Genomic DNA, 57671 nt, shown 5'->3' on the forward strand with positions numbered 1-57671 from the left:
TTGCCGCCGGCAGGCTGCGTAAACCCCTCGCCGATCACCTGGCCATCGCGCACCAGCACACAGCCCACGTGGGGATTGGGCATGGCGGAGTAACGGCCCTCACGAGCCAGTTGCAGGGCCCGCGCCATCATGCGGGTATCAAACGCCGTGTCAGCCATGCAGGTGCCTTGCCGCGCCGCTCAGGCGCTGCCGCGCTCGGGCCGCGGCTCGGATTCCAGCAACTCGATAGCGTCCTTGAATTCGGCGATATCCTGGAATTTGCGGTAAACGGAAGCGAACCGCACGTACGCCACCTGGTCCAGCTGCTTGAGGTGCTCCATCACCAGCTCACCGACCACACGCGACCCCACTTCCCGTTCACCCGTCGCCCGCAGCGCATGCTTGATGTGGTTGATGGCGGCTTCCACGTCCTCCACCGGCACCGGGCGCTTTTCCAGTGAGCGCTGGAAGCCCGCACGCAGCTTGGCCTCATCAAAGGGTTCGCGGTTGCCGTTGTGCTTGATGATGCGCGGCATCACCAGTTCTGCCACTTCGTAGGTGGTAAAACGCTCATGACAACTCAGGCACTCGCGACGGCGGCGAATCTGGTCGCCTTCGGCAACCAATCGCGAGTCGATTACCTTGGTATCATCGGCAGCGCAAAACGGGCAGTGCATGAACGTTCACCTATAGGACAAGTGCCTGAAGCCTAACACATTTTGGCTCTGCCTAGCGCAGCAAGAGGGCGGAAAGCCGGGGCACGAGCACGTGCAGCCACGTTCATCTCCACTAGCGTACTGTGCATCCATACGGGCATCCTGCTGCGCCAAGCGCGCGCAACTTTGCTATCTTCAGCCCACTGTCAGAGGAGAAACCCATGCACGCTCGCTTTCCAGTCCGGCTCATTCAACGCACCCTGGCGCTCACCCTGGCGCTGAGCGTCATCTGGCCCACGGCCTCATTTGCCCAGAAAACCGCGCGCCCGGTGCTGCTCGGCAAGCACTGGGTGGCCGTGACGGGCAAGCCACAGGGCGCCACCGCCGGCGCCATGATGTTCCAGCAGGGCGGCAACGCCATTGATGCCGCGGCGGCAATGCTCGCCGTTACCGCCACCATGTGGGACGTGCTGGGCTGGGGCGGGGAAACCCAGGCGCTCATCTACAACCCGAACACCGGCAAAGTGATCGGCTTGAACGCGCTGGGGGTTGCCCCTACCGGTGCGACGCCCGGGTTTTTCCGCCAACAGGGCATGCTCTACCCGCCGGAATACGGCCCACTGGCAGCGGTTACGCCCGGCACCCCGGGCGGCCTGATGATGATGGTGGCGGAATTCGGCCGCCTGAGTCTGGCTGACGTGCTGGCGCCCGCCATGGAAATGGCTCGCGGCTACCCCATCGAAGCCACTCAGGCACGTTTCATCGAAAGCCGCCGGGATATCCTGGAGCAGTGGCCGGATTCCCGGCGCGTGTTCCTGCCCCACTTCAACAGCGAGGCCCCGGAGCAGCGCGCAGCGCCCGCACCCGGCGAGGTGTTCCAGCAGGCCGATCTGCTCGCCACGCTGCAAAAGCTGGTGGAGGCGGAAGCCCGTGCACTGGCGGCGGGGGCCGACCGCAAGGCCGCCATCATGACCGCCTATGAGCGCTTCTACCGCGGCGACATTGCCGCCGAAATCGTGCGCAGCAACCGCGCCGCGGGCGGCCTCATCACCGCCGAAGACCTCGCCGACTGGGAGGTCATCCTCGAAGAGCCGGTGAGCGTGAACTACCGCGGCATCGACGTCTACAAGCTCACCACCTGGACCCAGGGGCCCGCCCTGCTGCAGGCACTGAACCTGCTGGAAGGTTTCGACCTGCAAGCCATGGGCTACAACAGCACACGCTACATCCACACGCTGTACCAGGCCATGAACCTGGCCTTCGCCGACCGCGACTTCTACTACGGCGACCCCTACATGCCACCGGAAGAACCCATCGCCGGCCTGCTTTCCAAACGCTATGCCGACGAACGCCGCAAGCTCATGCCCAGCGACCACAACCTCACCGATCTCAAGCCGGGCGACCCCTACCGCCATCAGCGCGGCAAGAACCCGTTCGAGACTCTGCGCCAACAGTGGACCCCGATACCCCCTGCCGCCGATGCCGAGGGGGCTGACAGCTTCCAGCAAGCCGGCGTGATGACGGCAGACGAGGCCTTCCTGGCAGGCACCACCTCGATTCAGGCGGCGGATGCCGAAGGCTGGGTGATCTCCGTCACCCCGTCCGGTGGCTGGATACCCGCATTTATCGCCGGCAACACCGGCGTTGGCTTGAGCCAGCGCATGCAAAGCTTTGTGCTGGACGAGGCCCTGAACCCCTACAACGTGGTGCAGCCCGGCCAGCGCCCCAGAGTCACGCTGACGCCATCGATGGCGCTCAAGGATGGCAAGCCACTGATGGCTTTCTCGGTACAGGGGGGCGACACCCAGGACCAGAATCTGCTGCAGTTCTTTCTCAACATGGTGGAGTTCGACATGAACGTGCAGCAGGCGGCGGAGGCGCACAACATCCTCAGCTACCAGATGCAGAGCTCGTTTGGCGCGCACCAGTCAGAACCCGGGCGTTTGCAGGTCACACCGCTGGTATCGCCGTTTACCCGTGCCGAGCTTGAGCGCATGGGGTACTCGGTAGAGGTGGTGGAGCGCACCTACAACCCGACCACGGCGATCTGGTTCGATCATGAGCATGGGGTGATGCAGGGTGGTGCGTCGGACTACGGGGATGACTACGGGATTGCCTGGTAGCAGCCTACCGGGCTGCCGGGGCTGCCGGGGCTGCCGGGGCTGCCGGGTTTGGAGCTTCGTAGCGGCGGGACAACGTGGGTTATCGCGGCGAGAACGGCCACTCGTTTTCCATCATCTCCGGGCGGCTGCGCAACTCGACCATTTTTGCTGCGCAAAAATTGGGACTCGAACAGTGCTCGCCGTAAAGCCCCCTACGATGATGGAAAACGAAAGCTGTGGCCTGATTGTTCTCGCCGCGATAACCCACGCCGTCCCTCATACAGAGCGTATTTCCCAGAGGTGGGCGGCTCGCACAGTGCAGATTGCCCAGAGGTGGCCGGGTTGACGCGCCCCATGGATTGAGATGGATTAAGATGAGCCGTGGAGCTTGTTCTAAATGTTGCAGCGTCGATCCCACGCTTTCTGGACTTCCCTCCCGCTATCTCACTGATCCTTTCGCAGGCTCAGCCTTCAGGCCCGATGCGGTGCACGGGTGGGCGAACATTCAGGCCACAGCTTTGGCTCGCGATCACCGTAGGGGGTAGTCCGCGAGCACTGTTCGAGTCCCAATTTTTGCGCAGCAAAAATGGTCGAGTTGCGCAGCGNCGTAAAGCCCCCTACGATGATGGAAAACGAAAGCTGTGGCCTGATTGTTCTCGCCGCGATAACCCACGCCGTCCCTCATACAGAGCGTATTTCCCAGAGGTGGGCGGCTCGCACAGTGCAGATTGCCCAGAGGTGGCCGGGTTGACGCGCCCCATGGATTGAGATGGATTAAGATGAGCCGTGGAGCTTGTTCTAAATGTTGCAGCGTCGATCCCACGCTTTCTGGACTTCCCTCCCGCTATCTCACTGATCCTTTCGCAGGCTCAGCCTTCAGGCCCGATGCGGTGCACGGGTGGGCGAACATTCAGGCCACAGCTTTGGCTCGCGATCACCGTAGGGGGTAGTCCGCGAGCACTGTTCGAGTCCCAATTTTTGCGCAGCAAAAATGGTCGAGTTGCGCAGCGGCCCGGAGGTGATCGCGAGACAGTGGCCGTTCGCCCACCCGTGCGCCGCTTCGGGCCGCGCTACGAAGTCCCAACTCACCGATAAACAGGAAACCGCGCACAGATGTCCAGCACCTTGGCCTTCACATCAGCAATCGCCGCATGCGCGGACCCCTGCTCCAGCGCCTCCAGCACATCACACATCCACCCCGCCAACTCGATAGTCTCCGCTTCCTTGAACCCGCGGGTAGTGATGGCCGGCGTGCCCACGCGCAGGCCGGAGGTGATGAACGGTGAGCGCGGATCGTTGGGTACCGCGTTCTTGTTCACCGTGATGTTCGCATTGCCCAGGGCCTCGTCGGCATCCTTACCCGTGTAGGGCTTGCCGATCAGGTCCACCAGCATCAGGTGGTTGTCGGTGCCACCGGAGACGATGTTGATGCCCCGATCAATGAAGGTCTTGGCCATTGCCCGGGCGTTGGCCACTACCTGCTGCTGGTAGGCAATGAACTCGGGGCTCTGGGCTTCCTTGAAGCTCACCGCTTTTGCCGCGATCACGTGCATCAGCGGGCCACCCTGGCCACCCGGGAACACGGCAGACTGGAACTTCTTCTCCAGTGCTTCGTTGGCGCGCGCCAGAATGATGCCGCCGCGCGGCCCGCGCAGGGTTTTATGGGTGGTGGAGGTCACCACATCTGCATGCGGTACCGGGTTGGGGTAAACGCCCGCGGCGACAAGACCGGCCACGTGCGCCATGTCTACGAGCAGGTAGGCGCCCACTTTGTCGGCGATTGTGCGAAAGCGCGCCCAGTCCATCACCCGTGAATAGGCAGAGAAGCCGGCCACGATCATCTTCGGCTTGTGTTCCAGGGCCAGCGCTTCGACCTGGTCGTAATCCACTTCACCGGTGTCGGCTTTCAGGCCGTACTGCACCGCATTGTACATTTTACCGGAAAAGTTGGGCTTGGCACCGTGGGTGAGGTGCCCCCCGTCCGCCAGGCTCATGCCCAGCACCGTGTCGCCGGCCTGACAGAGCGCCTGGTATACCGCCGAATTGGCCTGGGAACCGGAGTGGGGCTGAACGTTGGCGTAATCCGCACCGAACAGTGTCTTCGCGCGCTCGATCGCCAGCTGCTCGGCCTTATCCACGTACTCACAACCGCCGTAATAGCGCTTGCCCGGGTAACCCTCGGCGTACTTGTTGGTCAGTACGGTGCCCTGGGCTTCCATAACCCGTGGGCTGGTGTAGTTTTCGGAGGCAATCAGCTCGATATGCTCCTCCTGACGACGCTCCTCCTCCTTGATAGCGGCAAAAATCTCGTCGTCGAACCCCTCAATGGTCATGCGCTGGTCAAACATCGGTGTCCCCTGGCAGGCGGGGCCGCGGCGGCCCGTGAAATGAGCGGCGCATTTTACCCAAATTCGGCGCTGCATATAAGTGGAGAGTCACCGCCGGACGATTCCTGTATTATTTCTGTCACTGTTATGACATAGAGTGAGCGGTCAACCCGCAACAGCGACACAGGAACCCTCGGTAAACGATGAATATCAGTATTTTTGGCAGTGGCTATGTGGGCCTGGTGCAGGCCGCGATTTTTGCCGATGTGGGCCACAAGGTCGTCTGCATGGATATCGACGCGGGCCGCGTCGACAGGCTGCGCGAAGGCGATGTGCCTTTTTACGAGCCGGGCCTGTCGCAGCTTATTCGCAACGGCATCAGCAACGGGCTGCTGTCGTTCACCACGGACGCCAAAGAGGCGGTACAGGCCAGTAACTTCCTCTTCATCTGCGTCGGCACACCAGCGGGCACGGATGGCTCCGCCGACCTCACCTACGTGATGCAGGTGGCAGACTCCATCGCCCGCTACATGACCAGCCGCAAGGTGATCATCACCAAATCCACGGTGCCGGTCGGCACCACCGATACCGTGCACCGGCACATCCTGCAAACCCTGCACAACCAGGGGCGGTCGATCGCAGTCGAAGCGGCGTCCAACCCTGAATTTCTCAAGGAAGGTTCCGCGGTGGCCGACTGCCAGAGCCCCGACCGCATCATCATCGGCACCGAATCGCCACGCGTGCTGGAAGAACTGCGGCGCATGTACCAGGCGTTCAACCGCAATCACGAAAAAGTGATGCATATGGACCCACGCAGTGCGGAAATGACCAAGCTCGCCGCCAACGCCATGCTCGCCACCAAAATCAGCTTCATGAATGAAATGGCCACCATCGCCGAAGCCGTGGGCGCCGACATCGAACTGGTGCGTCGCGGCATGGGGTCAGATCCGCGCATTGGCTATCAGTTTATCTACCCCGGCTGCGGCTACGGCGGCTCCTGCTTCCCCAAGGACGTGCGCGCGCTCAAGCATCTGGCAGAGCAGCACGGCCATCGCGCGGGCATTCTCACCGCCGTGCACGACACCAACCAGCGGCAGAAAAACAAGCTGGCGGAACGGGTCATGGAGCGCCTGGGTGCCGACCTGAGCGGCAAGACCATTGCCGTGTGGGGGCTGTCCTTCAAACCCAACACCGATGACATGCGCGAGGCCCCCAGCCGCTACCTGATGGAGGGTATCTGGTCCTGCGGCGGCAAAGTGCGCGCCTTCGACCCGCAGGCCATGCAGGCCTGCCGCGAGATCTACGGCGAACGTGAAGAGCTGACGCTTTGCGCGCACAAGGAGGATGCCCTGCAGGGGGCTGACGCGCTGGTGATCTGCACCGAGTGGAAAGCGTTCTGGTCACCCGACTTCGAACTGATCAAGCGTGAACTCAGTACACCCTTGATTTTTGACGGTCGCAACCTGTACAACCCGGCGCAGATGGAAGAGCTGGACATCGAATACTACGGCATCGGCCGCGGCCGTTCCCTGGCAAAACCGGCATGACTGCAAAGGTGGCGCTGGGCTGGCGGGAATGGCTGAGCTTGCCCGAGCTCGGCATCACGCAGATCAAAGCCAAAGTGGATACCGGCGCACGCACCAGTGCCCTGCACGCCTTCTACGTTGAACCGTTTGAACGCGACGGAGAGCCCTGGGTGCGCTTTGGCATACACCCTCAGCAAGGCAACACCGCACTGGTGGTCGACTGCGAGGCGCGCGTGGTGGACCAGCGCCAGGTCACCGACTCGGGCGGACACCGGGAAGTGCGCTATGTTATCCAGACAGCCATAGCACTGGGCGGCGAACACATCGACGCCGAAATCACCCTCACCGACCGTGAAAACATGCGCTTCCGCATGCTGCTCGGGCGCACCGCCATGCGCGGTCGCTGCCTGGTGGACCCCGGTCAGTCCTACCTGCTTGGCAGGCGGGCACGCTCACAGGAATAACGGCAGATGCCGGCAAACGGCAAGGCACTGAAAATAGGCGGCCAGGTTATCCAGCCGGGCGAACGCAAGGTCATCGACATACCCGTTGCGCCCACCTACACCCACGACAACCTGTCCATCAGCGTACAAGTGGTGCGCGGCAAACGCCCGGGGCCAGTGCTTTTCGTCTGTGCCGCCGTGCACGGCGACGAGATCAACGGCGTGGAGATCATCCGTCGCATCCTCAAGGACCCGCACCTCGACCGGCTGCGCGGCACGCTGGTCGCCATACCCATCGTCAATGTTTACGGTTTCATCAACCACACCCGGTACCTGCCTGACGGGCGCGACCTCAATCGGTCCTTCCCCGGCTCCGCTCGCGGCTCCCTGACCGGGCGCATTGCACACACCTTCCTGCAGGACATTGTCGCCCACTGCACCCACGGCATCGACCTGCACACCGGTGCCCGCCACCGCAGCAACTTCCCCCAGATACGCGCGAACCTGGAAGACCCTACGGTGCTGGGCATGACCGAAGCCTTTGGCGCTCCCATTGCCATCGACGCCAAGATCCGCGACGGCTCCCTGCGCCAGGCGGCCGGTGACCTTGGCGTACCGGTGCTGCTCTACGAGTCCTGCGAGGCGCTGCGCTTTGACGAGATCTATATTCGCGCCGGGGTGAAAGGCGTGCTCAACGTCATGCGCCATATCGGCATGTTGCGCCGCTCGCGCGCCCGCTCACGCCCGCCGACGATCAGCCGCAATACCCGCTGGGTGCGTGCGCCGGAGAGCGGCATCCTGCGGGTGCTGGTACCGCTGGGGGCAGAGGTGCAGCAGGGCCAGACGATCGGCTTTATCGCGGACCCGATGGGCACCAGTGAGACGGATGTGGTGGCGGATACCCACGGCATTGTGATCGGGCGCACCAATCTGCCACTGGCGTATGAAGGCGATGCGCTGTTTCATATAGCGGAGATCGGGGCCAAGGCGAATTGGGAGGTGGACGAGTTTCACGAGGCGCATGAGCCGGATGCCTCGGAGTTGGATCCGGAGAATTTGAGTTCAGCGCCGATTGCGATTTAGCTTCCCGAATGACCAGTGCCGCCACCGTGAGGCACGCCGTCACCAGATGGCTCACCTGCCGGTGGCTCTCGTGCGATGATCCGCGTAACTGACTCACCCTGAATTCCCGCATAAAACACCAGAATGACAGCCGGCACCGCGCCGTCATTGGAGCCGTAATGACGGATGTTCACCAGTTCTATCAGTGTATCTCCTGCTTTTAAATGCCTGCTCGAGCCGTCTTCAGCATGCACCACCAACTCACCGCTCAAGAGCACGCCCGCATTGGCATAGGGGTGCACATGCAAGGGCAGGCTTGTGCCCGGTGGGATTTCGAACCTTAGAATCGTTATTTCGGGCTGGCCGTCGGCATAGTGTGGCAGAAGATCGCCGTTCCACATGAGCGGGCTCTTGACCAAGGTCTCAACCTTCGCATGCCCAGCTAACGGGTCAGCTCTTACTCCGGCAGGAAATACCATGAGAAAAACGGCAAGCACATGCAGCATCACCAACCGACGCATGGTCATCCCCCCTTAAACGCAATATTAGAATATTGCTCTTTGCCATAACGCTGCGCCCGCACCGCCTGCTTCGCCAGATAATCCTGCGCATCATCAACGCAGAGAGGTTTGCTGTACAAGTAACCCTGAAGAATATCGCAGCCGATGTCTTTGAGCACCGCGGCTTGTTGTTCCGTCTCGACACACTCCGCCACAACCAGCATGTCCAGGCTCTTTCCGAGAGTCGTTATCGACCTGACGATGCCGCTGTTTGCTTTGGTTGAGATACCGCGGACAAAACACCCATCTATTTTCAGGACCGTTACGGGAAGGTTCTGTAAGTAACTCATGCAAGAGTAGCCGGTTCCAAAATCGTCTATTGCAATAGTGACGCCCTTATCTCGCAAGGATGCCAGGGATTTCACGGCACTGGACGTGGAAGCAATAAAAGTATCCTCAGTGATTTCGATCTCAAGCCACCTTGCATTCAGCCTGGATTTTTCCAGAATCGACATGATGTCCGCCACTGCCCGACTATCATTAAAGAAGGTCGCCGGCAGATTGACAGCCACCTTTACCGGTAGCAGACCCGCCGCTTGCCAGGCAGAATTCTGCATGCAGGCCTCTTCCAGCACCCACCGGCTGAACCGGTCCATAAAGCCAGCTTCAGCGAGCACCGGCAAAAAATCAGTCGGGGGGACATACCGACCGTTCACCAGCCAGCGCACCAAGACTTCAAACCCGACTATCTCGCCACTGGCCAGGTTGATTTGTGGCTGATAAACCAGGGAGAACTCTTGCTCTTCCAGCGCCTTGTGAACCTGCACCTCAAGACTCAGTCGCTGTTTCGACAGTGTCTCCATGTCTCTGTGGAAATAGTGAATCTGCCCCGGAGCCTGAGCTTTGGCATGATACATACTCATGTCGGCATGCCTTAACAACGTGGCCGCATCACCGCCATGGTGCGGAAACTGGGCGACACCAATACTGGCGGAAACGTGCAAAACATGCCCTTCCAGGTGCAATGGCTTTGCCAGTTCCGCCAGGATTTTTCCCGCAATGTACTCAACGCTTTCGTCCCGTTCGATATCTTCCAACAAGATAATGAACTCGTCTCCGCCAAAGCGGCATACAGAGTCTGACTGTCGCAAGAGTCCTGACAAGATGCGCGCCACGGCAACCAGCACTGCGTCACCCAGCCCATGACCGAGACTGTCGTTAATCACTTTGAACCGGTCGAGATCCAGAAACAGCAGGGCAAGGGAGTTTTTTCGTCTCGAGGCAATCTCTATCGAATGTGACAGACGATCCCCCAGCATGTGCCTGTTCGGCAGCCCCGTTAATTCATCGTAATTTGCACGAGCGTACAATTCGGACTCATGCCGTTCTATGGTGTCCAGCATGGCGTTCACACCCGACACTACATCGCCTATCTCGTCTTGTCGCAACACATCAAGCCGCTGGTGGTAGACTTTGTGCTCCGCCACATGGCGGACAAATTCGACCAGCCTGCTTACGGGTACGGCGAGCAGTTTCTGTAGCCGCCAGTTCAGCATGTAAGCCAAGACGACGCTTCCGAAAAAAATCAGGGAGCCTATCGCCAAATAACGCTGTCTTTGCGCGAGTGAGGCATTGCCGCTTTCTGAAACGACAATGACACCCAGGTTCTCGTTATCAAGTGTAATGGTGTGCGATACATAAACATTGCCGTTGGCAAAAAACAGGCCTTCCTCGAAGTCGGTCAGCCAAAAATCAACCTCTTCACCGGGGCGAATATATTCAGCAAACAACGCTCCATTGGCATCATAGATTTGCGCATACCGCGTAGTAGCGTATTGCTCGAGGAAGGCCAGCGCCTGGACAGCAGAGTACTTGTCAGCAAACAACAACGCGGATGCGCTGGTCGCTCCCAGCAGTGTGGCCTTCCCCTGTGTGACCTCAACCATGTTGTCTTCATGGTTTTGAACAAACGTTGTAAAAAACAGCCCAGACATCACGATGAGGGACAGAAGGTTGATTCCCACCGTGCCCAGAAATTGCCTTTGAAAGAACGACAATGACGCGAGCATTCGTTCAGTCATCAGGCGCCGCTCCTCGCCAACTTTCGCAGTTCTGAACTGACGAGGACGTTGAGTTGCACAAGATTATCTTGCTGGAAGAAAAAACGGACGCGGTTTTCTTCAACGAAAAATACAATCGCAGCGCCCGGGACGTCTATCGACCCGGAGTCCGCTACGATCAGGGCGCCATTATGCTCGGATGGCGGAGGATCAAATGCATGATGAGAAAATATGATATCGCACGCCGACGACTCATCCAGTGAATAAACCTCTACCGCAGCCTGTGATCTACCAACGCGCCTGCCCGTGACAAGATCCGTCAGAAAATCGAGAAATGGCGGGAAATCGTTGATGCAGATCGCGACCCGCGCAGCCTGTCCCGAGCCATCCTTGTCCGGCCATTCAATGTATTTGGTGAAGTTGAAGAGATACGCGGCCTTGATCTTCTGTTCCTTGACCAGCCTTTCGCCCGACAAAGCCGGCATGGCCGACACAAGCAAAACCAACGCTCCCACCATCCCGCTCACTCTGGCGAGAAAGCCTGGTTTGCACCGCCGGTCAAGCAACGCTGACACCCTACCACGCTCGCAAGAACTGAATTGAACTGCGCCATCGCTCTTTTGGCTGCGGCCCATTGAGCTCTTGATGGACAGGCACACCCGTCTCCATGTTCAACTGCAAACGATCAGTAACTCTCCAGGCAAGACCAAACTGCGCACGCAGTTTCTGGCCGCCATACAGTCCGGGGTTTGTAATGCTGGCGGGGTACGGAAACGGCGCTTCCACCATAAGTGAACTGTCGCGCCCCAGGATGGAGCCACTGTAACCAAGGTGAAGTCCTGCGGTGGCCTGGATATTCGGCGAAATATCGACTTCGTAGCGTACGCTGGCCGCATAATTGTTTCCAAGACGATAATTCCGCTCATTCCTGCCCGTCCGTAGGTTAGCGGAAAGGCCGAATACAAGGTTCCCGCTGGCGCCTGGGCGGTAACTCAGTTCCAAGGGGAAGTCGTAGGTTCCGGAGCCCAGCTGCATCGTGTACGGCAGCTGCTGATTCCCAGGAGCCCGCGGCGTGTCACCTTCTTCATCTATAGAGCCTGTCGGGAGGCTAATACCTCCCGAGAATACCCAACTATCGCCTCTCGGGGTGTCCAGTGCATAGCTGGCAGTCAGCGCGACATCACCAAGGCCCGAGGTCTCCAATATGAAGAACCCATAATCGCGAACGATGCTGATGTGGTCGGTTTCCTGAGCGACGTAGGGCAAATAGACATGGCCGCGCCAGTACGAATTGAATTTGTATTCCAGCCCCAGGATATGCGCGGACTGGCGAATCACCGTAGGCACCACCGGAAAGTTTTTATCCGTACGCTGCTCGCCGGGCCCGTTCCATAGCACGTCCTGAAAACTCAGGGCCCGGTCTCCATCCAGGTAACCTTCGAACTCTGATAGTCGGTACTCGTAAATCAGTGCCCAAGGTGATGCTAAAACGCTTCCATCACTGCCTTTCCCTTCGTGTATGGTTTGTCTTTGAAGCTGATGTAGTGTCAGTTCCGCGAATTCGGACGGCGTGCTTTGAGCAACTGCCTGCGATACCCCAAAGGCGAAAAGACACAGGACTGCACCCGCAAATCGTATTGCGCCCACGCTGTTCCACCCTGAAAGCATCTGGTACATGAAAAACGTCTCAAGACCCCCTTTTGTGTGACCTGCATCACACTTTTACCGGCTTAGATTGACACGAAGTGGCGGGATAAACTGAAACAAACTGCAACGCGCCGGCGACGACAGGGTCCTGCAACAAAAAACAGAGATGCACAGGAGCACCGCCTTTCCGCACGCCGTGCGCATGCGATAGCAGCTTGCGCGACGACTGAATCCCCCGGCGATTCCTGCTAGAATCCGCCCACATTTTCGACCAACAAAGGCAACGCAACCAGATGGCTCAGTACGTCTACACCATGAACCGCGTCGGCAAGGTAGTGCCGCCGAAAAAGAAGATCCTCGAAGACATTTCGCTGTCCTTCTTTCCGGGCGCCAAGATCGGCGTACTCGGATTGAACGGCTCGGGCAAGTCAACGCTGCTGCGCATCATGGCGGGAATAGACACGGACATTTTGGGCGAGGCGCGCCCGCAGCCGGGTATCAAGATCGGCTACCTGCCGCAGGAGCCGCAGCTCAACCCGGAAAAAGACGTGCGCGGCAATGTCGAGGAAGGCCTGCAGGAGGCGGTAGACGCGCTGGCGGGGCTGGACAAGGTGTATGCCGCCTACGCGGAACCGGACGCGGATTTTGATGCGCTGGCGAAGGAGCAGGCGCGGCTGGAGGACATTATCCAGGCCACCGATGCCCACAATCTGGACCACAAGCTGGAAGTGGCAGCGGATGCGCTGCGCCTGCCGCCGTGGGATGCGGATGTAACCACGCTGTCTGGTGGTGAGCGGCGCCGGGTGGCGCTGTGCCGTCTGCTGTTGTCGGCACCTGACATGCTGCTGCTGGATGAGCCGACCAACCACCTGGATGCCGAGAGCGTCGCCTGGCTGGAGAAGTTCCTGCACGATTTCCCGGGCACGGTGGTGGCCATTACCCACGACCGCTATTTCCTGGACAACGCCGCCGGCTGGATTCTGGAGCTGGACCGGGGCCGCGGCATCCCCTACGAGGGCAACTACTCGGATTGGCTGGAAGCCAAGGAGTCGCGTCTGGAGCAGGAGAAGCGGCAGGAAGCCTCGCATCAGAAGGCGATCAAGGCGGAACTGGAGTGGGTGCGCAGTAACCCCAAGGGCCGTCAGGCGAAAAGCAAAGCGCGCCTGCAACGCTATGAGGAGCTGCAATCTCAGGAGTTCCAGGCGCGCAACGAGACCAATGAAATCTACATTCCGCCGGGGCCGCGCCTGGGCGACAACGTGGTGGAAGTCACGAACCTGAAGAAAACCTACGGTGAGCGACTGTTGTTCGACAATATCAGCTTCACGGTACCCAAGGGCAGTATCGTCGGCATCATCGGCGCCAACGGCATGGGCAAGTCGACCCTGTTCCGGATTCTGATGGGCGAGGAGCAGCCGGACGGCGGTGAGGTCAAGGTGGGGGAGACTGTCCAGCTGGGCTATGTCGACCAGTCGCGCGATGACCTGGACGGCAGCAAGACGGTGTGGGAGCAGGTATCGGGCGGTCAGGATGTGATCCGCATCGGCAACTACGAGGTGAATTCGCGCTCTTACCTGGGGCGTTTCAACTTCAAGGGCTCGGACCAGCAGAAGTTCGTCAAGGATCTTTCCGGCGGCGAGCGCAATCGCCTGCACCTGGCCAACCTGCTCAAGCAGGGCGCCAACGTGCTGTTGCTCGACGAACCGACCAACGACCTTGATGTAGAAACCCTGCGCGCGCTGGAGGAAGCGCTGCTCACGTTCCCGGGGAGCGCGCTGGTGATCTCGCACGACCGCTGGTTCCTGGACCGGATTGCCACGCATATCCTGGCCTACGAAGACGATGGCAATGTGGTGTTCCACGAAGGCAACTTCACGGAATACGAGGAGGATCGCAAGGCCCGTCTGGGCGCGGCGGCCGCGCAACCGCACCGGGTCAAGTATCGCAAGTTGAAGTAGGCCCGGTGTAGGCTATGATTTCACCAACAGCAAACGCAAGAGATCTGGCATGACTGACACTCCTATTGAACGCCGAGCCTTCACCCGCGTCGCCATCGACCTGCCCGTGGAGGTGCAGCAGGGCGGCAGCACCTGGCATCAGCGCTTGATCGACATTTCCCTGGGTGGCGCGGCCACAGATCAGCCGGATGTGTGGGACGCGCAGTACAACGAACCTTTCACACTGCTGATCAACACCGGTGCTGCCGAGCCGCTGGAGCTGTTTGCCTATCTTCAGCATGTAGAGAACGGGCGCCTTGGGTTCAAGGTCGACCACGTGGACCGGGAGAATATCGACCCTCTGCGGCGCCTGCTGGCCGCCCATCTCAACAACCCCGATGTGCTGGACGGCGAGCTGCGCAGGCTCGACGAGGAGAGCGACGTCGAGGACGACTAACGGCGTCCGCGTGCTCGCAGCGCGTCTATTCCACCGCCGCCAGGGCCTCCTCAAGGCGGGACACCGCAATAACCTGCATGCCGCGAATGTCCCCGCGCGGCGCATTCGCTTTCGGCACGATGGCCCGGCGGAAACCGTGCTTGGCAGCCTCTGACAAGCGCTCCTGGCCGCTGGGCACGGGGCGGATCTCGCCGGAAAGGCCCACCTCGCCAAAGATCACCATATCCCGTGGCAGCTGTCGGTCGCGGAAGCTCGACACAATCGCCAGTAACAGGGCGAGGTCGGCGCTGGTCTCCAGCACTTTCACGCCGCCAACCACGTTGGCAAAGACGTCCTGGTCCCCCACCTGCAGGCCGCCGTGGCGGTGCAGCACTGCCAGCAGCATGGCGAGGCGGTTCTGCTCCAGCCCCACGGCCACGCGGCGCGGGTTGCCCAGTGCGCTGGCGTCTACCAGTGCCTGGATTTCCACCAGCAACGGCCGGGTACCTTCCCAAACCACCATCACCGCACTACCGGAGGCAGGCTCGCTACTGCGGTCGAGAAAAATGGCCGAAGGATTGCGCACTTCCCGCAAGCCCTGCTCGGTCATGGCGAATACGCCCAGCTCGTTGACGGCACCGAAGCGGTTCTTTTGCCCGCGGAGGGTACGGAAGCGCGAGTCGTGCCCACCCTCCAGCAGGATGGAGCAGTCGATCATGTGCTCCAGCACTTTGGGGCCGGCCAGGGAACCGTCCTTGGTGACGTGCCCCACCAGAAACAGCACCGTACCGGTGCGTTTGGCAAACCGGGTGAGAAATGCCGCGCACTCACGCACCTGGGACACACTGCCCGGCGCAGAACTCAGGTCGTCGGAGTGCACAACCTGAATCGAGTCCACCACCAACACCCGCGGGCGATGGTTCTCTGCGGCAGCGATAATGGCCTCGACATGGGTTTCGGTCATCAGCCGCAGGCGGTCTGTTGCCAGCCCCAGACGACGCGCGCGCATGGCCACCTGCTGCAGGGATTCTTCGCCGGTAATGTAAAGGGCATCCATGTTGGCCGCCAGATGGCACATGGTCTGGAGTAGCAGGGTGCTCTTGCCGGCGCCCGGATTGCCGCCGACCAGAATCGCAGACCCCGGCACCAGTCCGCCCCCCAGCACCCGGTCGAACTCTTCCGCACCGCTGCTGAAGCGCGGCAGCTCCTCAAGGTCAATTTCGCCCAGCAGGCGTGCTTCGCTCACGGTGCCGGCAAAACCACCCCGAGCCTTGCCACTGCGGGCGGCACCGGCCCCTGCCGGGCCACCGAGACGCACCTCCGACAGTGAGTTCCAGGCGCCGCAGTCGTTGCACTGACCCTGCCATTTCGCATAGTCCGAGCCACACTCGTTACACACGAACGCCGTTTTGCTCTTCGCCATGCCCTGCCCTGCTCCTGTTCGCGCGGAAAAAATCAGTCACCCCGCTATCAGCCGCAGGGTCAGGTCGGTATCCTAGTGCACTCGATGGTCACTTGCCCAACACTACCGGAATTTCCATGCCGCATTCCTCCCTGATCCCCGAACCGCCCCTGGTGTTCTCGCCCGGGCTGGCGGCAACGATCGGGCTGGAGGAGGCGATTCTGCTGCAACAGCTGGCAACACTGTTCACCCACCGCGCCGCACAGCTGCACCGGGGCTATCGCTGGCTGCGGGTCGAGCGTGATTTCCTGCTACAACAGCTGCCGTTCTGGGGCCCCGCCGACCTCTACCGCATCTGCCAGAGCCTTGCGGACAAAGGCGTGATTCTGGTGGAGTCACCCCCGCTGCACAGCCACCCCGAACTCCTCTTCGCCATGAATGAGCTGGCCGGCACTCCGGTGGCCGGCACTCCGGGGGGCGGCCAACCGCCGGCCGGCACACCGGTGGCCGGCACGCCCCCAGCCACACCCGGCCAGCCAGGCCAGCCAGGCCGCTCAGCCCAACACGTCGGCCCCGACCCGTCACTAACTCGACGCAGCGCGTCGCAGCTACCGGGCAGCTGGGGCCCCAGTGAAGACTTGCTGCAGTTACTGGGCCTGAACCACAACATACCGCGCCAGTTCGCGCTAGACCAACTGGAAGATTTCATCTTTTACTGGCGCGAGCGCGGCGAACCCAGCCACGCCTGGGAGAACAAGTTCCGCCAGCACGTGATCAGCTGCTGGCGACGGGAGCAACAGAGCCGCGCAGAGGCTTTTCGGGCCGAGCAGAACCCACCCCTGGACAACCACTGGCGGCCCAGCCGGGACGCCCTGGAGATCATGCTGCGCAGCGGCATCGACCCCGAATTCATCGACGAGGCGACACCGGAGTTCATACTCTACTGGCGCGAGCGGGGCGACGCGCCCCGGGAACTGAACTCGAAATTCATCCAGCACATCCGCATCCAGTGGGCCAAGTACACCTCCAGTATGCGCCACAGTACCGAGCCACGGCGCATTGCCGAGGACTGGCAGCCGGACGACGATGTTTTTGATATTCTGCGCCTGTCGCATATTGATGAGAACTTTGCCCGCGAACTGCTGCCGGAGTTCATCATCTACTGGCGTGACAGCAACCAGGCACACACATCCTGGAACAGCAAATTCCTGCAGCACGTGAAGTTCCATTGGGCCAAACAGCACCGCATTGAACAGGCAGGGCACAACCATGACGGACAGCAAGGATCTCCTCGAACGAGTCGCACGCGGGATTCAAGCCTCGCAGACGACCTCAACGACACCTCCTGGGCCGACTGACGCCCGCCGCCGACCCGCCAGCGATGGCCACATCGAGGCGATCAACCAGGTTTTCGCCCTGTTCCGGCTGAACTACCACAACCAGTACTACGCCGCGTACCCCGACGCCGAGCAGCTCAAGCAGATCAAGAAGCTGTGGCTGGAATCGCTGGCGGACTACCCGGTTGAGCAGATTCTGCGCGGTGCACGCCACGCCATCGAAAACAGTGAGTACTTGCCAACCCTGCACCGCATGCTGGAGTGCTGCCAGGAGAGCATTGCCAGCCTCGGGCTGCCCGATGCCTACAGCGCCTACCGCGAAGCCTGCGATGCGCAAAGCCCGCGTTCGGCACAGCCCTGGAGCCATCCGGCGGTGTACCTGGCGGGCCGTGACAGCGACTGGTTTTTCCTCGCCAACAACCCGGAACGCAGCACCTGGCCGGTGTTTCGCAAGCACTACCAGGCCTGGTGCACCCGTGCGCTGCGCGGCGAAGCGCTGACGGTGCCGCAGGAGCCGGCCCTGGAACAACACGCCGCCGAGCCGCTGTCGACCGAACAGCAACTCGCAGCGCTGGCCAGGCTGCGCCGCGAGACACAACTCTGAGCGGTGAGCACAATGGCTGGTGTTTATTGCCGATTCTGCGGCCACCTGTTAATTTCTCCTCTTCCACGACACGCGCTCAACGCACCTCCCACAATAACAATGGATACCCGGTTATGATTCGATACAGCAACACCTTGATGGCGGCCGCTATGGCTGCACTCCTCGCCGGCTGCAGTGATGGCAGTGATCAGGTAGCGGAGGTCCTGCCACCACCGAACCCGTGCGACGGTACCGAAGTTGAATCCTCCCGCCTGTTCTTGCAGCAGCTCACCAGCAGCAGCGTGATCATCAAGTGGCGCGGCGACGCCACCGCGGCCTGCATCGGCAGTAGCGCCGAGTTGCTGGCGACGCGGTTCACGGCCGAGGAGACCGAAGGTGATCACAAGGAAGTGCGTATCGATGGGCTGGAAGCCGGTTCCACCTACTACTACTCCGTGGGCGGTGCCCCCTCGGCGCCGGCTGGCCAGCAATTCACCACGGCGCCTGCGCGCGGCACTGCTGCGGCCGGTGGTAAAACCCGCCTCTGGGTGATTGGTGATTCCGGCACCGGCGGCGACGACGAGCGCGAAGGGCACGAAGGAGAGGCCGCCGAGGTACTGGCCGGTCTGGAAGCGTTTGTAGAAGCTGACGGCAAGGCAGTCGACCTGTTCCTGATGCTCGGTGACAACGCCTACAACGTCGGCAGCGACTTCAACTACCAGCAGGCCGTGTTCGAAACCTACCCCGACCTGCTCAAGTCCGTTTCGCTATGGCCCACGATCGGTAACCACGAAATGGGACTGGGTTTCCTTTCACCTACGCTCGGCCTGCCGGGCCTGGGGACCAGCGCAGACCCCGACTCGTATCAGGCGACCGCCGACGATGAGCCCGGACGCATGCCCTACCTCGACATCTTCTCCCTGCCAGCCGAGGGCGAAGCGGGTGGCGTGGCCAGCGGCACGGAACAGTACTACTCGTTCGACCACGGCAATGTGCACGTGGTGAGCCTGGATTCACAACTTTCGGCGCGCGACCCGGAACAGATGGCAACGATGCGCGAGTGGTTGATTGACGACTTGAGCAGCAACGACCTCGACTGGACCGTCGTGATCTTCCACCATCCCCCCTATTCCAAGGGCGCCAACCATGACTCGGATGATGTGGAGAAGGTCAACGGTTTCGATCGCCCACAGCGCGACATGCGTGAGCAGTTCGTGCCCATCTTTGATGCCCACGGGGTGGACCTGGTCTACAACGGCCACTCCCACTCCTACGAGCGCAGCTATTACATCACCAGCCACACCGGCACCTCCGATACGTTCTCGACAGCAGAGCATGCCGAATTGCTCAATGGTGACCCGGCGCAGCCCGCTTCCGGGCGCGGCGACATGCCCTACGCCCAGCTCAGCCCGACCAGCGGAGGCGTGGATGACCGGGTGATCTACAGCGTGGTGGGTAATTCGGGTAAAGCCGACGAGGACGCCGGCAGCCTCACCGCTGCAGACGAATGGCTGCGCCATCCGGCACACATCGACCAGCCGGCTGACACCGAGGAGCCACCGCGTCGCGGTCTGCCCGTGCTCGGTTCCGCCGTGATTGATGCCTCCGACACAGAACTGACACACTCTTTCATTACCGTAGACGGCGAGGTGCTTGACCAGTTCACCATCACCCGCTGACCCCGCAGGGGCTGCGGCAACACGCCGTGGCCCCTTTCAATCGAGTACTCATGTCATGTCACCGCGACTGCTGTTAACCCTGTTCCTGTGCCTGTCACCACTGGGCGCCACACCGTCTTTCACTCACCCCGGCCATGAAGAACAGCTCAAGGCCATCGATCAGGCGCTGGCCAAGGCGCCGGACAATCAGGCGCTGTACTTGCAGCGAGGCTCCGTCTACGGCGAGATCGGTCACTTCACCGAGGCGGAAAACGATTTCGCCCGGGCCCGCGAGGTCGGGCCGACTGAGCGCGTGGATCTTGCCGAGAGCATCATGCTCTACGGCAAGGGTGACCTGGCCGCAGCCATGACGCTGGCCAATCGCCACGTGCAGACGTTCCCCAGCGACCCGGAAGGTTTCCGCCACAGGGCGTTTATCGCCCGCGATGCCGGCGACCACGCGCGCGCGTTGGCAGACCTGCAAAGCTACTTCAGGCTACAGGCACGTCCCAGCCCGGGCTTGTTTGTGTCCGCCGCCAATATGCTGGTAGAGGACGGGCGCTCCGAAGATGCCCTCGCGGTGCTCGACCAGGGCCTTGAACAACTCGGCATGGTGCCGCAGCTACAGCGCCAGGCCATCAGCCTGGAGGTCGCCGCAGGCCGACTGTCGGCGGCCATTGCCCGGCAGGAAGCCATGCGCGCCACCCTGCGTGACAGCGCGCGCTGGAAACTCGACACCGTGGACCTGCTGCAGCAGGCCGGGCGCAAGGCAGATGCCAACCAGCTCCTCCAGCAGGCGCAAGCCCAGCTGGCGGCACAGCGCGACACCCCGGCACGACGCGCGCTGGACGATCGCGCCGTGCGGCTGGCAGAGGCGCTCTCGGGCTGATATAACGGTGTCCCTAACACGCCACGATGCGGAGCCTCCCATGACAGCCCAGCAAACCACCGCTGAAAGGGCCTCGGCCCTCGCCGACACGCACGTTGTTGAAAACGTCTCCCGTGAACTGGAAAACTACAATCTCTACACACAGGACCGGGCGCTGCAGGACGCGGTAGCCCGCGAAGGCGCCGACTGGGCCAACGAGAGCCTGGTCGCCTTTGGCCATGCGGTGGGTCGGGCGGACTACCTGCAACTGGGCTTTGCCGCCAATAAGTACACGCCGGAATTCGATACCCACGACCGCTTCGGCAATCGCGTCGACCTGGTCAGCTATCACCCCGCCTACCACACCCTCATGGACAGCGCGGTCCGGCACGGCCTGCATTCGTCGCCCTGGACTGACCCGCGGTCGGGTGCACATGTGGCCCGCGCCGCCCACAGCTACCTGCAGGGCCAGGTGGAGGCGGGGCACGGCTGCCCCATTACCATGACCTTCGCCTGCATTCCTTCCATTCGTACAGCGCCCGCCATTGCAGCCCTCTGGGAACCCAGGATCACCGCGCGCACCTACGACCCGCGCAACGTGCCCGACACCGAGAAACAGGGTGTCACCATTGGCATGGGCATGACGGAAAAGCAGGGTGGGTCCGACGTGCGCAGCAACAGCACACGTGCGCACCCGCTGGGGGCACGCGGCACCGGGGAAGCCTACGAACTCGTCGGGCACAAGTTCTTTCTCTCCGCGCCCATGTGCGATGCGTTCCTGGTGCTGGCGCAAACCGAGGCCGGCCCCAGCTGCTTTCTGGTGCCCCGCTGGCGTCCGGATGGCAGCAAGAACCCGTTGCAGGTGCTGCGCCTGAAGAAAAAGCTGAGCAACGCCTCTAACGCCTCCAGTGAAATCGAGCTGCGCGGCGCACTGGGTTGGCTGCTGGGTGAGGAAGGGCGCGGCGTGAGCACCATTGTGGAGATGGTCAGCCTGACCCGCTTTGACTGCATGATCGGCTCCGCGGCCGGCATGCGCATGGCCGCCTCTCAGGCACTGCACCACTGCAGCATCCGCGAGGCGTTTGGCAGGGTGCTGAACGCACAGCCATTGATGCAGAACGTGCTGGCCGACCTGGCCATTGAAAGCGAGGCCGCGCTGGCCCTGGGTATGCGCATGGCGCGCGCTCTGGACAACACCGGCGATGAACGCGAGGCACTGTTCATGCGCCTGGGCGTTGCCGTGGGCAAGTACTGGGTGTGCAAACGTGCACCCAACCATGCCTATGAGGCCATGGAGTGCATCGGCGGTAGCGGGGTGATGGAGGACAGCATGATGCCGCGGCTCTATCGCGAGGCGCCGGTGAACGCCATCTGGGAGGGCAGCGGCAACGTGCAGTGCCTTGACGTACTGCGCGCCATGCAGAAGTCGCCGCGTGTGGTGGAGGTCTTTCTGGATGAACTGGGTGCTGCGCGCGGCGCCCACGCCACGCTGGACCGCGAAATTACGCGCCTGCAGCAGGACCTGGCCGCCCCCGAAGACTTCGAATACCGCGCTCGGGATGTGGTGGACCGCATGGCGCGGTCGTTGCAGGCCGCGCTGTTGCTGCAACACGCACCCAGCGGGTTGGCGGAGGCCTTCTGCAATTCCCGTCTGAGCGGCGAAGGCCAACACAACGTGGGCACCCTGCCCCGCGGCGTTGACTGCGCGGCGATTATCGAGCGCGCCACGCCAATAGCCTGAGGCGTTGCCGCCCTTAACGCGGCAGACAGCCGGTGAAGCCGTTTATTCCTCGTCGTAATGGCCGCGCGCGAGGTTCTCGAAGCGTGTGAACTGGCCGATAAACGCCAGCCGACAGGTGCCGATGGGGCCATTCCGCTGCTTGCCCAAGATGATTTCTGCGGTGCCCTTATCGGGCGAATCCTCGTTATAGACCTCGTCGCGGTAGATGAACATGATGACGTCCGCATCCTGCTCGATGGCGCCCGACTCACGCAGGTCGGAGTTCACCGGCCGCTTGTTCGGACGCTGTTCCAGCGAGCGGTTGAGCTGCGAAAGCGCCACCATGGGGCAGGCAAACTCCTTGGCGATTGCTTTCAGGCTGCGCGAGATTTCCGAGATCTCGGCGGTGCGGCCCTCGGAGGAGCCCGCCACCTGCATCAGCTGGATATAGTCCACCATGATCATGCCGATCTGCCCGTGCTCGCGGGCAATGCGCCGCGCGCGGCTGCGCAGTTCGGTAGGTGTCAGCGCCGGTGTATCATCAATGAACAGCGGCAAGTCCTTGAGCTTGGACACCGCACCGCTGAGTTTGGGCCAATCTTCCTGCTCCAGCTTACCGGTGCGAATCCGCGTTTGATCGATGCGCCCGATAGAGGAGAGCATACGGATAATCAGCTGCTCCGCGGGCATCTCCATACTGAAAACCAGCACCGGCTTCGCCTGGGAGAGCACCGCGTTCTCTACCAGGTTCATGGCGAAGCTGGTCTTTCCCATGGACGGCCGGCCCGCAACGATCACCAGATCAGAGGGCTGCAGGCCCGAGGTTTTACGGTTGAGCTCGATGAAGCCGGTATCGAGGCCGGTAATGTCGCCACCGGAGTGGAACAACTCCTCGATGCGCGCCAGCGCCGATTGCAGCAAGGGGTTCACATCACGGGGACCGCCGGCCTTCGGGCCCTGCTCCGAGATCTGCATGATCAGGCGCTCGGCCTCATCAATCAGCTCGTTTGAGCTGCGCCCCTCTGGGCTGAAGCCGCTCTCGGCGATAGTTTGCGCCGCCTCGATCAGCTTGCGCAGGCTGGCGCGCTCATTGACCACTTCCGCGTAGGCCCGGATGTTCGAGGCACTCGGGGTATTGCTGGCCAGCTCCGCGAGGTAGGAGAGGCCGCCCGCGGCGTCCAGCTCCCCATTGGCGGTGAGCCGATCAGCGACCGTGATCACGTCAATCGGCTGGGTGGCCTCGGCAAGACGGGCGATATGGCGAAAAATAAGACGGTGGTCCGGGCGATAGAAATCGTCCGCGGTGACGGTTTCCGCAACAGCGTCCCACCCATCGGCTGACAACAGCAAGCCACCGAGCACTGACTGTTCGGCCTCAATGGAGTGGGGCTGCATCTTGATGCGCGCGACGTCCCGGTCGACGTTGCTCCCGCCACCGGCAAACGGTGGTTGGGCGATCATCTCGGAATAGTCGGTCTCGGGCATGAGGACGTGCTGCGGCCTGAACGGCCACACAGATTAGCGGATTTTGGCTTGCAGGGTAACCGCGCGACCGACAGTTTGCCAGACGCGCAGCACTACAGCGGGATAAACCCCGGCCAGAGCCGGGGCCACGGCAGACTTACTCGGCAACAACCGCAACCACGACGGTCGCGGTAACGTCACCGTGAACCTGGATATCCACTTCAAACTCGCCCAGTTCGCGCAGCGGGCCTTCCGGCAGTCGCACTTCGGACTTGTCCACTTCACAGCCGGCCGCGGTCACCGCTTCGGCGATGTCGCGGGTGCCCACGGAACCAAACAGTTTGCCCTCTTCACCGGCATTGGCACCGATGGTGACCGGCTGCAGGGCGTTGATCGCCTCAGCACGCTGCTCGGCGGCAGCCAGAGCAGCTGAAGCAGCGGCTTCCAGCTCGGCGCGACGCGTTTCGAACTCGGCAATGTTGTTGCGTGTCGCAGGCACAGCCTTGCCCTGCGGAACCAGGTAGTTGCGGCCGTAGCCCGCCTTCACGTCAACCTTGTCGCCCAGGCCACCCAGGTTGCCGATGTTTTCCAGCAGAATGACTTCCATTTTGACTTCCTCTTTTCGGGGGCTCGCCCCCTTACGTGTAAATTCTCAACCCCGGTTATCGCGATCGTCTTCATCGTCGCGCCGGCGAATGTCCTGCCCGGCGGCTGCCGACCAGCGCTGGCGGAACCCCCACCAGCTGTCCAATACCGCTACCAGTACCACCAGCAGCTTCACCAGGTCCACCAGCAGCCAGCCCACATACAGCGCCGTGAGCAGACCGCTACCACGGCCCCGTTGCGCCACTCCCGCGTGGGCCAGTGCAAGTCCGGCAGCCGTCAGTGGCACTGCGCATACCGCTGCCCAAGGCCGAAACTCCGGCCCCATGGCGAGCAGACCGGTCGCTACCACCACCAGCAGCGTACTCACCACCGGCGGGTAATACAGCGTACGAAACTCGCCGCCAAAACCACCCGGATTGTACAGCGCCGCCTGCCACCAGCGTGCCAGCAGCAGGCACAGCACGCTGAGCATGGCGTTGGCCGCTCCCAACATGCCAGCCACCTGCAGGGCCGTTGGCCGGGGCAACGCAACAGCGGCGTTTTCCGCCGCCATCTGCTGCTCCAGGCTGGCGAGAAACTGGTCAAAAAACGCCAACATCTGCGCCAGTAACTCACCGCCGAAAACGCTGATACCGAGGCCGGTCAGCAGCCCTACCGGCACACTGGCGAGTAGCGCCAACGGCAGACTCACGGTCGACCGCAGCACCAGCGCCAGTGCGGTTGTACCCAGCAACAGGGCAAACGGGCCACTGTCGCCAAACACCAGCATCAGGGCACCGGCTGGCAACACGGCCCACAGCAGCAGCCACAGCCCTTGCCCGGCCCCCTGGCGCAGGGCGACCAGCGCGATAGCCGCCGCGCTGATCCAGCAGAACAACAGACTGCCGGAACCGGCTACGGCCACCAGCAATGCCTGCAGGCGGCCGCGCATGATGAAGTTCGCCAGGCCTTTCAATCGGGGCCTCCCGGAACCCGATGGCCGCTGACGGCCATCACCCTGAGGGCTTCCTTACTTGTGGGAATCCGAGTAGGGCAGCAGCGCCAGAAACCGCGCGCGCTTGACCGCGGTAGACAGCTGACGCTGGTACCGTGCCTTGGTGCCCGTGATACGGCTCGGAACAATCTTGCCGGTTTCGGAAACGTACGCCTTCAGCGTTTCCAGATCTTTATAGTCGATTTCCTTCGTGCCTTCGGCAGTGAAGCGACAAAACTTACGGCGACGGAAAAAACGTGCCATGGTGCTACTCCTCGTAAACTGTACTAAACGTTACAACGCAACGGTCGGCTTATTCGCCGGACTCGTCGTCGCCCTTGTCTGCCGAATCATCATTGCTGTTGCTGCGCGCAGTGCGCTCGGCATCAGCTGACTGGCGCTCTTCGTAACGGGTTTTGCGCTCGCGGCTTTCTTTCTCGGCCTTCATGATGAAAGACTCATCAGTGACGGCCTCGTCGCGGCGAATAACCAGGTTACGCAGCACGGCATCGTTGTAACGGAATGTCGTTGTGAGTTCTTCCATCGCTTCGTTGGACGCTTCAACATTCATCAACACGTAGTGTGCCTTGTGAATCTTGTTGATCGGGTAGGCCAACTGGCGACGACCCCAGTCTTCCAGACGGTGCACACTGCCGCCGTCTTTCTGGATGGTGTTGGAGTAGCGCTCGATCATGCCGGGCACTTGTTCGGACTGGTCCGGGTGGACCATAAATACTACTTCGTAATGACGCATAGAGGCTCCTTACGGGTTAATGCTACCCACCGTGGCGGTGTAGCAAGGAGAATCGGCTGCCAAAACAGCCGGGCAAAATTCAGGCCGCGGATTTTATAGAGTTTCCCCGGCCGCCGCAAGCTTTACGCAGCAGGTCAAACAGCACGCTGGCGTACCACCTCGAACAGGCAGACACCGGTCGCCACCGACACATTGAGGCTGCTCACGGTTCCCGCCATCGGCAGCTTGATCAGGTAGTCGCAGAGCTCACGGGTCAGACGGCGCATCCCGTCTCCTTCCGCGCCCATCACCAGGGCCACGGCCCCGCGCAGGTCCGTGTCGTAGACTGTGGCCTCAGCCTCGCCCGCCGTGCCGTAGATCCACACCCCGCGGGCCTTCAGTGCCTCCAGTGTGCGGGCAATATTGGTCACGCGGGCGAACGGCACCACCTCGGCGGCACCGCAGGCCACCTTGCTCACTGTGGGGCCCAGGTCAGCGGATTTGTCCTTGGGCACGATTACCGCATCAACACCGGCGGCATCCGCACTGCGTAGGCACGCCCCCAGGTTGTGCGGATCAGTGACGCCATCCAGCACCAGCAGGAGCACGGGGTGCGGGCTGTCATCCACCAGCTGCAACAAGTCCACCTCGTCCAGCAGATTGTCACCGGCTGATTCCGAACCCGCCACGGCATCCAGCGTGGCGACTGCGCCCTGGTGGCGCCCATTGACGCGCTCATCCAGCACCGCGCGCGGCGCGCGCACTACCGCCACCCCCTGGTTGCGTGCCAGAGTTTCCAGCGCGGCAATCCGCTTGTCCGCCCGGCCCTGCTGCAGTGCCAGCTCGCGGATCGACTCGGGCTTGCGCCGCAACAGGCCATCAACGGCATGAATGCCGAACAGATACTGCATGACAGCCGCCTAGCGCCGGCGCCGCCGGGACTTGCCCGCCGGCTTGGCACTGTCCCCCTCGCCACCCTTGCGTGAGCCGGCGCCCGACTTTGCAGCCGCTTTCGGCTTTGCGGCACCGGCCTTCTTGCGCGGCGGATTGGCAGAGCCTGAGCCTTCAGCTTTGCGCTTGCGCGGCTTGCTGGCCTTGGCCTTGTTGGCGGCGGGGGCGTCGATCAACTCCAGGTCGATTTTCTTGTCATCCAGGTCTACCCGGGCGACCTGTACGCGCACGCGACCGCCCAGCCGGTAACTGCGGCCACTGCGCTCGCCCACGAGCCGCTGCTTCGACGCATCGAAACTGTAGTAATCGCCGGGTAACGCGCTGATGTGGACAAGGCCTTCTATATAGATGGGCTGCAACTCCACGAACAGGCCAAAGGAGGTCACCGCCGCGATAAGGCCGTCGAACTCATCTCCCACATGCTCCTGCAGGAATTCACACTTGAGCCAGGACTCGACATCCCGGGTCGCATCATCCGCACGTCGTTCGGTCATGGAGCAGTGCAGGCCCTGGGCCACCATGTCGCGCTCGTTGTAGGGGAAGATCGCCTCGCGCGGAATCTCCGGTGCCCCACGCTGGCGCTGCACCGTCTTGGTACGGCCCTTGGAGCGGATGATGTGGCGAATACCCCGGTGCACGAGCAAATCCGCATAGCGCCTGATGGGCGAGGTGAAATGCGCATAGGCCGGATAATGCAGGCCAAAATGGCCCTCGTTCGCCGGCGTATAGACGGCCTGACGCAACGAGCGCAGCAACATGGTCTGGATGACATTCGCGTCGTCGCGCCCTTGCACCGCGTCCAGCAGGTCGCCGTAGTGGGCAGGGGTGGGCTTTTCACCGCCGCGCAGGTCCAGGCCGAGCTCGCCGAGAAAGGCACGCAGATTCTCCAGTTTCTCCGGCGTGGGGCCCTCGTGCACTCGATACAGCACAGGCAACTCGTGCTCCTCGTAGAATCGTGCCGCCGCCACATTGGCGCAGAGCATGCACTCTTCGATCAGCTTGTGCGCATCGTTGCGTACCACCGGCACAATCGCATCAATCTTGCGCTGCTCGTTGAACAGGATGCGGGTTTCTGTGGTTTCGAAATCGATGGCCCCGCGCACATCGCGGGCCTTGCGCAGCACCTTGTACAACGACTGCAGGCGCTTCAGATCCTTAAGCCTGTTCTTGTCGATCTGCGGATCGCTGCCGCCCTCCAGCACTTCGCCCACCTGGGTATAAGTAAGGCGTGCCTGGGAGTGGATCACCGCCTCGTAGAAGCGGAAGCCGGTGAGCTTGCCGGAACCGCTCAACTCCATCTCGCAGACCATGGCGAGACGATCCACCTTGGGCTTGAGCGAGCACAAGCCGTTGGAGAGCGCCTCGGGCAACATGGGTACTACCTGCTCGGGGAAATACACCGAGTTCCCGCGCAGCGCCGCCTCTTCGTCCAGGGCGGAACCGGGGCGCACGTAGTGCGACACGTCGGCAATTGCCACCCACAGGCGCCAGCCGCGCAGGCGTTTTTCGCAGTACACGGCATCGTCAAAGTCGCGTGCATCCTCGCCGTCGATGGTGACAAACCCGAGGCCGCGCAGGTCAGCGCGATATTTCTTGTCTTCCTCTCGCGGCTCCTCTTCCAGCGAGCCCGCTTCGCGCAGTACCGCCTCGGGCCATTCGTGCGGGATGCCGTGGGAGCGGATGGCAACGTCGATTTCCAGGCCGGGGTCCAGATGGTCGCCGAGCACTTCCACTATCTGGCCCTTGGCACCGAGGTTGCGCGTGGGGTAGTCGGTGATCTCCGCCGTCACAATCTGGCCGGACTTGGCACCGCCCTTGAGCTTCGGCGGGATCAACACCCGGTGGTTGACGCGGCTGTTGTCCGGCACAACAAAGCCAATGCCGCTCTCCTCCTCATACCGGCCGACAACACGCGACGTGCCGCGGTGCAGCACCTCCACCACACGGCCTTCCGGGCGTCCGCGGCGATCCAGGCCGATAATGCCCACCAGCACTTCATCGCCGTCGAACACAAACTGCATCTGCCGGGAACTGAGGTAGACGTCATCCCCTTCCTCCAGCGGGATGGCAAAACCGTAGCCGTCACGGTGGCCCTGCACACGGCAACGCAACAGGTTCAGTTTGTCCACCAGACCATAGGCGCCGCGCCGATTGACCATCAGCTGGCCATCGCGCTCCATGGCGCGCAGACGCTTGCGCAGCGCCTCGACCTGCTCCTCTTCATGCAAGTCGAGGTCGCGGGCGATGTGCGGGTGACTCAAGGGTTTGTCCGCGGCGGTGAGCAGGTCGAGGATGACTTCGCGGCTGGGAATCGGGTTGTCGTAGCGTGCGGCTTCGCGCTCGGCGTGGGGGTCGGCAATCTTGCCTTTTTTAGCCATAGGTAACGGGGCTTCCTGTCGTGATTTAACGTGGTCTGAATTTTAGGTGGCAACAGTATACGCGAGGATTGACAAACCTGCTGCGGAAAAGTAAAGTGCGCGCCCTCGGGTAATCCACCGTGATTGCACGATGCCCAGGTGGTGAAATTGGTAGACACGCTAGCTTCAGGTGCTAGTGCTCGAAAGGGCGTGGAGGTTCAAGTCCTCTCCTGGGCACCATCCAGACACTATTGCATTCCATGACTTTTCGGCTCGGCGCCTCCCCGTTAAAGGGGGACGTACCGATATTCACTACGCCCGGTTGATGATACATCCCCACCCGCGATGAGTTAAGACGCGCAATCCTTCGAAACCGCTGTAGTCGCTCATCACCCAGGCTTCATGCATCGGTTTGATCTCCATTAAACGGCAAGATTATGCGGCGGTGGTTAAGCACCAGGAAAATTGCCGCGGACGCCAGAATGGCGTCAATGGATGAGACGCCGGTGATTGCCAGCAGCTCGTGATGTACCGCAAACCCGAAGCTGGTAGCGAGCGCCCAGGCGAGTACCGGCCGCCACTGCGTAACTCGCTGTCGGGAAGGCCTGACGTCAGCTGCCAGCGCCCGGGGCGAACGCCTCAATAGCAGCGCTTCCACCAGATAGATGGCGCCCACTGGCGGAATGGTTATGCCCAGCAGCACCAGGAAGTTCACCAGGTAGGTCTGTGCATCCACCAGCGCCAGCAAGGTGCCCAACACGCCAATGGTGACTACCACTTTCCAGTAGGTCGCCCGCCGTATCACCGTAGACATGGACAGGCTGGAGGAATACAGGCACAGCACGTTCGATGACCAGGCCCCCAGGAACAGCAAGGTGAAGGCGGGCAAGCCGACACCCATGGCCAGCAACAGGCCGCGCAGGTCGACCTGACTGAGCGCGGACCCGGGAATGGCGGCGAGGAACATCACGGTGGGAAAACACAGCCCCAGCGCAACAAAAGCCGCGCCCACGGCGTGGCGTGCGTTGCGGGCGAAGCGGCTATAGTCAGGCTGTATAATCACACCGGCGATATAGGACCCCACCACAGCAGAGACCGCGGCAGAGAAGCGCATCGGCGTCGCATCTTCGACCGGACGATCCCAGTGCGGCACCTGATCCATGCTACGGAGGGCCGCATACACAACCAGCAGCAGCATGGCCGGGGTCATCCACAACGCAATCTTGTCGATGCCACGAAACCCGGTGATGGCCACCCCCACGATCGCCGCACTGCTCGCGACGATATACAACGGCACTGGCAGCTCCCAACCGTACAGACGTGAGAAGACAAAATCCGACAGTGACCCCAGGGTGTTGCTGATCACCGCAAACCAGCCTATCAACGACAGTGCAATCACTGTATTGACCAGCTGGGCGCCGACACCACCAAAAGCCTGTCCACAGAGCTGGTAGGTGGTGAGCCGGGTGGTCGCGCCCACATAGGAGGTCAGAGAGCCCATAACCGCGAGAATCAGGCAACCGGCGCCAAAGGCCCAGGCCGCGCGCTGCAGGCCCAGGGACCCGCCGATCTGCGCGGACACCAGGAACACGGCCATACCGATGGTCCCGCCAATAATCACCAGCGCGATATGTAGCCCGGACAGGGTATCCCCTGCTCCGACTCCCGGCGTGGACATGGCTATTGTTCCAGTGTCTCCGAGTCGACCCCGTAGACCGAGCTGGCATGCTCGGGGGAGATGAAGCCATCCAGCAGGTCCTCGCGCACTTGCCGGGGGTCCCGCTCCCGCGGATCACCATAGCCGCCGCCACCACCCGTTAGAGACTTGATCACCGTACCGGGGGGCATCTTGATGTCATTGGCCTTGAGTCGCACCAGCGTTTCCTGGCCGGGACGCTGGATCAAGACCTTGGGCGGCGCGCCGGAGCCCCCGCCAAACAGGCCCCAGGCCGGTGTATCGGAGCGCTCGAACCAGAGCCACAGCGAGGCGTCGGACTCCACCAGATATTCCCGGTAGGTACCGTTGCCGCCGCGATACTTGCCCGCGCCGCCCGAATCCTGGCGAATGCCGTAGCTGAGAATCCGAAGAGGATATTTGCTCTCGAAAATCTCGATGGGCAGGTCTTTGAAGCTGCCATTGACGTTGTTGATCAGGGAGTTGGCGCCGTCACCGCCGTTGAAAGCCCCCCAACCACCTGTGGTGGGCTCGATCATCAGGAAGAAGTCATCGTCGTTGCGCGGGTCCTGTCCGGCGACAGTGATGACCATGGAATCGCCATAGTGAGCGCCCGCCGCCTTGTCCGGCAGCACCGGGGCAAGGGCCTTCACGATCAGGTCGATAAGCAGGCCAAGCGGGGTGAAGTACCAGCCGCAGGGCGCCGGTTCCTGAGCGTAAAAGATCGACCGCGGAGGCGCCTGCACATCCAGCGCACGGAAAGAGCCACCATTGGGCGATACCTCGGAGCAAATCAGCAGCTTGTAAGCTACGCGCGCCGCGGCCACGGTTTGGGTCAGCCCGCAGTTCACCGGGCCGGCCGCCTGGGGTGCCGATCCGGCGAGGTCAACACTCATGCCGTCGCCCGCAATACGGACCATGAGCTTGACGCCCAACGGACCGTTACCCAGCCCGTCATCGTCGATGGTGCCCTCCGCACTGTACTCGCCATCGGGCAGGGCAATAATCGCCTCACGCTCCTTGGCCTCGGTCTGCTTGTAGATTTCGTCGCGGGCTGCGCAAATGGTGTCCTTGCCGAAACGGTCATACAACGCCTGCAGCCTTTGCTCACCGGTGCGCCCGGCGGCAATCTGTGCATTCAGGTCGCCGATCGTAGCGTCGCCGAAGCGGCTGTTGAGACGCAGCAGTTCAATCACGTCCTGGCGCGGCTTGCCCGCGTCGTAGAGGCGCGTTGGCCCCCAGCGGGTGCCTTCCTGATAAATTTCGTGGGAGTCCACCGGAGTACCCGGATCCTTGGCTCCCACATCCAGCCAGTGCGCGCGGGAGGCGGCAAAACCCACGCGAGTGCCACGCCAGAAGATCGGCATGATGATGGTCGAGTCGTTCAAGTGGGTGCCGGTCATGTAGGAGTCGTTCATATAGAACACATCACCTTCCTGGAAGTAATCCCAGCCGTACCGTTCCGCCATGATCTTGACGCAGATTTCCAGGTTACCGAGAAACAGCGGCAGCCCCAGAGACTGACCGAGCACTTCACCGTTCTCGTCGATCAACGCCACCGAGCAATCCTTGCCCTCGTAGATGACCGGAGTGAAGGCACTGCGAATCAAGGTTGCATTCATGTCGCTGGCGATAGCAATGAAGGCATTGCGGATAATTTCCGTGGTGATCGGATCTACCTGGCTCATGCTGGGATTCCTCGAGTCAGTATCAGGTTGCTCTCCTCGTCGACCCGCAGTTGCCAGCCATCGGGCAGCACCGTCGTCGCGCTTTGTTCCTCAATGATGGCAGGGCCGGTTGCCTGGTAGCCGACAGGCAGGCGGTCGCGGCGCAAAACCTGCGTGCCCAGCGTTACTCCCCGGAACACGGCTTCACGCCGGCCTATCACAGCATCCCTGCCATCGCCGGTAACCGTGTGCGGATGTTCATCGTACTTGGCAATCGCGCCGATCGCCGCGAGGCGCAGGTTGACAAACTCGATCGGCGCTTCGGGACTGGAGTGGCCGTGACGCTGCTTGTGGGCATCGTGAAACCGCGTGCTGAGTGCGGCGATATCCAGCTCGTCAGGCAAGGCGATATTGATGGTGTATTCCTGACCCGAGTAGCGCATGTCCGCAGAGCGCAGGAAGGAGATACAATCAGCAGAGATTCCCTCTTGCATCACGGCGTCCCGTCCCTCCTCGGCCAAGTCGGCGAACAGGCCTTCGAGCTCTTCCGGCACGACGCTCGCCGCGGGGCGGAAAAAGCTCAGGGTGAGGTCGCTGCGCAGATCGGTTTGCAGCATGCCCCAAGCGGAGAAAGTGCCCGGGAAACGCGGGATCAGCACTTCGCGAATGTCGAGCTCCTCGGCCAGAAACACCGCCGCCATTGGTCCCGCACCACCAAAGGCGACCAGGGTGAAGTCACGCGGGTCCACGCCCTCGCTAACGGTAATGGTACGCATCGCATCAGCCATGGCGGCGTTGGAAATTGCCAGAATACCCTCGGCAAAGGGTACCGGCTGCATCCCCGCGCGCTGTGCCAGCGACTCTATTGCCGCGCCCGTCGCCGCTGCATCCAGTGACATCTCGCCGCTGAGCAGGGAGCGAGCTCCCAGACGTCCGAGGTAGAGGTTGGCATCGGTAACAGTGGGCTCCGTACCTCCATTGCCATAGCAAGCCGGGCCGGGCACAGAGCCCGCGCTGCGCGGCCCGACTCTCACTGCATCATTGTCCAGCCAGGCGACCGAACCGCCACCTGTGCCGATGGTCTGAATATCCACGATCGACATCAGCAGGGGCAGGCCTTCCAGCTCCGTTTCCAGGGTGGTACTGGCCTCGCCGTCGACAACCAGGCTCAAATCAAAGGAGGTGCCGCCCATATCGACGCAGAGCAGGTTCGGGCGTTTCGCACGCTTCGCCAGCGAGGCACCGGCAATGGTGCCACCCACCGGACCGGACAGAAGCGTAAACACCGGCTTTTCGCGCGCAGTGTCCGCCGTGGTGACGCCGCCACTGGACTGCATGATATGCACTCCCGCCCGCATGCCGCGCTCGCGAAGCTGTTCCTGCAAGCTGAGCAGGTAGCGCTCGACCACCGGGGCCACGTAGGCATTCATGACAGCCGAGGATGCACGTTCGTACTCACGCCACTCCCGTGCCACATCGTGGGAAAGGGAGATAGACACCCCAGGCAAGGCCGCGCCGAGAATCTCCCGGGCACGCACCTCGTGAGCGGGATAGGCGTAGCTGTGCAACAGGCACACTGCGACCGCGTGAATGTTCTCCGCCTTGACCTTGTCGATAATTGGCTGAAAATCCGCCTCGTTCAGTGGCTCAATTTCCCTGCCATCCCAGGCCAGACGACCGCGCACCTCGTGCACATCTCGGCGCGGCACCAGCTGCGCCGGCTTGCTGTAACGCAGATCGTAAAGGGCATCGCGATTGCCGCGGGCAATGACGTAACTGTCACCCGCGCCCGCGGTCGCTACCAGCAGGACGCGCTCACCCCGTCGTTCCAGAAAGGCGTTGAGCCCCACCGTCGTACCGTGCACGAAGTATTCGATATCGGCGAGGTCTGGCACTACGTCCTTGATACCATTGATCACGCCGAGCGCGGGGTTTTCCCGCGTGGTCGGGACCTTGTTGACAAAGACCGGTCCATCCGAGGGCTCGATCACTATATCGGTGAAGGTGCCACCGATGTCAGCAGAAACATGATATTTGGTCATAATCAGAAGTTATACCTGAGTCGAAGGTTCCAGATTTTGCCCGGTGCTCGCGCAGAGAACCCCCCTGCCACCCACTCCGAGTTGTATTCCTCGTCCAGCGCGTTCTGGACCTGCCAGATCGCGGACCACTTGTCATCAGCATCCGTGACACCAATGCGCAGACTGAGGAAATCCAGCGGATCGCGCGCCGTCGAGTTCTGCACATCCCAGTACTGCTCACCGCGGCGCTCGTAATCGACCCTGGCAAACAGGTTCAGGTTGGCAAAATTCAGCGGTACTTCATACTGGCCACCCAGGTTGAAGGTCGTATCCGCAACATAAGGTGCGTCGTTCCCTTCCGCCGTCGGGTCTACCACATATTCCTTGATCTCGCTGTCTGTGTAGCCCACGGACGCGTAGAGGTCGAGATTCTCGGTCGCTCTCAGGTTCAACTCAAGCTCTCCGCCGTAGAGCTGGACTTCATCAATGTTGGTAAGAATCTGGGCGCTGACCGCACCGATGAAGGAGAAGAATTGCTGCCCCTCAACCTTGGTGGCAAAGCCGGCGCCAATCAGGCGCAGGCGATCGTTGAAGTACAGCCCTTTGTAGCCCACCTCAAAGGACTCCGACTCCTCCTGATCGACCACGTCACTAAGACCAGCCAGCCCGACAGAGGCCGCCACATCGGAGATGCCGTTCTGGTTAAACTGGCCGCTGCGGAATCCGCGCCCCCAGGTGGCGTACCAGTTGTGTTCATCGGATGGCTGATAGCGCAGGGTAACCTTCGGCTGCACCATGTCGAAGGTTTCCTTGTTGCGCGCTCCAGGCACGCCGGCGGGGAACTGCAATGGCGATACGTCCTGCACCCGCTCCTCTTCGTCGTAACGCAGCGCCAGCGACAGTTCGAAATCGGTGCCTATATCCACACTGGTTTGACCAAACACAGCCATGGCGGTGTTGCTATTGTCATCAGCGAGGAAAGACGTCGAGGGATTGCGCGGGTCAGTCGTCGGCTCGCGCTCCAGACGAATGATTCCGGCGCCCGTATCGACCCCGGTGGACAGGGACACAAACCGGTCCCATTCCAGGTAATAGACACCGACTTCCCAGCGCACAGGCTGCTCGTCTGGCGAGCGGAAACGGAGCTCCTGACTCCAGGCCTCGATGTCGAAAAACCCGGTCTGGGTGCCATCATTGCCAAACAGTTCCGGCGGGCTCATGGCGGCCGTGTAGGGGAACTGGTCGGAATCCGACCACTCCTCCAGATCGGTAAAGCTGGTGGTGGAAATCAGCGTGCCCAGGTCCGTCGCCCAGTCGACCTTCAGCGCGACGTCATACATATCCCGTTCGCCGTAGTCGACGTTGTTGTCTCGCACCGGCAGCACATTGTTGGCATCGATGGGGCCGGTATCGGTACCGAAGCCGATCGCGGTGACTCCGTCCGGCGCCAGGTCCACGCCCTGGAACTGGAAGCCAATACCCCTGCCCTTGTGCTGCGCGAGAGTTGTGCGCAGGTCGATAGTGAGATTCGCGGTGGGCTCATAGATCAGGCGTCCGCGCAGCACTGAATCCTCGAAGCGGTCCGCCTCTTCATTGCGGGTAATGTTGGTCAGGTAGCCGTCACGATCAATATGCCTGGCAGACACCTGGGCAAACAACCGGTCGTCAATCAGTGACCCGCCGTAGGAGCCCTCCAGCAAGTACTCGTCACCTGAACCCGCGCCGGCACTGATGTACCCCTCGGTCTCATTGGTGGGGCGACGGGTATTGATAATGATGGCGCCACCGGTTGCATTGCGTCCGTAGATTGCACCCTGGGGGCCCTTCACCACCTGCACGCTCTCGACATCGAACAGTTCCTGGCGAAACTGGATGCCGCTGAATTGCAACACCCCGTCAATGATCGTGGCCACCGGGGCCTCGCCATTGCGTACCTGGGTCAAACCGCGAATACTGAGAAAGCTGGTCCCGACTCCCTGAGATGTCGCGAGCGTCACGTTGGGTGTCAGTGCGATGAAATCCTCCATGCGTTGAACATTGGCATCCTGAAGCGCCTGGGCGGTGAACGCAGTCACCGCGTAGGGCGCCTCTTGCAGACTTTCGTCGCGGCGACGCGCCGTGACCGTAACTTCCTCCAGAACCATGGCACCCTCCGGCGTCCCGGCCTGCGCCTGCGCGAGCGGCGCCACAGGAAGTACTGCCAGCAAGGCGAACGTGTGCGTTAAACCAGTGCTCGAAATTTTCTTCATCTATGTCTCTCCCCAGATTCCATACCCAACAGGCATCGCCGACGGCAGGCGGTTGGCACAGTGGCCAGCAAGCTCCAGCAGCGAGGCTACAGCAACCAAAAATGAGTTAAAATTTTAAGTATGTCAATATTTTTTGACAATATGTTTTCGTCGGGTACACTCCCCACATCACGTTGGAGGGGCCTGGTGTGGAAAAGAAAAAGAAGTCATTGATCAAGCGCTCTATGGGCGGTCTGCTCAAGGCGCGGCGCCTGGAGCAGAAGCTTACACTGCAGGAGTTGGCAGAGAAGGCTGATCTGTCTGCCGCATTTCTGTCGCAGGCTGAGCGCGGCAAGGCAACTCCGTCAATCGTTTCCTTGATCAATATTGCGCGCGCTCTGGGCACCGACATTCACTACTTCATCTCACCGCCGGTGCCTGCCGAACTGGTCAGCAAGGCCAACGACCCGCGGTACCTGAACATTGATTCGCCGATTACCTATCGGGTGTTGAACGCTTCCGTACCCAATCAGCGCATGAGCGCGCTGCTCATGGATATCCCTCCCGGCGTTGAGCTGCCCACGGTGCATCGGGATGAAGGAGAGGATATCTTCTACATCATCAAGGGCAGAGTGGAGCAAATGATCGACGACAAGGTGTTCAGTCTTCAGGCGGGAGATTGTGTCCACATGAACACCCAGCTCGGTCACAACATCGTCAACAAAAGCAAAGGTACGGCAACAATTCTCTGGGTAGGGACCCCAGTCCTGCTACCCGTAGAATAGCGGGAAATCCCATGGCATTTCTGGATGTGGTAACAGAACTTGGTCACTTCAGCGTGCTGCTGCGGCCAGACGAGGCCCCGGTGACCTGTGGCTATTTTGCATCGCTTGCCCGCAGCGGGGCCTTCCAGAACGGCAGCATTTTCCGCATCGTGTCTACACGCAAACACGGTGGCATTGAAAAAAACCCGATTGACGTGGTACAGGTTGGCATGCCGGCAGGGATGGATGCGCAACGGACTCGTATCCAGCATGAGCACACGGCCCTCACCACCCTGCGACATGAACGCTGGACAGTCTCCGCAGCTCGTTTTGATCCGGGTGAGGTGTACGGCAGTTTTTTTGTTTGTCTGGAGCGCGAACCCGCGCTGGATTTTGGCGGCAACCGGCACGGTGATGGACAAGGATTTGCGGCTTTCGGCAGCGTGGTCAGTGGCCAGAGCACCATCGAGCAAGCACATCTTCGGGCCGAGGAGGATACCTGGCTGACAACACGCATAGCGATCACCGACGTGCTCTACCGAGACTGAGGATCATGCCAGCGCGGCCAAGCGTCCTTGACACTGGCACTCTAGGCGTCGCCCTGAATTTCGTGTGCCGCCTCTTCGCCCTGAAACTTCAACCAGTGAATCAATATCGAACAGGGTTTCATACTCAAGCTTGAGGCTTGAAGCGCGACAGGCCCAGGAATGCGCAGTCGACAGCCAGGCTGCGCCCGGTAGCCAAATCGACGAGCGCCTCCCCCAGAGCCGGGGAAAATTTGAAGCCATGCCCGGACAATCCGGCAGCAAACGCAACGTTGTTGCTCCCGGGGTAACGGTCAACAATGAAGTGGTCGTCCGGTGTGCGCGTGTAAAAACAGGTTTGATGCCCCAGACGCTCCCCCCCTACTCCAGGTAGATGCTGACGCACGAAAGCTTCTATGCGCTGGCTGTCCACAGAGTCTGGCGCTGTGCTCGCGGCGAGCGGGTCGCTCACCACCTCTCCGCCACTGTGCTCTGCCACCTTCAAACGCCCATCCATTGCCGGAAAGCCATAAAACTGGCCGTGCGGAAGGTCAAAAAAGAACCCGCTCTGATAACGCGGGTCGTCGCAGGGAAACCAGTGCATATGCTTGCGTTGGACGGTGAGCGGCAGCGCAAGTGTGTGCAGTAATCGCGAACTCCATGCCCCTCCGGCAACGACCAGCGCATCGGCGCCGTAACGGCCAAGGTTGGTGGTCACGCTCACGCTGCTGTCCGTCGCTTGCCAATCAACCACGGACTCACCCCAGCGGTGCTCTGCCCCGGCCGCCGCCGCCTGCTCCAGGTGTGCCAGCACACAGCGTTCAACCGGCAACCAACCGGCATCAGCCTCGTATAGCGCGGTAAAACCATCCGGTGGAGTGAACTGGGGCATCGCGTTACCGGGCAGCACCTCCACGGCCAACTGGTGCTGGCGCGCAGACGTCAGCACGCCCTCGATAATCTCGCTATCGGCGGGACCAAAATACGCCACACCGCTACGGTGCAGCAAGGTGGGTTCGAGCTGGCCCCAGAGTGCGTAGCTGCGCTGCAGCAACGGCACATAATCGGCGTGCTCAAAATAGGACAGGCGTATCAGCCGCGACTCGCCGTGCGAGCTGCCCCGGTCATGGGCGGGCGGGAAGCGGTCAAGCCCCAGGCAGCGCAGCCCGCGCCGGGCGGCGTGATAAAGCGCGGCGCTGCCGACACCGCCGGTGCCGAGGACGATCAGGTCGTAATGCTTCATTGAAGTGGCATTTCCAGATTGGGCACCCTTATCTCACTCCCTGTGATCGGCAGCCTGAAACACCTCATTAAAGCCGAAAACAATGGCCCTTGCGACCGACGGCATAGTAATTTGCGGCGCAGCATTCGCATGACATACTAAACGCTCTCAAGGCGGGAACAAGAACGATGGACAACAGAAAACAGGCCAGGATCTTCTACGGCTGGTGGCTGGTGCTGATTTGCCTGCTGATACAGTCAATGGCCGCGGGCGTCACCATATACTTCTACAGCATTCTCGCCGGCGAGATAGAACAGGAGTTTTCATCCGGCCGAGCCCTGGTCATGCTGGGGCTGACCGGCAGTGCGATTACCACCAGCTTGATTGCGCCCAAGATGGGCGACTGGCTTGATCGACACTCCATCCGCTTCAATGTCAGCGCCAGCGCGGCCGTCATGGGCGCAGGCTTCGTTGTCATGTCGTTCACGCCCAACGTCTGGGGCTTTATCGCGAGCTATGCGGTTCTCATCGCGGCGGGCACTATCAGCCTCAGTATGCTGTTTGCCCCCCTGCTGCTCTCGCGGTGGTTTGTCCGCCACCGCGGATTGGCCATAGGCATTGCAGCACTGGGCACCCAGGTAGGGGGCTTTCTGATTCCACCGTTGATCACTCTGGTCATTGACGCCTATGACTGGCGGGTTGCCGTGCGTGTTATCGGGCTGGTGATTGCAATCGTCATCCCGCTCTTGTCATGGCGCACAATCATTGATCACCCTGCCATTGCCAACCTCGGGCCGGATGGTGACGCGCCGCTCGCTCCGGAATCAACCTCAGGCGATGCCCCGGCAGCTCCACCCACCCGGCTGGCAGTCATATTGGCAGACCGGAGTTTCTGGCTGGCGGGCTTCGGTATTGCCGTCATGGTGGCCATGTTCACTACCGTGCTCGCCAATCTCGCATTCTTCGCGAGTGATATCGGCTCAAGCCGCGATCAGGCGGCCTGGCTCATTTCACTGTACGCGCTCGTAGGCATGGTATGCAGCCCGCTTATCGGGCGCTTCTGCGACATGTTGGATATTCGCTCGGTATTTGCGGGGCTACTGGCGGTCAATATCGGAGCACTGGTGCTTTTCCGGGAAGCCGAGAGTTACCAGGGACTGCTCTACGCAACGGCCCTGGTCGGCGTTAGCGGTGGTGGACTCATGCCATTCTGGGGCGCCTTGATCGGGCGATTATTTTCTCTGCGGCAATACGGCACCGTAATGGGGGCAATGACGCTGTTCGCTGTCGGGGCATCTTCGCTTGCGCCAATCCTCTCCGGGCTGCTGTTTGATACTACCGGCAATTACCAGCTAGTGTTAACGGCCTTCATCCTGCTCACGGCCATCGCCTTGCTCTGCATACCCCTGATGCGGCGAGACGAACAAAAGGCGGCTCCGTTGCCAGTATCAAGCTAAGCTGCGCGGCGCAATGGCGCAAACGGAGACGTGCAACTACTCTCCGATTGCGCCCCCCCAACCCTCGCGCTCAAAATCCGCTCTGCTGCAATGCCCAACGCGCGGCAGATACGGCTGCAGTTCCGTGTCCTCGCTTTCACCGAGAGCCAGCGCTTTCAGACGCAGCAGCAGTGGATTGGTACGCAGCAACATGCGGAAGGTGAGCTGCCCATCCAGATACGGGCCCCAGTCCATCCAGTTGATGGCATTTTCCTCGGTCGCATTCGCCGGTCGATTCTCGGGGCTGGAGAGCACCACAGTGTAGTAGCCGTCGGCATCCAGGTGTAGATGACGGTCTACCACGGCATCGTTGCAGATACCGGCCCAGAAATTGTAGTTGGTGATGGTGAAGCCCCGAATCTGGATGCCCTCGGCAAACACAGGCTCGCGCGGGGTGTCCGGCGTGCGCAGGGCTTTTGCGCGTACCACCAGCAGCTCACCCAGCCGCGTGCTGTAGGGTGTACTGAGGTAGAGGATGTCGTCACTGGCCAGAATATCGTAGGGCAAGCCCCAATTGGAGCGAGCGCTGAATTTGCCGGCCGCAACCACCGCCCGGTAATCAGGAATGGGGAGTGATGCGAAACGGGTGGTTTCGGTCGGGTAACTTTGCTCCGGGTCGTAGGGAAAGCAGCTGGGATGGTGCTCCACGACGTTTCCCTCACGATCCAGCACGGTCACCGAGGGAAGGGGCACGCCGGTACTGTTCGGTGGGTTCGCGCCCAGAACCGAATCAGTCGTGCGCAGGAGCAGGAATACCGCCTGGTTGGCGCCACCGTTCACTTTTTCCCCGGCATAGATGGTATTGGGGGCAGGCTGTACCGGCCGCGGCTCAAACACCATCGTCACCGTAAAACACTGCTCACTGCCCTCGCTCACGGGCTCGCGAAACGGATTGCAGCTACCGCTATCAGGGTCAATATCCTTGTCAACCAGTGTCGGCAGCGTATTGGTGTCAAAATCACAGGGATGGAAGGCAAAATAGCGGCAGCGCAAATACTGCCCGGCAAATACAACCCGGCCGCCCTCGGGCACGGACACAAAGCCCTCTGGTGCTTGTGCACCGTTCCAGTAGCGGTTACTGAAATAGTTTGATGCCGAGGTATCCAGCAGGTAAGGGAAACGATTATTGGTGAGCGGGCTCCCCGCCCCGGGCCAGCCTGTGGATAGAGGCGCGCCGGTCAATTCACCCACATGGTAACGCCCGTCATCCAGACGCACGCCGCAGTGCTCTGCGATAAAGTCTGAAATACGCCCTTCAATCGCTGCGAGGTTCGGGTCACATAACTTGGGGAACACGCCCAATACCGCCATTCCGGTGGCATCGCGGGCTTCGGCCAACAAATCGTATAACGCCTGCAGATCGGCGCGCACCGGATCAGGCGCAACCTCGAGCAACTGGCGCACCGTATCCGCGTGACCGATAAACTCATTGAAGCCGTGCTCGATCGGCCGTTCTCCCGCCCACAGGCCTTGCAGTACATTCTTGAACTCACTCAGGCTCATTGAGCGGTCTCCTTGTTGTTAGTGTCAGGTTGTCCGGTCGCGCGCTCACTCACTGGGGTGCCCCGGTGTCAGCTTCTCGTAGCCAAAGGCCTCGAACGCGAACCCCCAATGTTCGTTGACGCGCAAAATCACTTCGTCCGGTAAGTCGAAGCTGTTTTTCTGGTAGTTATCCAATCCATCGAGATACGACTGCAGCAGCGGCGCAACACGGGTGAAATCACCCAGTTGCAGCTGCTGATAAATATCGCGCATGCAATCCATGGGCCGGGCATCCAGATCCTCGAAACGAATTTCAATCAGATCTTCGCGGGGGATCAAGTCACGCTGTTCAAGGTAAGCCGTTAGCAGCGCTTTATAGGCATGAATAATCCAGTCATCAATCGCCTCCCAGGTAAAGTCCTGGAAGGTCTGCCCTGGCAGGATCTGCCGGTACATATTGCGCATGGACTGGTACACACGGTAGGGGTTGCGCATGATGTAAACGTACTTTGCGCCGGGAAACATGTCGTGTAACAAGGCAACCCGACCTGTGTGCGTGGGCGTTTTAAGCACGAGCCGTTTACCCTCGTTCAGCAACGTCGCCTTCTGCAGAACTTCCCGGTAGGCCGCCTGCCACTGCGCCAGCTCGTCTGGCCGCTTGCCGAGGTCGGTCACGTAACGATCATAGATTCCGGGCAGCTCGCGCGGAAAACTTGCGAAGTGAAAGGCGGCATGCTCAGTGAGTTTCACCAGCGCGAGCTCTTCTTCCTGTGGTGCGTCCAGGGTGATCGCCACGTTGTCCATAGGCCGCGTGGTCGGCATGCCCGCCGCGATACGTTCTTTGACCCATCCCTGGCTGATCATTGCCACGGGGTGCAGAGAAGCCTGGTAGTTGGTCACAAAGCCGAACTGAGGGTCCTGCCAGAACAGATAGTGCAAGTGTGTGGTGCCACTACGCCCCATGCCCAGCAGGAACACCGGAGGGGCTGATAACGTTGTCGCCTTGACCCGCTTGCCCCAGCGCCACTTCTCGTACAAGCGAAAAGGCTCCAGCAGCAGGCTGAACAAAAGTCGGCGCAGCACATACCACCGATAGCCTGCATCGATCTTGCCCCGGCGCAACAGCCGGATCAGAACCGGCAGCGCAATGAACTGCGACATGGCGGATTGGGATTCAGTCTCGCTCATCGCATTCACTCCGGAAGCTCATACAACCACGGCACGCCGTTGATATGCCCGCCACCATCGGCATGAATGGTGTTGCCGGTGATGTATCGCGCGGCATCGGAGGCCAGGAATACGGCCAGTGGGCCGATATCGTCTTCGCTATCGCCGAGCCGCCGCATGGGATTCATATCCAGAATGCTTTGTGCCGCCTCGGGCGCCATTGCCACATAGGTTTCCCAGGGCTCTGTTACCGCGGCCGGGCAGATGGCGTTGCAGGTGACGCCGTAGCGCCCCCACTCGGCCGCCGCTGTGCGCGTCAATGCACGCAGCGCCTCCTTGGAACTGTTATAGCCAACGGAGAAGCGGTGCGCATTCACACCATTGAGCGAGCACAGGTTGATGATGCGCCCGGAGCCTTTGGCCTTCATCCCGGGAAACACTTTCTGCATTGCCCACAGTGCTGCGTAGTAGTTCACCCTGGTGAGTTGTTCGATGCGCCCGAAGTCGGTGTTCTCCAAGCGCGTGGGCTCGCCGTCTGACGGCGTGGCGTTGTTGACCAGGACGTCAATACAGCCATACTCCTCTACAACACGCTCAAGAACCTCCTCCAGTTGCAAGCGATCCGAAACATCGGTTGCCAGAAAAGCGGCCCGCCCCTGTGGATAGTCGCGGTTGATTGCCTGCGCCGTTGCCGTGCCCGCCTCCACACTGCGGCTGGCAATGATGACCGTGGCGCCTTCGGCAGCAAACGCCCGGGCGAGACCCTTGCCCACACCACGGCTGGCACCCGTGATGAATGCCACCTTGCTTTGCAGTTGTTTCATATGCTGTGTTTCGCTTTATCGTTATAAGCGCACAGCATAAAGGCCTCTTGTCGCGAAGCCACCCGTGACCCAGCACAATAGCGATGCCCGAGCGCCTCGGTTCAAAAAACTACGCCAAACGCCAATGCTGCCCACCCTTGCGATGCGGACACAGGTAGAGCCACCACCGTCAACCAGGTGATTATTCACAACGTGCCGAGGCTGCGCTGCGGCCAGCCAGACGACCGAAGAATGTGGCGTCGCCCACCGACATACCGCTAGCATAGCCTTGAGCGGTCCGCGGCAGGCCAGCACTCGCGCGGCCAGCGGCAAACAAGCCGGGAATCGCTTCACCGTCAATGTTCAGCACTTCACCCGATGGACGCGTCTGCAGGCCGCCCAGCGTGAACATGAGCGGGCCCGCGGTGCCGGGCATGATGACCGCCCGCATTTCCTCGGCGGAGTATTCCACCAGCGCGAAAGGACCTTCCGTGAGCGGCTTCAGCCACTCCGCCGTCTTGTGCAGCAAGGGGTCTTTCCCCGTTGCCGCATGCGAATTGAAATAATTGACCGTTTGCTCGAGCGCACCTTCAGGGAATGGTGCCTCAGCCGCGAGCTCTGCAATCGTATTGCCAGTCGCCACCAGCCGTGGCCGCTCAAGGTAGTCGGAGGGCTCGAAATCCTCGTTCTGTACCAGCAAGTAGAAACGCTTCCGGGGCTGCTGGCAGGAGTACCAGGCGAGTCGAGCGAGGTAGGTATCTTCATTGATGTAGCGCTGGCCCAACTCATTCAGGAGTATCCCGTAGGTAAGCTTTGCGGGCGGGTACAGAGGAAACGACAGGAATGCCTGCTCCATGTTGATGGTGATGCCCCCCGCGGCCATACCCAGAACAATCCCGTCGCCCATATCGTAGGTGTTACCGTAGGGCACAGCGTAGGAATGTACTTCCGGCATGTAGCGCCTGGTCATTGCTTCGTTCATCACAAAGCCGCCCGTGGTCAGGATGACTGCCCGCTCTGCCCGAATTGCCACGTCACGGTTCTCATGTCGGACCATGGCACCGCGTACACGCCCCTGCTTGTCGGTGAGCAACGCTGTAACCCGGGTGTCGTGCAGAATATCCACACCTGCGTCTACAACATGCTGCATCAGGGCATCCATAAAAATCTTGCCACCCTCATCGCCTTCCTTGGACGGCACGTGACCACGGGGTATCGGGGTCGCCACCTTGTTGAAAGGGTGCGCTTTTTCGTTCCCCGTGTAGAGTAATGATTCGTCGGTCAGTGGTACCACGGTGCGCTCCAGAAACGCAGCACGCTTGTAGCTGACACCCAGCGACTCTGCCCAGTCAAAGTGAGCGGCTGCGCCCTCGGCATAAATACGAATTTTTTCCGCATCACCGTACTCACCAAGCGCCTCGGTAAGATAGGCAATCATGTTTTCAGTGCTGTCTTCCAAACCGAGCGCTTTTTGCAGTGCGGTGCCACCACTGCCACCGAGATACATTTCGCAGCTGGACATGGCGGTCGAGCCCCCGCCTGCACTGGCGCGCTCTACCACCAGCACGCGCGCGCCATGAGATGCGGCCTCCAGTGCCGCTGAAGCGCCCGCACCACCATATCCACAGACCAGAACATCAGTGCTGGCGAAAAAGTCATCAACAGACTCAAATGAACGAATTTTTCCCGGTGGTAGTTGTTGGCTCATGCTGAACTCCTGAACTGGTTAACACAGTGAACTGTGGTGTTGGTTCGAATAGACCCGCGGGCGCACGCGGATCAGCCCCCCTTGCGCACACTGACTGGAATCCCACTCAAACGCGGCATGGCATTTATGGTCTGACGATCATGCACGCTGCTGGTCAACAGATTGGTGGAGACCCCCGCACAAGCACCTTCTTGCCGCCCCCCCGGCAGGCCTCCAAAGCCATGGGTGATCGAGACCACGCCGCTCCGCAAATCCGGATCCGCCCTGGCCAGAGCCTCCAGCGCGCCATGGCGCGACTCGATAACGACCCGGTCATCGTCTTGTATGCGTTCCCGCGCCATGTCAGCCGGGTTCATGTAGGCGGGATTGAAGGGCAGACGCTTCTTTATGGCGGGCAGGTCCTTGCAGGCTGAATTGAGTGCGTCACGTTCACGACGTGCTGCCAGACGGTAAGGGAACGCATCGTCATTCTCATCAGCGAGCATGACCGAGAGTTCCTTCGCCACATCCTCCGGCATTGTTGTAAAGCCGCCGTCTTCCAAAGAATCTGCTGGCTCTACGAGCACCGCCGGGCCGTCCAGCACAAGGCCATGCGGATGCGCAGCAATCTCCTCCAGTGAAAGCGGGCAATGTTGCGCCGCAATCTGCAGCAACTCATCGGTGGTAGGTGGCGTGGTCATATCCAGCGGCTGCCCCCAATAACAAAGTTCCAGGTTGAGTCGTTGCGCAAGTCCCCAGAAATAATACCAGTCATCGCACACTTCCGAGCCCTGTGGAGGTCTCGCCACGGCTGGGGTGTAGCGTGTAAAAGGCTCGGGAAACAGCAGCGCCTCATAAATGAACATGGGCAGATCCGACCTTTCGTACTGCAGGGTCGGCGGCAGTATGTAATGTGAAAGCTCCGCGGTGGCAGTCATGCGATGGTCGATACAAACCAGAAGGTCGAGACTGCCCAGCGCTTCCACCGTACGACGGTGATCGGGCATGGCAAGAGCCGGATTACCGCCATGTACCAGCAGCGCCCGCAAGCGGTCGGCGCCCGGTTCCAGTATTTCGTCCAGCAGGGACCCGGTAGGTAGTTCGCCATCCAGTAGCCCAAACCCGAAACGGCTGTGATAGCCCTCGTCCCACCACCGCTGCGCAGGGATCACTTCCGCCTTGCGCGGCCAGCGTGGTAAAACTGCGCCAGGATTGGGGACTTCTTCGCCTTCACGGATGAAGCGCCCACAGACCACGTTCAACAGCTCTACCAGGTGTTCAGCCAAGTTGGAATGAGGTGACATATCTGGCCCGGTCGCGCTGGTAGCCGCACCACGGTTGCTCTGCAGCGCAAACAGTTCAGTTGCCTCCACGATCTGCTGAGCAGGAACGCCAGCTCGGCGGGCCACATGGTCGAGCGTAAACGGCTGCAGGCTGGCTCGCAGTGCGTCCAGATCAGCCACATAGCGAGTGCAGAAGGCCTGATCATGCCAGTTGTTCTCCAGAATCAACCTCAGCATGCCAGCCAGTAGCATCGCGTCCTCACCCGGCCTCGGCTGCAGGAAGACATCGGCGTTGCGAGCGGTTTCTGTACGCCGCGGATCGATAACGATCAGTTTCATCCCCCGCTGCTGCGCCTGTTTAAGGCGCTTTGCCGGATTGCGGGTATCGAACCCGACGGTGGAAATGGAAACCAGTGGATTTCCGCCCACTATCAAGAACACCTCACCCCTGTGGAACGGATCCCTGCCGGCAGGCCATACCCCCAGCCGCCCCGCCGTAACGTACTTCGCGGACTGGTCGATCGTGACGGTCGAAAAGGCTTTGGGAGACCCCAGCGCCCGCAGCCAATCGTTCAACATCATCAGGGAAGATGAGGTGAAGAACGCCCCGCCACCCTTGTAGCCACCGATTGCAGCAGGGCCGTGGTGTTTCAGAACAGGCTGCAACTTTTCAGCAATTTCGTCTAACGCCTGCTCAATACCGATAGGCTCAAAGCTACCATCGGGCTGTCTTTTGAGCGGGCGCACAATCCGGTCGGGGCTATTGTGTGCCGCACCTGACTGCAAGCCCTTGAAGCAGGCGTAGCCCAGTGTAAACGGGTCATCGCGATCCGCGTCTACGCCTACCACCCGCTCGTCCTCATCGACCGAAACCCTGACCCCGCAGTGACCCATGCAAAGACGACAGAAGGACTGTTCTTTACGCACTACCATAATGCGCTACTCCCAAAGCTTTCTGGCCAGACCGGATCAGAGGCACACATCACAGCGTCACCAACATCAACCGCTGACTGCAGCCAGTCCAATCAGCATTCTCAGGGTAACCATTCCCGCTGCGACCTCATGGGCCCGCCTTACGGGAACGCGCGCATTCCCTTACCACAAAGGACGCATCTGGAAATGCATACGGCGCTCACGAATAGCGGTCTCCCGCTCAGCTGGGGTAACGCGCACCGTATCAGCCGGCAAGAAGTCGTCGAGATCGGCGAGCGCCACCTTCGTCACTCCTGGAATCAGTGTACTGCTGCAGCCAGTCCAGCGGCCCTGAAACGCCCCTGAAGCGTGACCCGCAGGGTCCAGCCAGTTATGCACGCCGGGATCATCCAATGACAGCACGAAACGCACCACCCCGTCCGTATCTACGTGTGCCTGGGCATCGTTCAAACTGCTCTGGTTATTCATCCAGTCGATAGTCTGATATATGTCATTCGTGAGAATCGCCGACCAGTAGACGCAGTCCTCGGGCACCCTGGCTTCCACAACAAGCGCCTCACTGGCATTGATCTCGTAGGCCCCCTCATAATAAAACTGACCCTCCAGTGAGCCGGGCGTATGCATTATCCGCAAGCGGTTGAGGTAACCGGCCTTTCGCATGTCTTCCACGTGGGTAACGAGCGACAGTGCGACGTCGCCGATGCGCCGAGAAAGCCTGCTCAAGCGCGCCTCAAGCTCCTCAGCACCAGGCCGGTCACGTTGTACCCCGATGTCCATGCGCTCTATGGCGACTCGCCAATCTCTTTCATTCGCCCAGTCCGAAGACATCTGCCGAATCATCAGGAACCCCGTACCCGGTTGCAGCTCCCACCAATCTCCACTGTAACCCTGTGGCCGTTTACGACTGAGCAGTACATCGAAGCGACCCTGATCATCGATGCTGAGGTCATTGAAATCATTGTAGGAAAGCGCCTGGAAGGACGAGGGTCCCTCTTCAAATGCCACCTCATCCGTCAACGCGCGAAACTGCGCCATTTTGATGATGCGTACACTCCCGCTCTGCCCCCTCAGCCGGTAGGTGCCATGGTCGTCTACGTTCGCGTTCAGGTAGACCGTATCCGCATTCGGTTGGAAGATGTTCATGACGGCACCCAGCGATGGCAAGAACACAGGGTGTGACTCGTCAGCGCCCAGCACCTCGAGCACCTCTCGCGCCATCGCCTGAAGTATCAGCGTGCCGGCCTCCAGCTGAACTTGTGGATCATCGCGTAGCCGCTCTGGCAAGCGGGCCTGCATACGCTCTCCCACGTGCTGCAAATCCTCAGTAAAATTTTTCCAGGGCTCCTGCAGACCGTCGGCAGCGGACACCGCTGCCGAGGCGAGAACACCCAATAGCCAAACCGCCTTTTTAGAAGTCATAGCGAACGTCAACACCCCAGGTGCGGGTATTGCCCCAGCTGTTCGCATACAGCCCATCGGGGGGATTGATACCGAAGTTCGGCACGTCAAAACCACCTGTGCGGTATTCTTCATCTCCAAGATTCTTACCCCAGAGCGCGACGGTCAGAGAAGAGCCAAAGGCATCTCTCAACTCCAGCCTGGCGTCCAGGAGTGTGTAATCGTCGCCTTCGATGAGTGGTGACGGCGCCACCTGGAAATACTGACTATCGACGTACGACCAGTCGACTCGGGCGAGCAGGACCCCGAATTCGCCAAGCTGGGTCTCGTATCTTGCGGTAAGGTTACCGGACCAGTCCGGGGTAAACTGGAAGTTATAGATTTCAGCGACGTCAATAAACTCAAGAGTAGTGAAGTCCTGACTCAGGTAGCTATCGTACTCCGGGTCTATCCAGCCCAGGGAACCGTTGATCTGGAAAGATTCACTTACAACCCAGGTTGCTTCAAGTTCCACGCCGGTCATGTTTGCGCCGGCGGCGTTTTCTATCCGTGTCAGGAAGGTAAAGTTTACCGGGTCGATACTGTTGACCTGTACTTGCCAGTCCTCGAGTTCCTGGTAGAAGGCCGCTACATTCAACCTCAACCGGCTGTCGAACAGGTCGGATTTAACTCCCAGTTCGTAACTCGTAATTTCTGCATCGTCATACACCACGAAGTTCTCAACAGCGGTCGCTCGGCCATTGAGGCCACCGCTTTTGAAGCCCACAGCATAGGCGGCATAGAGCATCACGGTATCAGTCGCTTCGTAGCTCAGCGTTACGCGCGGGGACAGGTTATCCGTGTCGAATTCGTTCTCTGGAGCCAACTCGCTGACCGGCAAGGTGCCACCCGTTGATGGGAAGAAAATCGACGAATCGACTTTCTTTTCCTCCTCGGAATAGCGAAGACCCAGCGATGCGTTCCACCTGTCACTAACCTGATAAGCCAGCTCCGCATATGCAGCCCATGTATCCGTCTCGGTTTCCAGTGTGATAACCGTGTTGGGGTCCGCTGAACCGAACTGCTGCTGAAGCTGATAAAAGCCCTCGTCAGAGCTGACAAAGATGCCGGAAACAATATTCAGGCGATCATCAAGTGCAGTTCCAAGAAATTGAAACTCTTGGGTAAAGAAATCGTAGTCCTGAGCGAGCGGGCCGGAAATGAAGTAATAGGGAACCATGGTACGGAAGCTGCTGAGTTCCGTGCTCCGATATCCTGTAAGCGACTTGATGGTAAGGTCATCAATCGGCCCGAGATCGCCCACCTCAAAAGCCAGCGTCAGGCCATTGAAAGTCTGCGTGGTTTTGTCAAAAACCTCTTCTGGGCTGGCCACACGCCGGTCAAGTCCGGGATCGCTGGTTTCTGAAATACCCGGGAATACGACTTCCAGACCCGACTGAATCAGTGTGGGCTGCCAACCGTTTGGCGACTGATCCGCATCAAACCAGTCAAAGGTATAATCAACGCTCAACCGGTCGCCTACATCCGCGGCCAAAGCGATACGCGCGGTCTGATAGTCCTTGTCATTGAAATCCGAGAAGGCCGTGTTCTCAATCAGGCCGTCTCGCTTCTGCTGCCCGTAGCTGATTCGCGCCGCCAGACCGTCCGCGATAGGCGTATTCACGCTGAACTTGCCACCGTACAGCGAGTCACTGCCAAGGTTTCCAACCACATAGCCCTCGAAGTCGTCTCCGGGTCGAACCGTGGTTATGCTAATAGCACCGCCCGCGGTATTTTTTCCAAACAACGTACCCTGCGGACCGCGCAAGATCTCGATCTGCTGAACATCCAGCAGATCGAAGAACGCGCCTTGCATGCGCGCGATATAAAATCCATCCACATAGGTGCCGACCATGGGCTCCTCGGTAATGATGTCATCGGTGCGACAGAGCCCTCGCATACACGCCACAAGCGAACTGTCGCCACCGGCAGCTCGCTGCAGCTGCAGGTTCGGTGTGAACGTGGACAAAGACACTAACGTATCCACGCCAATTTCACGCAAAACCTCATCTGAATAGGCACTCACTGCAATTGGAGTTTGCTGCAGGCTCTCGCCAATTTTTCGTGCCGAAACAACGACCTCTTCCAGCTTTCCAGCTCCCTGGGCCATCGCCTGCTCAGGCTCAACCAAAACCACCGCAACTGCGGCCACAACCGCTGAGCATAGGTGCAACTTGCGTACAGAAACTTTGTGAACCGCTCTATCCGACATAGTATTACCCCTTTTTAGCATTATTATTTAATCACTTGACCTGAGCACCCGATCTGATCGGCATTACCACGGCGGCCAACTCTTCACTCGCGCCTATTCTCCGAACAGACCGCTTTCGCGCCCGTAGGCGCAAAAAATCTTCCATCGTCTATCGGCATGGCCGAGGCTGTGTCGGGTTCCGTATACAAAAGCGTTCTATTGGACATCGCAACCGGCCTCGGCAATTGCCTCCTCGATCGGACCTATCAGGCTTGCTGCTCTCGGGTAGCCTGCGTACTGTGCAATGAACAACAGTAGCTCGCGCGCCTCTTCGGCATTCATCTCCCCACGCTTTAACGAAGCCTTGATCTGAATTTTAAAGGTCGCTGGCTCACCTTTATCCGCGATGATCCCCAACAGCAGGATCCGCTTGTCGCGCATCGACAAAGTCTCGCGCGTCCAGAGCTCGGCAAAAAGCTGCTCGAGCATCACATCGATGAACGCAAGTCCTTTTTCTGGCACCTCCACATCTCCAGCATAGACCTCTTTAATCATTTCCAAGCCGGTCTCACGACGTGATTTTCTACTCATGGCACCATTCTCCTTATATTCACGTCCACTGCTGCGGTTAATCAGTCGAGTGTGCCGAACAACTTGTCGTACAGAAGGGTAATCGTGGCATAGTTACCTTTATGCATATTTTCATGGTGGACACGATGCTTCGCCGTAATCCAGCTAAGTGTTCTAAAGGGCCTGTACGGTAGGTCTACATAGGTGTGGTTTATGATATTGAGTTGGGTAAAGATCACAGACGTAATGATCACCGTAATCACATGGAACGGACCCAACACCGCCGCGAGCAGCGCAAGGCTCCCGAGAAACAAAGCGACGCCAACGAAAGTCTCAACAGGGTGTACGTAATAGGCATCAATAAACGTGGGATGCCTGGCCTGGTGATGTACAGCATGGATCTTGCGCATCCATCCGTTGCCATGAAACCAGAATCGATGACACAGATAGTAGAAAAAATCGTAAACCATCAAAATAATGATGCTGTCGAGCAGTAACCACCAAAACGAATCCAGACGGAGTGTCACGCAGAACGGCAGGATCACTACGAGGAACACGACGTTAGTCAAGAGCCCGACGTTGCGACTGGCACGCATTACAGGTGGATACTTTGGCTTGGCGATTTTTTTGGTGTCTTCCTCTTTGTTAATATCACGCATCCGTTGCAGAGCGGGACTGCGGAACGCCAGTATATGCCCTACCTTCGTTGCCAGGATCACCCCTGCCAGCACCAGCAGTGCCGCTTCCCAGTGGTAATGTAGGGCCAAGCTGGCAATCACTTCCGACATGCCTTACTCCATGTTTCTATTGTTCCAGCAGTAAATTCGCCAGGTGTAAACGGGCTTCTGGCGATAGCTTGCCTTTAAGCTCTCGCGCCAATTGCGTCACATTCAGCGGCGCATCAGTAAAAACCGCCACGTCCGGCTGCAAGGCTTTATATAGGTCTTCGATACGACTTCGCAGCTGCTCCAACGCAGCCTGACCAACAATCGAACCGAGCTCCATTTCAAGTTCATCCATCCCTTCCACGGAATCTTCGATGAGCTTTCGACCCAAGCCAGTGAAGCGCAGCAATACCTGGCGAGCGTCCTCTGGGTCGCGATCCCGATAGATATAACCAAGCTGCTCCAACTCACTGACCATCGCGCTGACAGCTTGTTTGCTGACGTCCTGCAGAGCGGCTATTCTCAGAATGCGGCCGCCTTCAGGGCCTATCAGCGTCAGCACTTGTCCGTAGGACATTTTCAAGCCATCGTGTCCACGCCGGATATTCGAAGCCATAAGGCGCAGACTGATAAAGTTGGCAAGACGCGGAAGCAAGGCAATGAGAGGTGCCTCCTCCATGGCCGGCCCGGAGATTCTCGCAGCAGGCGTTCCCGTCGCTGCGCAGAGCTCGGCAAGCGTGGTGACAATCTGCCGCAGCGCTTCCTGTCCGACAATTTGTCCACATTCACGCTGCAGTGTCGCCGCTACCCGCAACCCACATGTACGTAGTCTGCGGCCATTTTTTGTCAGGATGATCCGCTTGGCTCGGCCGTCCTGTGGATCGGGCACACGCAGTACGTATCCCGCCGCTTCAATCTGGTTGGCGGCCTGATTGGCCGCCTGGCGCGAGATATTCAGGGCTTCAGCGAGCTCGGTGAGCCGGACACCATCATCTGCCGCGAGGGTGATGTACGGTTCATAGTAGAGACGTAGATTGCCAAAACCATGCACCCCTGCTAGTTGCTCCATCACTCCTGACTCGAGATATCGCGTGACGCCCAACACATGCCGCGGAAAATTATCGCGGTACCGGCGCCAGACGGGATCGATGCCCGATGCAATAGGGTGAACGGAAGACATAGGCCGAATGTAAATAGTTGTTGACGATGAGTCAACAGTAATTGACAGTTTGATTCAGACTAGAAAACACGTGACTGAGCATCTGAGCAAACGACCCTCGCCGCCTTAGGAGAGATGCAGCTGGGCAAACCTTTCCATGTCGCGCAACTTGTCATCCAGGCTCATGCGGCTCGCCATCCCGTTTTCATCACAGAACGCATGGCGATAGACCCCGGTTACACCCAACTCTTTGCAGCGCTTGATGTTACTTTCACTTTGGTCGTACAGACCGACACATAGATCGAAGCCAGCGACGGATAACCCTGAGGCCTGGCGGTGCGCCAGCAGTGCGGGAACCAGTTGCTCCAGCTCTTCCATACCATGCTGACCGCCAATCCAGCCGTTCTGCCTGGAGGCACGGCGCAGTGCCGCCTCTGCGAAGCCACCCACGTATATAGGCAGCCGGTAATAAAGACCGGGGGACATCTGAAGCTCCGGAAATCGGTAGTGTGTGCCTTCATGACTCACCGCTTTACCACTCCACAGCTTCTGCATCACTTCCAACATTTCATCGCATCGCTTTCCCCGATTATGAAAATCCTGGCCCACGAGCTCAAACTCACTCTTTTGCCAACCGATCCCCACCCCAAGAATGAGCCGCCCTTCACAGAGATTGGCGGCCGTGGACACTGACTTTGCCACGCTGAACGGATCATGTAGTGGCAACACATACACACTGGTTAGAAACTTCAGCCTGGTAGTCACCTGCGAGAGTGCGGCGATCTGCACCCAGGGGTCGGGCCAGTGAGTGTCCGGGTACCAGCGAATGCTGTTGTTGTCGCTGTAATCGTAGCTGTCGTATTGCTCCGAAAAAGTGATCATATGCTCACTGAGACTGATGCCCTCAAAGCCAAGATCCTCTGCATGTCGAGCCAGAACTGGCAGCTCCTGCATATCGAGCATCGCCAGACATTGCCAAAATTTCATCGGTATATCCTTTGCTGTGAAGAACGCAACACCGTGACATCGACACTAAAGTAAATTATGGTTGACTATTCGTCAAACTGAATTGACTATATTGCCAAGCGCATGCGGCATCAGGGTATTTCGCTACCGCCAGCGCGAGAAAAAAGCACACCCGGACTACCAGCGTCCCGGCGCTGGTTACAGCCAAAAGGATAACAATACAATGCCACCAGTCTCCGACGTGGGCTACATAGGCCTGGGCAACATCGGCAAGCCATCAGCCACACGTTTACTGCAAGGCCCATGGCAAACTCATGTCTACGATGTCAACGAAGCGGCGTCCCTGGACTTGGCAAGGCTTGGCGCTGTGAGCAGCGCATCCCCCGCCGAGCTCGCAGCCCGCTGTCAACACATCGGCATTTGCGTACGCGATGAAACGCAGGTCGAAGCCCTGCTTTACGGCGAGCAAGGTCTCTTCAACAATGCAGCAACAGGCACCTTGATCGCCATTCACAGCACCGTAACTTTCGCTGCCCTGAACCGATGGGGCGATGATGCCAGCCGGGCAGACCTGCAACTTATTGATGCCGCCATTACCGGTGGGCAGCAGGGCGCGGCAGCGGGCACGCTCTGCTACATGGTCGGTGGCAGCATAGAAAACCTCAATCGTGCCAGACCGGTCTTTACCACCTCTGCGGAGAACATTGTGCACGCGGGTGCTCTCGGTGCCGGCATGCTGCTCAAGCTCTGCAATAACCTGATGACCTACGCGGAGTTCATGGCGATGTCGGAGGCCTGCAAACTGGCTGAAGCGGGAGGATTATCTATACAGGCACTTCGCGAGGTAGGCCAGTCCAATGGCGTGGTCAATGAATCAATGTATCGCTTTGTGGAGAACCGCAATGCTGCCACCGCCCACGCTCCCGACAGTCGCATGGAAAACCCCTTCAGCGCCTTCGGCATGCTCGCGGAGAAGGATCTCGACTGTGCACTGAAGTCCGCACAAGACCTGGAAGTAGACCTCCCCTCTACACGACGCCTGCGCCAAGTGGTCCACGACCTGTTCATGAACAAAGCCTAGGAGAACCTGCATGAATCCAGAATCCCGTCTATTTATTGACGGCGAGCTGACGGCGGCCGTTTCGGGCCGGGACTACCCCAACATCAGCCCGGTGACTGAAGAGGAGATAGGCCGAGTAGCTGATGCCGGTGGCGAGGATATGGAGCGGGCAATAGCGTCCGCGCGCAGGGCCTTTGATAACAGCCCCTGGTCCACGGATCACGCGCTTCGCCTGCGCTGCCTGCAGCAACTGAAGGAAGGCCTGGTCAAGCATCAGGCAGATTTCAAAACACAGATCGCCGCAGAAACCGGCGCGCCTCTCGGTATTTGCGGCAGTAGCGGACCCCAGTGCGAAATACCCATTGGATTCATCGACTACACGCTGCATGCCCTGCCGGATTATCAGTGGAGCCGTGATATCGGTGTTGCAGATATCCTGGGCGTAAAAAGCCAGCGTCTGGTCGAAAAAGAACCTATCGGCGTGGTGGCGTGTATTACTCCCTGGAACGTGCCCCTACAGATCAATCTCGCCAAGTGCATACCCGCACTGGCTGCAGGGTGTACGGTCGTGCTGAAGGCGGCTCCGGACACACCGTGGTCGGCAACCCTTTTGGGTCGGATCGTTAAAGAAGAGACAGACATTCCCGCCGGCGTGTTTAATGTCATCACCGCCCTGGATCCACGCGAAGTCGGCGAGCAGCTCGTCAGCGACCCGAGGGTCGATATGGTCTCCTTCACCGGGTCCACGCAGGTGGGCAAAAGTATCATGGCGATCGCGGCGCAGACGGTAAAAAAGGTCTTCCTCGAACTCGGCGGGAAATCGGCAAACATCATTCTCGATGACGCCGATCTGAGCCAGAGTCTGCTCTCGGCGTTGAGTGTGTGCTTTCATGCCGGCCAGGGCTGCGCGATTCACACCAGACTATTGATACCCCGGGCGCGCCAGACTGAAGTGGAAGCTCTGCTGAAAACCTACTTCGGCCTCATTGAGTATGGTGACCCGGCGTCAGAGACCCAGATTATGGGGCCGCTGATCAATGCGCGTCAGCGCGATCGGGTACTGGCATATATTGAGCAGGGAAAGACAGAGGGCGCTCGACTTCTTCTGGGCGGAGGGGTACCGACACACCTGGCCACCGGTTACTACGTCGAGCCCACCGTCTTTATGGACGTCACCAACGAGATGGTAATTGCGCGGGAAGAGATCTTCGGGCCTGTGCTGGCCGTCATTGCCTATGATACTGAGGAGGAAGCGATTCATATTGCCAACGATTCCGACTACGGCCTCTCTGCCGGTGTCTGGTCTACAGACCTGACAAGGGCAATGCGTGTAGCCCGCCGCCT

At 60.1% G+C, this 57671-nt stretch carries 47 protein-coding genes and 1 tRNA gene (2 of these 48 only partly in view); 17 read left to right on the forward strand and 31 right to left on the reverse strand.

All coding sequences use genetic code 11. The features are described 5' to 3' along the window. Together ribD and nrdR are read right to left on the reverse strand one after the other, a co-directional pair. Positions 1-158, reverse strand: partial view of a bifunctional diaminohydroxyphosphoribosylaminopyrimidine deaminase/5-amino-6-(5-phosphoribosylamino)uracil reductase RibD gene (gene ribD, locus EGJ68_RS16530; RefSeq protein ID WP_123035654.1) — the beginning only. It extends 961 nt beyond the left edge of the window; 158 of the gene's 1119 nt are visible here — the first part of the coding sequence; its start codon is at positions 156-158; its stop codon lies off the left edge, out of view. Between the two features lie 21 nt (positions 159-179). Next, positions 180-656, reverse strand: a complete 477-nt coding sequence (nrdR, locus tag EGJ68_RS16535; protein WP_123035655.1) for a transcriptional regulator NrdR — start codon at positions 654-656, stop codon at positions 180-182. A 200-nt stretch (positions 657-856) separates the two neighbouring features. Here nrdR and EGJ68_RS16540 point away from each other — a divergent pair, with 200 nt between their 5' ends. Beyond that, positions 857-2758 (forward strand): gamma-glutamyltransferase family protein, encoded by a 1902-nt coding sequence (locus EGJ68_RS16540; protein WP_123035656.1) that lies wholly within the window; start codon positions 857-859, stop codon positions 2756-2758. 1064 nt (positions 2759-3822) lie between these two features. Here EGJ68_RS16540 and glyA read toward each other — a convergent pair. Continuing rightward, positions 3823-5085, reverse strand: a complete 1263-nt coding sequence (gene glyA / locus EGJ68_RS16545) for a serine hydroxymethyltransferase (RefSeq protein WP_123035657.1) — start codon at positions 5083-5085, stop codon at positions 3823-3825. A 182-nt stretch (positions 5086-5267) separates the two neighbouring features. On the opposite strand from glyA, the gene EGJ68_RS16550 reads away from it, so the two are divergent. From EGJ68_RS16550 to EGJ68_RS16560, 3 genes are read left to right on the forward strand one after another with little or no spacing between them, the layout of a single operon-like run. After that, positions 5268-6611 (forward strand): UDP-glucose dehydrogenase family protein, encoded by a 1344-nt coding sequence (locus EGJ68_RS16550; protein ID WP_123035658.1) that lies wholly within the window; start codon positions 5268-5270, stop codon positions 6609-6611. Next, positions 6608-7054: an ATP-dependent zinc protease family protein gene (locus EGJ68_RS16555; protein WP_123035659.1), complete on the forward strand. Its 447-nt coding sequence runs from the start codon at positions 6608-6610 to the stop codon at positions 7052-7054. Before EGJ68_RS16550 ends, EGJ68_RS16555 begins: the two co-directional genes overlap by 4 nt. Before the next feature lie 6 nt (positions 7055-7060). Beyond that, complete coding sequence (locus tag EGJ68_RS16560; protein WP_123035660.1) at positions 7061-8116, forward strand: succinylglutamate desuccinylase/aspartoacylase family protein; 1056 nt, start codon at positions 7061-7063, stop codon at positions 8114-8116. Here EGJ68_RS16560 and EGJ68_RS16565 read toward each other — a convergent pair. Genes EGJ68_RS16565 through EGJ68_RS16580 form a run of 4 tightly spaced genes read right to left on the reverse strand, consistent with a single transcriptional unit; the run spans position 8113 to position 12332 of the window. Beyond that, entirely contained in the window at positions 8113-8616 is a 504-nt protein-coding gene (locus EGJ68_RS16565; protein WP_123035777.1) for a cupin domain-containing protein, read from the reverse strand. The two genes, EGJ68_RS16560 and EGJ68_RS16565, sit on opposite strands and share 4 nt — an antisense overlap. A 2-nt stretch (positions 8617-8618) precedes the next feature. Beyond that, positions 8619-10676 carry a putative bifunctional diguanylate cyclase/phosphodiesterase gene (locus tag EGJ68_RS16570; RefSeq protein ID WP_123035661.1) on the reverse strand — a complete coding sequence of 686 codons (2058 nt, stop codon included), beginning with the start codon at positions 10674-10676 and terminating at the stop codon, positions 8619-8621. After that, complete coding sequence (locus EGJ68_RS16575) at positions 10676-11173, reverse strand: YfiR family protein (protein WP_233248875.1); 498 nt, start codon at positions 11171-11173, stop codon at positions 10676-10678. The genes EGJ68_RS16570 and EGJ68_RS16575 overlap by 1 nt, the downstream gene beginning before the upstream one ends. A 58-nt stretch (positions 11174-11231) precedes the next feature. Further along, positions 11232-12332 (reverse strand): transporter, encoded by a 1101-nt coding sequence (locus EGJ68_RS16580; protein WP_233248869.1) that lies wholly within the window; start codon positions 12330-12332, stop codon positions 11232-11234. A gap of 263 nt (positions 12333-12595) precedes the next feature. Here EGJ68_RS16580 and ettA point away from each other — a divergent pair, with 263 nt between their 5' ends. Together ettA and EGJ68_RS16590 are read left to right on the forward strand one after the other, a co-directional pair. Beyond that, positions 12596-14260, forward strand: a complete 1665-nt coding sequence (ettA, locus tag EGJ68_RS16585) for an energy-dependent translational throttle protein EttA (RefSeq protein ID WP_123035663.1) — start codon at positions 12596-12598, stop codon at positions 14258-14260. Positions 14261-14309: 49 nt separating this feature from the next. Beyond that, entirely contained in the window at positions 14310-14696 is a 387-nt protein-coding gene (locus EGJ68_RS16590; RefSeq protein WP_123035664.1) for a PilZ domain-containing protein, read from the forward strand. Positions 14697-14721: 25 nt separating this feature from the next. Here EGJ68_RS16590 and radA read toward each other — a convergent pair whose 3' ends face one another. Beyond that, positions 14722-16098 (reverse strand): DNA repair protein RadA, encoded by a 1377-nt coding sequence (gene radA / locus EGJ68_RS16595; RefSeq protein ID WP_123035665.1) that lies wholly within the window; start codon positions 16096-16098, stop codon positions 14722-14724. Between the two features lie 116 nt (positions 16099-16214). Between radA and EGJ68_RS16600 the strand changes: the two genes are divergently transcribed. The 5 genes from EGJ68_RS16600 to EGJ68_RS16620 all read left to right on the forward strand — a co-directional run bounded on the left by EGJ68_RS16600 (position 16215) and on the right by EGJ68_RS16620 (position 22264). Next, positions 16215-17435 carry a DnaT-like ssDNA-binding domain-containing protein gene (locus EGJ68_RS16600; RefSeq protein WP_123035666.1) on the forward strand — a complete coding sequence of 407 codons (1221 nt, stop codon included), beginning with the start codon at positions 16215-16217 and terminating at the stop codon, positions 17433-17435. Continuing rightward, complete coding sequence (locus EGJ68_RS18185) at positions 17347-18018, forward strand: replication protein P (RefSeq protein WP_158283718.1); 672 nt, start codon at positions 17347-17349, stop codon at positions 18016-18018. Before EGJ68_RS16600 ends, EGJ68_RS18185 begins: the two co-directional genes overlap by 89 nt. Positions 18019-18131: 113 nt before the next feature. Continuing rightward, the gene (locus EGJ68_RS16610) at positions 18132-19676 is read left to right on the forward strand and encodes a metallophosphoesterase family protein (protein WP_123035667.1); all 1545 of its coding nucleotides are present in this window, start codon (positions 18132-18134) and stop codon (positions 19674-19676) included. Positions 19677-19731: 55 nt separating this feature from the next. Continuing rightward, complete coding sequence (locus EGJ68_RS16615; protein ID WP_123035668.1) at positions 19732-20544, forward strand: tetratricopeptide repeat protein; 813 nt, start codon at positions 19732-19734, stop codon at positions 20542-20544. A 40-nt stretch (positions 20545-20584) separates the two neighbouring features. Further along, on the forward strand, positions 20585-22264 hold the full coding sequence (locus EGJ68_RS16620) for an isovaleryl-CoA dehydrogenase (RefSeq protein ID WP_123035669.1): 1680 nt from the start codon (positions 20585-20587) through the stop codon (positions 22262-22264). 42 nt (positions 22265-22306) lie between these two features. On the opposite strand, the gene dnaB is transcribed toward EGJ68_RS16620, so the two are convergent. The 7 genes from dnaB to rnr form a co-directional block, all read right to left on the reverse strand. Continuing rightward, positions 22307-23728 (reverse strand): replicative DNA helicase, encoded by a 1422-nt coding sequence (gene dnaB, locus EGJ68_RS16625; protein WP_123035670.1) that lies wholly within the window; start codon positions 23726-23728, stop codon positions 22307-22309. A 136-nt stretch (positions 23729-23864) separates the two neighbouring features. Beyond that, on the reverse strand, positions 23865-24314 hold the full coding sequence (gene rplI / locus EGJ68_RS16630) for a 50S ribosomal protein L9 (protein WP_123035671.1): 450 nt from the start codon (positions 24312-24314) through the stop codon (positions 23865-23867). Between the two features lie 45 nt (positions 24315-24359). After that, the gene (locus tag EGJ68_RS16635) at positions 24360-25268 is read right to left on the reverse strand and encodes a hypothetical protein (protein ID WP_123035672.1); all 909 of its coding nucleotides are present in this window, start codon (positions 25266-25268) and stop codon (positions 24360-24362) included. A 54-nt stretch (positions 25269-25322) separates the two neighbouring features. Next, positions 25323-25550, reverse strand: a complete 228-nt coding sequence (gene rpsR, locus EGJ68_RS16640) for a 30S ribosomal protein S18 (protein ID WP_027950879.1) — start codon at positions 25548-25550, stop codon at positions 25323-25325. Positions 25551-25599: 49 nt separating this feature from the next. Beyond that, positions 25600-26040: a 30S ribosomal protein S6 gene (rpsF, locus tag EGJ68_RS16645; protein WP_123035673.1), complete on the reverse strand. Its 441-nt coding sequence runs from the start codon at positions 26038-26040 to the stop codon at positions 25600-25602. 134 nt (positions 26041-26174) lie between these two features. After that, positions 26175-26930, reverse strand: coding sequence for a 23S rRNA (guanosine(2251)-2'-O)-methyltransferase RlmB (rlmB, locus tag EGJ68_RS16650; RefSeq protein ID WP_123035674.1), 756 nt, complete (start codon positions 26928-26930; stop codon positions 26175-26177). Between the two features lie 9 nt (positions 26931-26939). Further along, positions 26940-29348, reverse strand: coding sequence for a ribonuclease R (rnr, locus tag EGJ68_RS16655; RefSeq protein WP_123035675.1), 2409 nt, complete (start codon positions 29346-29348; stop codon positions 26940-26942). 132 nt (positions 29349-29480) lie between these two features. On the opposite strand from rnr, the gene EGJ68_RS16660 reads away from it, so the two are divergent. Continuing rightward, positions 29481-29567: transfer RNA gene (locus EGJ68_RS16660), tRNA-Leu, on the forward strand. Positions 29568-29727: 160 nt separating this feature from the next. Here EGJ68_RS16660 and EGJ68_RS16665 read toward each other — a convergent pair. From EGJ68_RS16665 to EGJ68_RS16680, 4 genes are read right to left on the reverse strand one after another with little or no spacing between them, the layout of a single operon-like run. Continuing rightward, positions 29728-31005: a cytosine permease gene (locus EGJ68_RS16665; protein WP_123035676.1), complete on the reverse strand. Its 1278-nt coding sequence runs from the start codon at positions 31003-31005 to the stop codon at positions 29728-29730. A gap of 2 nt (positions 31006-31007) precedes the next feature. Further along, entirely contained in the window at positions 31008-32690 is a 1683-nt protein-coding gene (locus EGJ68_RS16670) for a hydantoinase B/oxoprolinase family protein (protein ID WP_123035677.1), read from the reverse strand. Further along, positions 32687-34711, reverse strand: coding sequence for a hydantoinase/oxoprolinase family protein (locus EGJ68_RS16675; protein WP_123035678.1), 2025 nt, complete (start codon positions 34709-34711; stop codon positions 32687-32689). Before EGJ68_RS16675 ends, EGJ68_RS16670 begins: the two co-directional genes overlap by 4 nt. 2 nt (positions 34712-34713) lie before the next feature. Next, complete coding sequence (locus tag EGJ68_RS16680; protein WP_123035679.1) at positions 34714-36939, reverse strand: TonB-dependent receptor; 2226 nt, start codon at positions 36937-36939, stop codon at positions 34714-34716. Between the two features lie 188 nt (positions 36940-37127). Between EGJ68_RS16680 and EGJ68_RS16685 the strand changes: the two genes are divergently transcribed. Together EGJ68_RS16685 and EGJ68_RS16690 are read left to right on the forward strand one after the other, a co-directional pair. Beyond that, on the forward strand, positions 37128-37703 hold the full coding sequence (locus EGJ68_RS16685) for a helix-turn-helix domain-containing protein (protein WP_123035680.1): 576 nt from the start codon (positions 37128-37130) through the stop codon (positions 37701-37703). A gap of 11 nt (positions 37704-37714) precedes the next feature. Next, positions 37715-38230, forward strand: coding sequence for a peptidylprolyl isomerase (locus EGJ68_RS16690; RefSeq protein WP_123035681.1), 516 nt, complete (start codon positions 37715-37717; stop codon positions 38228-38230). 124 nt (positions 38231-38354) lie between these two features. Here EGJ68_RS16690 and solA read toward each other — a convergent pair whose 3' ends face one another. After that, positions 38355-39449: an N-methyl-L-tryptophan oxidase gene (solA, locus tag EGJ68_RS16695; protein WP_123035682.1), complete on the reverse strand. Its 1095-nt coding sequence runs from the start codon at positions 39447-39449 to the stop codon at positions 38355-38357. Positions 39450-39616: 167 nt separating this feature from the next. Here solA and EGJ68_RS16700 point away from each other — a divergent pair, with 167 nt between their 5' ends. Beyond that, positions 39617-40885 carry an MFS transporter gene (locus tag EGJ68_RS16700; RefSeq protein ID WP_123035683.1) on the forward strand — a complete coding sequence of 423 codons (1269 nt, stop codon included), beginning with the start codon at positions 39617-39619 and terminating at the stop codon, positions 40883-40885. A 36-nt stretch (positions 40886-40921) separates the two neighbouring features. Here EGJ68_RS16700 and EGJ68_RS16705 read toward each other — a convergent pair whose 3' ends face one another. The 11 genes from EGJ68_RS16705 to EGJ68_RS16755 form a co-directional block, all read right to left on the reverse strand. Then, entirely contained in the window at positions 40922-42427 is a 1506-nt protein-coding gene (locus EGJ68_RS16705) for a hypothetical protein (protein WP_123035684.1), read from the reverse strand. A 45-nt stretch (positions 42428-42472) separates the two neighbouring features. After that, positions 42473-43594: a sulfotransferase family protein gene (locus EGJ68_RS16710; protein WP_123035685.1), complete on the reverse strand. Its 1122-nt coding sequence runs from the start codon at positions 43592-43594 to the stop codon at positions 42473-42475. A gap of 5 nt (positions 43595-43599) precedes the next feature. Beyond that, positions 43600-44397 (reverse strand): SDR family NAD(P)-dependent oxidoreductase, encoded by a 798-nt coding sequence (locus tag EGJ68_RS16715; protein ID WP_123035686.1) that lies wholly within the window; start codon positions 44395-44397, stop codon positions 43600-43602. A 181-nt stretch (positions 44398-44578) separates the two neighbouring features. Next, positions 44579-46084 carry an FAD-dependent oxidoreductase gene (locus EGJ68_RS16720; RefSeq protein WP_123035687.1) on the reverse strand — a complete coding sequence of 502 codons (1506 nt, stop codon included), beginning with the start codon at positions 46082-46084 and terminating at the stop codon, positions 44579-44581. A gap of 71 nt (positions 46085-46155) precedes the next feature. Continuing rightward, on the reverse strand, positions 46156-48279 hold the full coding sequence (locus EGJ68_RS16725) for a molybdopterin-containing oxidoreductase family protein (RefSeq protein WP_123035688.1): 2124 nt from the start codon (positions 48277-48279) through the stop codon (positions 46156-46158). A 162-nt stretch (positions 48280-48441) separates the two neighbouring features. Beyond that, entirely contained in the window at positions 48442-49698 is a 1257-nt protein-coding gene (locus tag EGJ68_RS16730) for a DUF1214 domain-containing protein (protein ID WP_123035689.1), read from the reverse strand. Further along, the gene (locus EGJ68_RS16735) at positions 49688-51928 is read right to left on the reverse strand and encodes a TonB-dependent receptor (RefSeq protein ID WP_158283719.1); all 2241 of its coding nucleotides are present in this window, start codon (positions 51926-51928) and stop codon (positions 49688-49690) included. Before EGJ68_RS16735 ends, EGJ68_RS16730 begins: the two co-directional genes overlap by 11 nt. A gap of 195 nt (positions 51929-52123) precedes the next feature. Then, positions 52124-52498 carry a carboxymuconolactone decarboxylase family protein gene (locus EGJ68_RS16740; RefSeq protein ID WP_123035691.1) on the reverse strand — a complete coding sequence of 125 codons (375 nt, stop codon included), beginning with the start codon at positions 52496-52498 and terminating at the stop codon, positions 52124-52126. A gap of 41 nt (positions 52499-52539) precedes the next feature. Next, positions 52540-53265, reverse strand: a complete 726-nt coding sequence (locus EGJ68_RS16745; RefSeq protein WP_123035692.1) for a sterol desaturase family protein — start codon at positions 53263-53265, stop codon at positions 52540-52542. A gap of 16 nt (positions 53266-53281) precedes the next feature. Further along, entirely contained in the window at positions 53282-54211 is a 930-nt protein-coding gene (locus tag EGJ68_RS16750) for a MarR family winged helix-turn-helix transcriptional regulator (RefSeq protein WP_158283720.1), read from the reverse strand. Between the two features lie 216 nt (positions 54212-54427). Continuing rightward, positions 54428-55288, reverse strand: a complete 861-nt coding sequence (locus tag EGJ68_RS16755) for a TIGR03619 family F420-dependent LLM class oxidoreductase (RefSeq protein WP_123035694.1) — start codon at positions 55286-55288, stop codon at positions 54428-54430. A 202-nt stretch (positions 55289-55490) separates the two neighbouring features. Here EGJ68_RS16755 and EGJ68_RS16760 point away from each other — a divergent pair, with 202 nt between their 5' ends. Both EGJ68_RS16760 and EGJ68_RS16765 read left to right on the forward strand, forming a co-directional pair. Then, the gene (locus EGJ68_RS16760) at positions 55491-56348 is read left to right on the forward strand and encodes an NAD(P)-dependent oxidoreductase (protein ID WP_123035695.1); all 858 of its coding nucleotides are present in this window, start codon (positions 55491-55493) and stop codon (positions 56346-56348) included. Positions 56349-56358: 10 nt separating this feature from the next. Further along, a protein-coding gene (locus tag EGJ68_RS16765) for an aldehyde dehydrogenase family protein (RefSeq protein WP_123035696.1) crosses the window boundary here: on the forward strand, positions 56359-57671 show its 5' portion. 151 nt of this gene lie beyond the right edge of the window; 1313 of the gene's 1464 nt are visible here — the first part of the coding sequence; it begins with the start codon at positions 56359-56361; the stop codon falls past the right edge of the window.

Source organism: Haliea alexandrii (assembly GCF_003719295.1).
In the GTDB taxonomy this organism is placed as follows: domain Bacteria; phylum Pseudomonadota; class Gammaproteobacteria; order Pseudomonadales; family Halieaceae; genus Haliea; species Haliea alexandrii.

Bases quoted from the DNA above. Each gene is read 5' to 3' on its own strand.
- rpsF (WP_123035673.1), bottom strand. From the start codon at position 26,040: ATGCGTCATTACGAAGTAGTATTTATGGTCCACCCGGACCAGTCCGAA.
- EGJ68_RS16665 (WP_123035676.1), bottom strand. From the start codon at position 31,005: ATGTCCACGCCGGGAGTCGGAGCAGGGGATACCCTGTCCGGGCTACAT.
- EGJ68_RS16615 (WP_123035668.1), top strand. From the start codon at position 19,732: ATGTCACCGCGACTGCTGTTAACCCTGTTCCTGTGCCTGTCACCACTG.
- EGJ68_RS16565 (WP_123035777.1), bottom strand. From the start codon at position 8,616: ATGCGTCGGTTGGTGATGCTGCATGTGCTTGCCGTTTTTCTCATGGTA.
- EGJ68_RS16570 (WP_123035661.1), bottom strand. From the start codon at position 10,676: ATGACTGAACGAATGCTCGCGTCATTGTCGTTCTTTCAAAGGCAATTT.
- rplI (WP_123035671.1), bottom strand. From the start codon at position 24,314: ATGGAAGTCATTCTGCTGGAAAACATCGGCAACCTGGGTGGCCTGGGC.
- EGJ68_RS16555 (WP_123035659.1), top strand. From the start codon at position 6,608: ATGACTGCAAAGGTGGCGCTGGGCTGGCGGGAATGGCTGAGCTTGCCC.
- EGJ68_RS16670 (WP_123035677.1), bottom strand. From the start codon at position 32,690: ATGAGCCAGGTAGATCCGATCACCACGGAAATTATCCGCAATGCCTTC.
- EGJ68_RS16750 (WP_158283720.1), bottom strand. From the start codon at position 54,211: ATGGAGCAACTAGCAGGGGTGCATGGTTTTGGCAATCTACGTCTCTAC.
- EGJ68_RS16575 (WP_233248875.1), bottom strand. From the start codon at position 11,173: ATGGTGGGAGCGTTGGTTTTGCTTGTGTCGGCCATGCCGGCTTTGTCG.
- EGJ68_RS16715 (WP_123035686.1), bottom strand. From the start codon at position 44,397: ATGAAACAACTGCAAAGCAAGGTGGCATTCATCACGGGTGCCAGCCGT.
- EGJ68_RS16740 (WP_123035691.1), bottom strand. From the start codon at position 52,498: ATGAGTAGAAAATCACGTCGTGAGACCGGCTTGGAAATGATTAAAGAG.
- glyA (WP_123035657.1), bottom strand. From the start codon at position 5,085: ATGTTTGACCAGCGCATGACCATTGAGGGGTTCGACGACGAGATTTTT.
- EGJ68_RS16700 (WP_123035683.1), top strand. From the start codon at position 39,617: ATGGACAACAGAAAACAGGCCAGGATCTTCTACGGCTGGTGGCTGGTG.
- EGJ68_RS16590 (WP_123035664.1), top strand. From the start codon at position 14,310: ATGACTGACACTCCTATTGAACGCCGAGCCTTCACCCGCGTCGCCATC.
- rnr (WP_123035675.1), bottom strand. From the start codon at position 29,348: ATGGCTAAAAAAGGCAAGATTGCCGACCCCCACGCCGAGCGCGAAGCC.
- EGJ68_RS16560 (WP_123035660.1), top strand. From the start codon at position 7,061: ATGCCGGCAAACGGCAAGGCACTGAAAATAGGCGGCCAGGTTATCCAG.
- EGJ68_RS16725 (WP_123035688.1), bottom strand. From the start codon at position 48,279: ATGGTAGTGCGTAAAGAACAGTCCTTCTGTCGTCTTTGCATGGGTCAC.
- EGJ68_RS16705 (WP_123035684.1), bottom strand. From the start codon at position 42,427: ATGAGCCTGAGTGAGTTCAAGAATGTACTGCAAGGCCTGTGGGCGGGA.
- EGJ68_RS16730 (WP_123035689.1), bottom strand. From the start codon at position 49,698: ATGACTTCTAAAAAGGCGGTTTGGCTATTGGGTGTTCTCGCCTCGGCA.
- dnaB (WP_123035670.1), bottom strand. From the start codon at position 23,728: ATGCCCGAGACCGACTATTCCGAGATGATCGCCCAACCACCGTTTGCC.
- rpsR (WP_027950879.1), bottom strand. From the start codon at position 25,550: ATGGCACGTTTTTTCCGTCGCCGTAAGTTTTGTCGCTTCACTGCCGAA.
- nrdR (WP_123035655.1), bottom strand. From the start codon at position 656: ATGCACTGCCCGTTTTGCGCTGCCGATGATACCAAGGTAATCGACTCG.
- EGJ68_RS18185 (WP_158283718.1), top strand. From the start codon at position 17,347: ATGACGGACAGCAAGGATCTCCTCGAACGAGTCGCACGCGGGATTCAA.
- EGJ68_RS16680 (WP_123035679.1), bottom strand. From the start codon at position 36,939: ATGAAGAAAATTTCGAGCACTGGTTTAACGCACACGTTCGCCTTGCTG.
- EGJ68_RS16760 (WP_123035695.1), top strand. From the start codon at position 55,491: ATGCCACCAGTCTCCGACGTGGGCTACATAGGCCTGGGCAACATCGGC.
- EGJ68_RS16755 (WP_123035694.1), bottom strand. From the start codon at position 55,288: ATGAAATTTTGGCAATGTCTGGCGATGCTCGATATGCAGGAGCTGCCA.
- EGJ68_RS16610 (WP_123035667.1), top strand. From the start codon at position 18,132: ATGATTCGATACAGCAACACCTTGATGGCGGCCGCTATGGCTGCACTC.
- EGJ68_RS16710 (WP_123035685.1), bottom strand. From the start codon at position 43,594: ATGAGCGAGACTGAATCCCAATCCGCCATGTCGCAGTTCATTGCGCTG.
- EGJ68_RS16550 (WP_123035658.1), top strand. From the start codon at position 5,268: ATGAATATCAGTATTTTTGGCAGTGGCTATGTGGGCCTGGTGCAGGCC.
- EGJ68_RS16600 (WP_123035666.1), top strand. From the start codon at position 16,215: ATGCCGCATTCCTCCCTGATCCCCGAACCGCCCCTGGTGTTCTCGCCC.
- EGJ68_RS16690 (WP_123035681.1), top strand. From the start codon at position 37,715: ATGGCATTTCTGGATGTGGTAACAGAACTTGGTCACTTCAGCGTGCTG.
- EGJ68_RS16675 (WP_123035678.1), bottom strand. From the start codon at position 34,711: ATGACCAAATATCATGTTTCTGCTGACATCGGTGGCACCTTCACCGAT.
- ettA (WP_123035663.1), top strand. From the start codon at position 12,596: ATGGCTCAGTACGTCTACACCATGAACCGCGTCGGCAAGGTAGTGCCG.
- solA (WP_123035682.1), bottom strand. From the start codon at position 39,449: ATGAAGCATTACGACCTGATCGTCCTCGGCACCGGCGGTGTCGGCAGC.
- EGJ68_RS16580 (WP_233248869.1), bottom strand. From the start codon at position 12,332: ATGTACCAGATGCTTTCAGGGTGGAACAGCGTGGGCGCAATACGATTT.
- EGJ68_RS16540 (WP_123035656.1), top strand. From the start codon at position 857: ATGCACGCTCGCTTTCCAGTCCGGCTCATTCAACGCACCCTGGCGCTC.
- EGJ68_RS16745 (WP_123035692.1), bottom strand. From the start codon at position 53,265: ATGTCGGAAGTGATTGCCAGCTTGGCCCTACATTACCACTGGGAAGCG.
- EGJ68_RS16620 (WP_123035669.1), top strand. From the start codon at position 20,585: ATGACAGCCCAGCAAACCACCGCTGAAAGGGCCTCGGCCCTCGCCGAC.
- rlmB (WP_123035674.1), bottom strand. From the start codon at position 26,930: ATGCAGTATCTGTTCGGCATTCATGCCGTTGATGGCCTGTTGCGGCGC.
- radA (WP_123035665.1), bottom strand. From the start codon at position 16,098: ATGGCGAAGAGCAAAACGGCGTTCGTGTGTAACGAGTGTGGCTCGGAC.
- EGJ68_RS16735 (WP_158283719.1), bottom strand. From the start codon at position 51,928: ATGTCGGATAGAGCGGTTCACAAAGTTTCTGTACGCAAGTTGCACCTA.
- EGJ68_RS16720 (WP_123035687.1), bottom strand. From the start codon at position 46,084: ATGAGCCAACAACTACCACCGGGAAAAATTCGTTCATTTGAGTCTGTT.